Source organism: Rhizobium binae (assembly GCF_017357225.1).
Lineage (GTDB): Bacteria > Pseudomonadota > Alphaproteobacteria > Rhizobiales > Rhizobiaceae > Rhizobium > Rhizobium binae.
Window position 1 is genome coordinate 283,120 of record NZ_CP071605.1, and the last position, 57,021, is coordinate 340,140.

51 protein-coding genes and 2 pseudogenes (2 of these 53 cut by a window edge) are annotated in these 57,021 nt (G+C 61.4%); 19 read left to right on the forward strand and 34 right to left on the reverse strand.

Features of this window, described 5'->3' with window-relative positions:
- The 5 genes from J2J99_RS23330 to fhuF form a co-directional block, all read left to right on the forward strand.
- On the forward strand, positions 1–242 hold the 3' portion of the coding sequence (locus J2J99_RS23330; protein ID WP_168300373.1) for an ABC transporter ATP-binding protein. 742 nt of this gene lie to the left of the window's left edge; 242 of the gene's 984 nt are visible here — the last part of the coding sequence; the start codon falls outside the window, past its left edge; the stop codon is at positions 240–242.
- A 1-nt stretch (position 243) separates the two neighbouring features.
- A complete protein-coding gene (locus tag J2J99_RS23335) occupies positions 244–1,038 on the forward strand; it encodes an ABC transporter permease (RefSeq protein WP_168300374.1) in 795 nt (264 codons plus the stop codon).
- 2 nt (positions 1,039–1,040) lie between these two features.
- On the forward strand, positions 1,041–1,841 hold the full coding sequence (locus tag J2J99_RS23340) for an ABC transporter permease (RefSeq protein WP_168300375.1): 801 nt from the start codon (positions 1,041–1,043) through the stop codon (positions 1,839–1,841).
- Positions 1,842–2,012: 171 nt separating this feature from the next.
- Complete coding sequence (locus J2J99_RS23345) at positions 2,013–4,187, forward strand: TonB-dependent siderophore receptor (RefSeq protein ID WP_168300376.1); 2,175 nt, start codon at positions 2,013–2,015, stop codon at positions 4,185–4,187.
- A 4-nt stretch (positions 4,188–4,191) separates the two neighbouring features.
- Positions 4,192–4,977, forward strand: coding sequence for a siderophore-iron reductase FhuF (fhuF, locus tag J2J99_RS23350; RefSeq protein WP_168300377.1), 786 nt, complete (start codon positions 4,192–4,194; stop codon positions 4,975–4,977).
- 12 nt (positions 4,978–4,989) lie between these two features.
- Here the strand turns inward: fhuF and J2J99_RS23355 are convergent, their stop codons facing one another.
- Positions 4,990–5,907: an AraC family transcriptional regulator gene (locus J2J99_RS23355; RefSeq protein ID WP_168300378.1), complete on the reverse strand. Its 918-nt coding sequence runs from the start codon at positions 5,905–5,907 to the stop codon at positions 4,990–4,992.
- A 95-nt stretch (positions 5,908–6,002) separates the two neighbouring features.
- Between J2J99_RS23355 and J2J99_RS23360 the strand changes: the two genes are divergently transcribed.
- Positions 6,003–6,752, forward strand: a complete 750-nt coding sequence (locus J2J99_RS23360; RefSeq protein WP_168300379.1) for an SDR family oxidoreductase — start codon at positions 6,003–6,005, stop codon at positions 6,750–6,752.
- Between the two features lie 10 nt (positions 6,753–6,762).
- On the opposite strand, the gene fhuB is transcribed toward J2J99_RS23360, so the two are convergent.
- Genes fhuB through J2J99_RS23375 form a run of 3 tightly spaced genes read right to left on the reverse strand, consistent with a single transcriptional unit; the run spans position 6,763 to position 10,081 of the window.
- The gene (gene fhuB, locus J2J99_RS23365; RefSeq protein ID WP_168300380.1) at positions 6,763–8,727 is read right to left on the reverse strand and encodes a Fe(3+)-hydroxamate ABC transporter permease FhuB; all 1,965 of its coding nucleotides are present in this window, start codon (positions 8,725–8,727) and stop codon (positions 6,763–6,765) included.
- Positions 8,724–9,557, reverse strand: a complete 834-nt coding sequence (locus J2J99_RS23370; RefSeq protein WP_168300381.1) for an iron-siderophore ABC transporter substrate-binding protein — start codon at positions 9,555–9,557, stop codon at positions 8,724–8,726. Before J2J99_RS23370 ends, fhuB begins: the two co-directional genes overlap by 4 nt.
- Positions 9,558–9,589: 32 nt before the next feature.
- Complete coding sequence (locus J2J99_RS23375) at positions 9,590–10,081, reverse strand: GNAT family N-acetyltransferase (protein ID WP_168300382.1); 492 nt, start codon at positions 10,079–10,081, stop codon at positions 9,590–9,592.
- Between the two features lie 162 nt (positions 10,082–10,243).
- Here J2J99_RS23375 and J2J99_RS23380 point away from each other — a divergent pair, with 162 nt between their 5' ends.
- Positions 10,244–10,900 carry a sigma-70 family RNA polymerase sigma factor gene (locus J2J99_RS23380; RefSeq protein WP_168300383.1) on the forward strand — a complete coding sequence of 219 codons (657 nt, stop codon included), beginning with the start codon at positions 10,244–10,246 and terminating at the stop codon, positions 10,898–10,900.
- On the opposite strand, the gene J2J99_RS23385 is transcribed toward J2J99_RS23380, so the two are convergent.
- Genes J2J99_RS23385 through J2J99_RS23395 form a run of 3 tightly spaced genes read right to left on the reverse strand, consistent with a single transcriptional unit; the run spans position 10,791 to position 14,393 of the window.
- Complete coding sequence (locus J2J99_RS23385) at positions 10,791–11,978, reverse strand: PLP-dependent transferase (RefSeq protein ID WP_168300384.1); 1,188 nt, start codon at positions 11,976–11,978, stop codon at positions 10,791–10,793. The genes J2J99_RS23380 and J2J99_RS23385 overlap by 110 nt on opposite strands.
- A gap of 10 nt (positions 11,979–11,988) precedes the next feature.
- The gene (locus J2J99_RS23390) at positions 11,989–13,407 is read right to left on the reverse strand and encodes an MATE family efflux transporter (RefSeq protein ID WP_168300385.1); all 1,419 of its coding nucleotides are present in this window, start codon (positions 13,405–13,407) and stop codon (positions 11,989–11,991) included.
- Positions 13,404–14,393, reverse strand: a complete 990-nt coding sequence (locus J2J99_RS23395; protein ID WP_205919077.1) for a GNAT family N-acetyltransferase — start codon at positions 14,391–14,393, stop codon at positions 13,404–13,406. The genes J2J99_RS23390 and J2J99_RS23395 overlap by 4 nt, the downstream gene beginning before the upstream one ends.
- A gap of 194 nt (positions 14,394–14,587) precedes the next feature.
- On the opposite strand from J2J99_RS23395, the gene J2J99_RS23400 reads away from it, so the two are divergent.
- Genes J2J99_RS23400 through J2J99_RS23410 form a run of 3 tightly spaced genes read left to right on the forward strand, consistent with a single transcriptional unit; the run spans position 14,588 to position 20,172 of the window.
- Positions 14,588–14,806: an MbtH family protein gene (locus J2J99_RS23400; protein ID WP_168300387.1), complete on the forward strand. Its 219-nt coding sequence runs from the start codon at positions 14,588–14,590 to the stop codon at positions 14,804–14,806.
- A gap of 18 nt (positions 14,807–14,824) precedes the next feature.
- Entirely contained in the window at positions 14,825–18,817 is a 3,993-nt protein-coding gene (locus J2J99_RS23405) for a non-ribosomal peptide synthetase (protein ID WP_168300388.1), read from the forward strand.
- Positions 18,814–20,172, forward strand: a complete 1,359-nt coding sequence (locus J2J99_RS23410; RefSeq protein ID WP_168300389.1) for a lysine N(6)-hydroxylase/L-ornithine N(5)-oxygenase family protein — start codon at positions 18,814–18,816, stop codon at positions 20,170–20,172. The genes J2J99_RS23405 and J2J99_RS23410 overlap by 4 nt, the downstream gene beginning before the upstream one ends.
- Here the strand turns inward: J2J99_RS23410 and J2J99_RS23415 are convergent.
- From J2J99_RS23415 to J2J99_RS23430, 4 genes are read right to left on the reverse strand one after another with little or no spacing between them, the layout of a single operon-like run.
- Complete coding sequence (locus J2J99_RS23415; RefSeq protein ID WP_168300390.1) at positions 20,145–20,864, reverse strand: 4'-phosphopantetheinyl transferase family protein; 720 nt, start codon at positions 20,862–20,864, stop codon at positions 20,145–20,147. The genes J2J99_RS23410 and J2J99_RS23415 overlap by 28 nt on opposite strands.
- Before the next feature lie 46 nt (positions 20,865–20,910).
- A complete protein-coding gene (locus J2J99_RS23420) occupies positions 20,911–21,708 on the reverse strand; it encodes an ABC transporter ATP-binding protein (protein ID WP_168300391.1) in 798 nt (265 codons plus the stop codon).
- A gap of 11 nt (positions 21,709–21,719) precedes the next feature.
- Positions 21,720–22,613 (reverse strand): nitrate ABC transporter permease, encoded by an 894-nt coding sequence (ntrB, locus tag J2J99_RS23425; protein WP_168300392.1) that lies wholly within the window; start codon positions 22,611–22,613, stop codon positions 21,720–21,722.
- 58 nt (positions 22,614–22,671) lie between these two features.
- Positions 22,672–23,985: a CmpA/NrtA family ABC transporter substrate-binding protein gene (locus J2J99_RS23430; RefSeq protein ID WP_168300393.1), complete on the reverse strand. Its 1,314-nt coding sequence runs from the start codon at positions 23,983–23,985 to the stop codon at positions 22,672–22,674.
- Positions 23,986–24,676: 691 nt separating this feature from the next.
- Between J2J99_RS23430 and J2J99_RS23435 the strand changes: the two genes are divergently transcribed.
- The gene (locus J2J99_RS23435; protein ID WP_168300410.1) at positions 24,677–26,554 is read left to right on the forward strand and encodes a HAMP domain-containing methyl-accepting chemotaxis protein; all 1,878 of its coding nucleotides are present in this window, start codon (positions 24,677–24,679) and stop codon (positions 26,552–26,554) included.
- 244 nt (positions 26,555–26,798) lie between these two features.
- The gene (locus J2J99_RS23440) at positions 26,799–28,550 is read left to right on the forward strand and encodes a putative bifunctional diguanylate cyclase/phosphodiesterase (protein WP_343229139.1); all 1,752 of its coding nucleotides are present in this window, start codon (positions 26,799–26,801) and stop codon (positions 28,548–28,550) included.
- Here J2J99_RS23440 and J2J99_RS23445 read toward each other — a convergent pair.
- On the reverse strand, positions 28,537–29,016 hold the full coding sequence (locus J2J99_RS23445; protein ID WP_168300395.1) for an Lrp/AsnC family transcriptional regulator: 480 nt from the start codon (positions 29,014–29,016) through the stop codon (positions 28,537–28,539). The genes J2J99_RS23440 and J2J99_RS23445 overlap by 14 nt on opposite strands.
- A 125-nt stretch (positions 29,017–29,141) precedes the next feature.
- Between J2J99_RS23445 and alr the strand changes: the two genes are divergently transcribed.
- Both alr and J2J99_RS23455 read left to right on the forward strand, forming a co-directional pair.
- Complete coding sequence (gene alr / locus J2J99_RS23450) at positions 29,142–30,275, forward strand: alanine racemase (RefSeq protein WP_168300396.1); 1,134 nt, start codon at positions 29,142–29,144, stop codon at positions 30,273–30,275.
- A 30-nt stretch (positions 30,276–30,305) separates the two neighbouring features.
- Positions 30,306–31,574 carry a D-amino acid dehydrogenase gene (locus tag J2J99_RS23455; RefSeq protein WP_168300397.1) on the forward strand — a complete coding sequence of 423 codons (1,269 nt, stop codon included), beginning with the start codon at positions 30,306–30,308 and terminating at the stop codon, positions 31,572–31,574.
- A 217-nt stretch (positions 31,575–31,791) separates the two neighbouring features.
- Here the strand turns inward: J2J99_RS23455 and aptA are convergent, their stop codons facing one another.
- The gene (aptA, locus tag J2J99_RS23460) at positions 31,792–33,126 is read right to left on the reverse strand and encodes an omega-aminotransferase AptA (RefSeq protein WP_168300398.1); all 1,335 of its coding nucleotides are present in this window, start codon (positions 33,124–33,126) and stop codon (positions 31,792–31,794) included.
- 141 nt (positions 33,127–33,267) lie between these two features.
- On the opposite strand from aptA, the gene J2J99_RS23465 reads away from it, so the two are divergent.
- Positions 33,268–33,816, forward strand: coding sequence for a cupin domain-containing protein (locus tag J2J99_RS23465; RefSeq protein WP_168300399.1), 549 nt, complete (start codon positions 33,268–33,270; stop codon positions 33,814–33,816).
- A gap of 264 nt (positions 33,817–34,080) precedes the next feature.
- Here J2J99_RS23465 and J2J99_RS23475 read toward each other — a convergent pair whose 3' ends face one another.
- The 7 genes and pseudogenes from J2J99_RS23475 to J2J99_RS34135 form a co-directional block, all read right to left on the reverse strand.
- Entirely contained in the window at positions 34,081–34,866 is a 786-nt protein-coding gene (locus J2J99_RS23475) for a pyrroline-5-carboxylate reductase (RefSeq protein WP_168300400.1), read from the reverse strand.
- 2 nt (positions 34,867–34,868) lie between these two features.
- Positions 34,869–34,985 (reverse strand): annotated as a pseudogene (locus J2J99_RS34130) (GntR family transcriptional regulator); the annotation flags it as partial.
- The gene (locus J2J99_RS23480) at positions 34,975–35,331 is read right to left on the reverse strand and encodes a hypothetical protein (protein ID WP_168300401.1); all 357 of its coding nucleotides are present in this window, start codon (positions 35,329–35,331) and stop codon (positions 34,975–34,977) included. The pseudogene J2J99_RS34130 and the gene J2J99_RS23480, both read right to left, overlap by 11 nt.
- A 59-nt stretch (positions 35,332–35,390) precedes the next feature.
- Complete coding sequence (locus tag J2J99_RS23485; protein ID WP_168300402.1) at positions 35,391–35,975, reverse strand: TadE/TadG family type IV pilus assembly protein; 585 nt, start codon at positions 35,973–35,975, stop codon at positions 35,391–35,393.
- Between the two features lies 1 nt (position 35,976).
- Positions 35,977–36,507 carry a TadE/TadG family type IV pilus assembly protein gene (locus J2J99_RS23490; RefSeq protein WP_168300403.1) on the reverse strand — a complete coding sequence of 177 codons (531 nt, stop codon included), beginning with the start codon at positions 36,505–36,507 and terminating at the stop codon, positions 35,977–35,979.
- The gene (locus J2J99_RS23495) at positions 36,504–37,868 is read right to left on the reverse strand and encodes a TadE/TadG family type IV pilus assembly protein (protein WP_168300412.1); all 1,365 of its coding nucleotides are present in this window, start codon (positions 37,866–37,868) and stop codon (positions 36,504–36,506) included. Before J2J99_RS23495 ends, J2J99_RS23490 begins: the two co-directional genes overlap by 4 nt.
- A gap of 355 nt (positions 37,869–38,223) precedes the next feature.
- Positions 38,224–38,388 (reverse strand): annotated as a pseudogene (locus tag J2J99_RS34135) (IS3 family transposase); the annotation flags it as partial.
- Between the two features lie 96 nt (positions 38,389–38,484).
- Between J2J99_RS34135 and J2J99_RS23505 the strand changes: the two are divergent.
- Entirely contained in the window at positions 38,485–41,013 is a 2,529-nt protein-coding gene (locus tag J2J99_RS23505) for a methyl-accepting chemotaxis protein (protein ID WP_168300404.1), read from the forward strand.
- Between the two features lie 366 nt (positions 41,014–41,379).
- Here J2J99_RS23505 and J2J99_RS23510 read toward each other — a convergent pair whose 3' ends face one another.
- The 3 genes from J2J99_RS23510 to J2J99_RS23520 all read right to left on the reverse strand — a co-directional run bounded on the left by J2J99_RS23510 (position 41,380) and on the right by J2J99_RS23520 (position 43,000).
- The gene (locus J2J99_RS23510) at positions 41,380–41,910 is read right to left on the reverse strand and encodes a universal stress protein (protein ID WP_168300405.1); all 531 of its coding nucleotides are present in this window, start codon (positions 41,908–41,910) and stop codon (positions 41,380–41,382) included.
- Positions 41,911–42,047: 137 nt separating this feature from the next.
- Positions 42,048–42,611 (reverse strand): L,D-transpeptidase, encoded by a 564-nt coding sequence (locus tag J2J99_RS23515; RefSeq protein ID WP_246638519.1) that lies wholly within the window; start codon positions 42,609–42,611, stop codon positions 42,048–42,050.
- A gap of 248 nt (positions 42,612–42,859) precedes the next feature.
- On the reverse strand, positions 42,860–43,000 hold the full coding sequence (locus J2J99_RS23520) for a hypothetical protein (RefSeq protein ID WP_168300406.1): 141 nt from the start codon (positions 42,998–43,000) through the stop codon (positions 42,860–42,862).
- Between the two features lie 463 nt (positions 43,001–43,463).
- Here J2J99_RS23520 and J2J99_RS23525 point away from each other — a divergent pair, with 463 nt between their 5' ends.
- Together J2J99_RS23525 and J2J99_RS23530 are read left to right on the forward strand one after the other, a co-directional pair.
- Positions 43,464–44,297, forward strand: coding sequence for a universal stress protein (locus J2J99_RS23525; protein WP_168302479.1), 834 nt, complete (start codon positions 43,464–43,466; stop codon positions 44,295–44,297).
- Between the two features lie 166 nt (positions 44,298–44,463).
- Positions 44,464–45,300 carry a universal stress protein gene (locus J2J99_RS23530; protein ID WP_168301937.1) on the forward strand — a complete coding sequence of 279 codons (837 nt, stop codon included), beginning with the start codon at positions 44,464–44,466 and terminating at the stop codon, positions 45,298–45,300.
- A gap of 200 nt (positions 45,301–45,500) precedes the next feature.
- Here the strand turns inward: J2J99_RS23530 and J2J99_RS23535 are convergent, their stop codons facing one another.
- From J2J99_RS23535 to J2J99_RS23580, 10 genes are all read right to left on the reverse strand, one after another.
- Positions 45,501–45,797, reverse strand: a complete 297-nt coding sequence (locus J2J99_RS23535) for a hypothetical protein (protein ID WP_168301936.1) — start codon at positions 45,795–45,797, stop codon at positions 45,501–45,503.
- Between the two features lie 493 nt (positions 45,798–46,290).
- Entirely contained in the window at positions 46,291–46,536 is a 246-nt protein-coding gene (locus J2J99_RS23540) for an erythromycin esterase family protein (RefSeq protein ID WP_425526065.1), read from the reverse strand.
- Between the two features lie 307 nt (positions 46,537–46,843).
- Entirely contained in the window at positions 46,844–48,289 is a 1,446-nt protein-coding gene (locus tag J2J99_RS23545) for an aldehyde dehydrogenase (protein WP_168301935.1), read from the reverse strand.
- A gap of 24 nt (positions 48,290–48,313) precedes the next feature.
- On the reverse strand, positions 48,314–49,099 hold the full coding sequence (locus J2J99_RS23550; protein WP_168301934.1) for a coniferyl-alcohol dehydrogenase: 786 nt from the start codon (positions 49,097–49,099) through the stop codon (positions 48,314–48,316).
- Between the two features lie 36 nt (positions 49,100–49,135).
- Entirely contained in the window at positions 49,136–50,170 is a 1,035-nt protein-coding gene (locus tag J2J99_RS23555; protein ID WP_168301933.1) for a branched-chain amino acid ABC transporter permease, read from the reverse strand.
- Positions 50,167–51,081 carry a branched-chain amino acid ABC transporter permease gene (locus tag J2J99_RS23560; protein WP_168301932.1) on the reverse strand — a complete coding sequence of 305 codons (915 nt, stop codon included), beginning with the start codon at positions 51,079–51,081 and terminating at the stop codon, positions 50,167–50,169. The genes J2J99_RS23555 and J2J99_RS23560 overlap by 4 nt, the downstream gene beginning before the upstream one ends.
- The gene (locus tag J2J99_RS23565) at positions 51,078–51,806 is read right to left on the reverse strand and encodes an ABC transporter ATP-binding protein (RefSeq protein WP_168301931.1); all 729 of its coding nucleotides are present in this window, start codon (positions 51,804–51,806) and stop codon (positions 51,078–51,080) included. The genes J2J99_RS23560 and J2J99_RS23565 overlap by 4 nt, the downstream gene beginning before the upstream one ends.
- A complete protein-coding gene (locus J2J99_RS23570) occupies positions 51,803–52,555 on the reverse strand; it encodes an ABC transporter ATP-binding protein (protein WP_168301930.1) in 753 nt (250 codons plus the stop codon). The genes J2J99_RS23565 and J2J99_RS23570 overlap by 4 nt, the downstream gene beginning before the upstream one ends.
- 6 nt (positions 52,556–52,561) lie before the next feature.
- Entirely contained in the window at positions 52,562–53,866 is a 1,305-nt protein-coding gene (locus tag J2J99_RS23575) for an ABC transporter substrate-binding protein (RefSeq protein WP_168301929.1), read from the reverse strand.
- Between the two features lie 66 nt (positions 53,867–53,932).
- Positions 53,933–55,366, reverse strand: coding sequence for an aldehyde dehydrogenase (locus J2J99_RS23580; protein ID WP_205919246.1), 1,434 nt, complete (start codon positions 55,364–55,366; stop codon positions 53,933–53,935).
- Between the two features lie 264 nt (positions 55,367–55,630).
- On the opposite strand from J2J99_RS23580, the gene J2J99_RS23585 reads away from it, so the two are divergent.
- On the forward strand, positions 55,631–56,530 hold the full coding sequence (locus tag J2J99_RS23585; protein WP_168301927.1) for a helix-turn-helix transcriptional regulator: 900 nt from the start codon (positions 55,631–55,633) through the stop codon (positions 56,528–56,530).
- A gap of 142 nt (positions 56,531–56,672) precedes the next feature.
- Here the strand turns inward: J2J99_RS23585 and J2J99_RS23590 are convergent, their stop codons facing one another.
- A protein-coding gene (locus J2J99_RS23590; RefSeq protein WP_168301926.1) for a MarR family winged helix-turn-helix transcriptional regulator crosses the window boundary here: on the reverse strand, positions 56,673–57,021 show its 3' portion. It continues 137 nt past the right edge of the window; the window shows 349 of its 486 coding nt (coding positions 138–486); its start codon lies beyond the right edge, outside the window; its stop codon occupies positions 56,673–56,675.

The window sequence follows — 57,021 nt, forward strand, 5'->3', positions numbered from 1 at the left end:
CTTTCGGCGCGAGACGACGGTTGACGCTGGAGTTTGACGGCGAACCCGGCGCAGTCTCATTGGCAGGAGCCGAGCTGCTCGGCGGAGAGGGGGCGGTGCGCGAGTTTCTGTTGGCAGATGATGGTCGCTCCCTGATCGATCTGATGGGCGCGCTGACGGCCAGGGCCGCGCTTCGCGACGTTCGGCTGCACGAGCCCGGCATCGAGGAAGTGATCCGCACGCACTATCAGGCGAGGGGGTGAGATGCGGAGCTTTGTCGCTTTTGCGGTGGCCGCGGTCCGCCAGCAGACCGGCTATCGTGCCGAAATCCTCTCGATGATCCTGGGCGCCATCATCGAAGTCTTCGCCCGTATTTCGATATGGAAGGCCGTCTATAGCGACCAACATGCCGTGGCCGGCATCACGCTGCCGCAGATGATTGCCTATTCCATCATCGGGGCTACGTTGCTGTCGAACTGGGATGCTGCACTGGTCGTGCGGGAAATCGGCGCGGCGATCCGCACCGGCCAGATCGGCAACACGCTCATTCGGCCGGCAAGCTTTCCGCTGATGCTGTTTGCCGAAAATCTCGGGCCGCGGCTCTTCAACTTCGCCGTCGTCTGCACGCCGGTGATCATCCTATTCTCGCTTCTATATGGGCTTTTGCCGCCGGCGAGCTTCGCGCATGGCTTTCTTTTCATCGGCTATGTGGCCGTCTCCACGACGCTGCTTCTGTTGATCGCGATCCTGTTCGGTCTTCTGTCCTTCTGGGTCTTCGACGCGCATTCGCTGGAATGGTTCATGCGCGGATTCGGGGCGCTCCTGTCCGGCGGGCTCGTGCCGCTATGGTTCTTTCCGCCGGTGCTCGCCGAAACCGCCCACGTGCTGCCCTTCGCCTGGATCACCTATTATCCGATGGCCGTCTATCTCGGTCAGCTCGATCTCGTCTCGTCGCTCACATATCTGGTCATCGGGCTTTGCTGGGTCGGCGGCCTCGTCGGTCTGATCGCGGTGCTGTGGTCCCGCGCCTGCCGCCGGATTGTGGTGCAGGGAGGCTGATCATGCAGGAAACGCTGGCGCTCGCCTGGTATCTGATGCGGCTGCGTATGCGGACCCGGCTGCAATATCGGGTGGCACTCGCCCTTGCCTGGGTCTCGCAGGGTTTCGGTTACGCCGGCGCCTTCGCCTCGCTTTGGATCATCCTCACGCGATTTGGCGGCATGGGCGGGTGGCAGTGGCAAGACATGGCGCTGCTGCTGGGCTTTCACACGCTGGGTTATGCGCTCGGGGCGTGCTTCACCTTCGTGCAGCTGCGCCGAATGGACGAAATCGTCAGGGATGGCGAGTTCGATACGCTGCTGACCAGGCCGATGAATATATGGGCCTTTCTGTCGTTCTCCGGTTTCAACATCGAGTATGGCAGCCATGTCATCCTGGGTGTGGGCCTGATGGCTTGGGCTTTGCCCAAGGTGACGATCGACTGGGGCATGCTGACCATATTACAGCTGGCGGCCAGCCTTTTCAGTGCGGCGCTTCTGACCGGCTCGGTCATCACCTTGATCGGCGCGACCGCCCTGGTGCTGCGGCGCGCGCGTTATCTTTTCGGCATATATTTCGACTTTTGGGAACTCTCCCGCTATCCCATAACGATCTTTGCCGCACCGCTTCAATTTCTGCTGCTTTCCGGCTTGCCGTTTGCCTACATGGCCTATGTGCCGGTCGCCGCGTTGATCGGAAAGCCGGTTCCTTATCTCGGTCATGCCGCAGCCCCTGTGGCCGTCGCCGTCGGACCCGTTGCCGCCTTTATAGCCGCCTCCTTCTGGCGCTTCGGGATCCGGCGTTACCAGGGCGTCGGCGGCTGATAGGCCGCAGGGAAATGCGCTCTCAGATCTTGATGTTGCGTGCAACCTGGTCGGGAATGCCGGGAACCCGCAAATTATCGATTTAAAGATGAGAAAAATAATCATCTTATGTTGACAAGGCCCATTTCGCTACATAGGTTCCGCCCGCATCCGTGACGCAGGGACAGTGCAATGCCGCATGTTTTTTTGAATGTTTCTAAGGATCTACCAAAAATCTATAGAGATAGCCTCGCCGCGACGACAGCGATCCTGGTGATCAGTATTTCAGCATCGTCCGCTTTCGCTCAGAGCGCCACCACTGGCGACAGCGCCACGACGCTGGAACCGATCATCATTCAAGGTGCATCCTCTGATAGCAAGGCCGACCGAACGTCGGTGGCCGCCAAGAACAGCGCCGGCGCGACCAAGATCAGCACCCCGCTTGTCGAGACGCCGCGTTCGATCTCGGTCACCACCCAGAAAGAAATCGAGCAGCGCGGCGCGCAGACGGTCATCGAGGCGGTGCGCTATACGGCCGGCGTGACGACAGGCCCGAACGGTTTCGATCCGCGTTTCGACCAGATCTACATTCGCGGCTTCAACATCACGACGGTCGGCGACTTTCGCGACAGCTTGCGTCAGCCCTATATCAACTACGGCATGTTCCGCACCGATCCCTATCAGCTGCAGCGTGTCGAGGTGATCAAGGGACCGGTTTCCGTTCTCTACGGTGCGGGATCGCCGGGCGGTCTCGTCAACAAGATATCGAAGCTTCCGACCGAGGAGCCGATCCGGGAAGTCGGCATCACCTACGGCACCGAGGATCGATTGCAGGGGATGTTCGACTTCGGCGGGCCGATCAGCGAAGACAACGACGATTTCCTGTATCGCATCGTCGGCCTCGCCCGCCGCGGCGACACCAATTTCGATATTGCAGACGACCGCTACTTCCTGGCGCCGTCCTTCACCTGGAAACCGGACGAGGGCACGACCTTTACGGTTTACGGCCTGGCTCAGGCTGACGAAACCGACTCCAACGTCGGCGCGATTACGACCCTGGACGGTACGGTTCACGAACTCAGGGCGAGTGATCCCGACTACGACCACCAGAAGGTCAAGCAGCAGCAGATCGGCTATCAATTCGAGCATGAATTCGACAATGGCCTGACCTTCCGGCAGAACCTGCGTTATTCGCATCTCGATCTCAGGGCTCGCTACCTCGGCGTTACCGGTTGGACAGGGACCGTTGCACATCGTGGCACCAATGCGATCCGGGACGAGATGAACGTTTTCCAGCTCGACAACCAGCTCGAGGCGAAGTTTGATACCGGCCCGCTTGCTCACACGATGCTGTTCGGGCTGGACTATACCAATCTCAAATCGAGCTTTGGCTATGGCGCAGGAGCAGCCGATCCGGCATTCGACTTCGATATCGCCAACCCGACCTATGGAGTCTCGGGCGATACGCCTGACTATAGTATCTTGGCCTCCAAGGCCGACATGCGGCAGGTCGGCATTTATGCCCTTGACCAGATCGAGGCTGGAAACTGGCGCTTCAATCTCGGCGGCCGGCAAACATGGGTGAACCAAACGCGCGATGCGACACTGCCTTCGATCAGCTCGGAGGAAGTCGACAAGAACGCTTTCTCCTGGCAAGCCGGTGCACTCTATCTCTTCGACAACGGCATTGCTCCCTTCGTCTCCTATGCCACCTCATTCGATCCGGTGACCAACCGGTCGACCTCAGGCAAGATCCTGGCGCCGACAGAGGGTGAACAGTACGAGCTCGGTGTGAAGTACCAGCCGCCCGGCTCGGACATCCTCTTGTCGGCCGTTGCGTATCACATCGTCGAAAAGAACAAGCCGGTGCTGGTCGATCCGCTGACCTTTGCCTATGATTCGCTCGGTGAAGTGACCGGAAAGGGTATCGAACTTGAGGCCCGCGCGGCGGTAGCCGATGGCTGGGATCTTATCGCGGCCTACACTTACAATCATTCAGAAGTGACGGGAGGCGGTGAAAACGAGGGCAATACGCCTGCCCTAACCCCCTCGCATGTAGCAAGCCTCTGGGCCAACTATACGTTCCAAGAAACCAATCCCCTCCATGGTCTGTCAGTTGGCGCCGGTGTCCGCTATGTCAGCGAAAATTGGACGGATACGGCCAATACGTCGAAGAATCCTTCGAGCTTCTACATCGACGCCTCCGCCGCTTATGATTTCGGGGCGGTCGACAAGAAATACGAAGGCCTGACGGCGGCCTTTGCCATCCGCAACATTGCCGATGAACGCGACACCGTTTGCAATGAGGGCTTCTGCTATCTCGGCCAGGGCCGCAACATGACCGGCACCCTGAAGTATCGGTGGTAGCACCATGGCGGCAGAGATGAACGGGGCGGCCTCACACCCTTCGATCGCCGATCGCCCTGTCGCCCACCAGGCCATCGACCTCGACGGCCTGGTGGGCGATGGCCCATTCGCCTATTGCCGCGGCAAGCTGCTCGCTTCTCCGCCGCCGGCTGGTTTGGTGGTTTCCTGCAGGGATCTTGGCGACCCCGACGTCCTTAACGGGATCATCGCCCGCTATGCCGAAAAATTTCCGGGCAGCGACCGGCGTGCGATCGTCTCCATGTGGACGCTCTATTATTTCAGCATGCTGACGATCGCTCCGAGCGTCCATATGTTCGTCAACCGCGTCGCGCTGCCGCTGGAGATGGACCGGCTGTCGCTGGTCTGCAATAGTGAGACAGGCGAGCCGGAAGCCTTCGTGATGTCCGATCGGCCTGAGCTTGCCACCGATCCGGCTGCCGAGCTTCACCGGCTGATGCTTGGCCATGCCGAACCGGTTATTGCGGCGATCGCTGCCAATGCCGGCGTCGCGCCGAAGCTGCTCTGGAACAATGCCGCGGCCTATCTCTGCTGGATATTGAAAGAGATCGCTCACCGTCACGAGCCCAGCCTCGTCGAAGGCGGTCTGGCGCTGCTGAATGATGCCGAGTGGCCGGGGGGCGGGCGCAATCCGATGTTCGGCATGATCCGCATGGCGCGCCAGCAATGCGGGCTGGAGTTCGCCCGCCGCAAGGTCTGCTGCCTGCGCTACAATCTGCCGGGCGTCGGCGGCTGCGGCGAAGCCTGCCCGCTGCCGGACGGGCGGCATTGAGGCCGCTTCCGTTTAGGCGGCGGCGTTTGATATGGACTTTGCCTGCTCGGCATATCGTGACGGCGGCAATCCGACAAAGCGCGTGAATGCCGTGCTGAACGCGCTTGCGGAGCCATAGCCGACGCGCTCGGCGATCTCCTGAATTCCGATATCTTCCTGCCTCAGCAGATTTTTGGCGAGCGCCATGCGCCACCATATCAAATATTCCATTGGCGCCGGCCCCACAGTGCGGCGGAAGCGATTGAAGAACGCCGACCGCGAAAGCGCCGCCTCGCCGGCTAGCTGCTCCACCGTCCATTCCCTGGCTGGATTTTCGTGCAGCCGACGGATGGCCGGAGCGAGACGTGTATCGCTCAGGCCCCGCAGGATGCCGAGCGGCGCCTTCTCCCCGACATTCGAGCGCAGCGCCTCGACAAGCAAGACTTCCAACAGCCGCGCCAGGATCATGTTCTTTCCCGGCCGCTCGGCGCGGGCTTCGTCGGTGACGAGCTGAACGATCGCCGACAGTCTGCTATCGCCGCGGATATGGATGATCCGCGGCAGCAGGGAAACCAGCAAGGCCGCATCAGGCGAGCCGAAGGCGAAATGGCCGACCAGCAATCGTGCGTTCGGCGCCCCTTCGGGATCGCCATGACGGGTTTCTTCAGGAAGCATGGTGACGGTGAGGGGATCGATGCCGGACGATAATCCGTCGTCGAGGCTCGACATTGTGAAGGCATGGGCCGCCGGGATCAGGATGAAGTCGCCTTCGTGCAGCGTGATCTGCTCGTCCTCCGCGCTCAGCCGCGAGGAACCCTCCAGGACGACGCAGTAGAAGGGCTGGCCCGTCTCCTGGCGCTCAACGCGCCACGTCCCTGCGCCGCTGACGAGCTTTGAATGGCGCGCCGCTGGCTGCAGCAGCGTGACCATTTCAGCCAAAGGGTCGCTCATCGATACTCCTGATAATGAAACGAGGACGATGCATGATAGTCAGTACTGCGATCGCCGTCTACGTCTGTTGCTGTCAGCATGAATAGGAGACAGACATGAAGACCGTTCTTGTTACAGGATGCTCGTCGGGATTCGGGCTAGAAATTGCCAGGTTCTTTCTCGCGCAGGGCTGGAAGGTGATCGCCACCATGCGAACACCTCGCCAAGACCTTCTGCCGCCTTCGGACCAACTCAAGATCATTGCGCTCGATGTCACGAGCCCTGAAAGCATCCGCGGTGCGGTTGACGCGGCAGGTCCTGTGGATGTGCTGGTAAACAATGCCGGCATCGGTTGGCTCAACGCGGTTGAGGGAACGTCGATGGAGACCGCCCGCGAAATCTTCGAGACGAACACGCTCGGAACGATCGCAATGACGCAGGCGGTTCTGCCGCAGATGCGGGAGCGGCAGGAAGGCGTTATCATCAACGTTACGTCGAGAGTGACGCTCAAGCCGCTTCCGCTCCTCTCGGTCTATACGGCCAGCAAAGCCGCGGTGAACGCCTTTACCGAATCTGTCGCGCTTGAGCTCGAGCCGTTCAATGTGCGTGTGAGGATCGTGCTTCCGGGGCGCGCGCCGGAGACGCGGTTCGGCGATACGGCGCGCGCACGGATTCAACAACAGGGCGGCTTCCCAGAAGCCTATTCGTCGGTCGTCGCAGAGGTGTTCGCGTCGTGGGAGCAGCAACCGGAGACCGCCCTGACACAGCCGGTCGACGTCGTCGAGGCGGTATGGCGCGCTGCGACCGATCCTTCCTCTCCATTGCGCATCCCTGCAGGGGCCGACGCCGAAGCATTGGCGGGATGAAGACAGCTTCTCAAGGCCGCCGGCGCAGAACGAAAAGCAGCATCGGCGCTCCGACAAGGGCCGAGATCAAGCCGGCCGGCACCTGATAGGGGAAGGCGATCATGCGGCCGGCCCAGTCGGCAATGACGAGTAAGGTCGCGCCGACGAGGGCGGCGGCGAGCAGTTGGATGGAGGGGCGGCGAAGGCCAAGCCCATGGGCAAGGTGAGGCGCCATCAGCCCGACGAAGCTCAAAGGGCCGACGACAAGCGTCGCTGCTGCTGTCATGATCGCCGAGAGCCCGAACAGGACCCCTCGCGCCGGTGCGATCCTGAGGCCGAGTTCGCTCGCCGTCTCCGAGCCGAGCTGCAGCAGGGCAAGCCAGCGACCGGCGAGAAAGGCTGCGACGAGACAGGCAAGCGCAATCAGCATGGCGCTTGCCGCAACGCTGTTGTCGACGAAATAGGTCGAGCCCGACATCCAGCGGATCAGCGCCAGGCCGCGCGGATCGCCGCTTGCCGCCAGCACGCCGATCCCGGCATCGAGGATCGCGCCAACGGCGATGCCGGCGAGCAGCACACGGTTCGGGCCGAAGTCCGATCGGGCGCTCAGGAGGAAGATCAGCAGCAGCACGCCAAGCGCGCCGCCACCGGCAAAGGCAAGCTGGACGGTCAGGCCCGGTGCGGCGAAGGCGAACATGGCGGCTGCGACACCGAGCGTTGCACCGGCCGAAACGCCGAGCACCTCGGGACTTGCCATTTCGTTTCCGGTCAAACGCTGCAGGATCAGCCCGGTCACGCCGAGCACGGTTCCGGCGCCGAAGGCGGCGGCGACGCGCGGCAGGCGAAGGGGAAGGATCTCATCCCATACGGCGGCCGGCAGCCAGGTCCAGATCCCGTCGGGCGCGCGGCCGAAGAAGATCGCGGCCATCGCCAATGCTGCGACCGCGACAAGCAGCAGGCCAAGGGACGATGTTCGGCTATCGGTCGCATCCATTGCCGGGGCCATGCCGGACAGCGCGCGAGTGGCGTTGCCGAGGCGTGGCAGAAGCGCAATCAGGATCGGTCCGCCGAGCAATGCGGTCACCGCTCCGGTCGGCACGAAATCGCCGGGAGCAAGGAGTTTGATCGCCTCATCCGTCAGAAGGAGAAGGCCGGCACCGGCAATGGGCGACCAGATCAATTGGCTGACGACGCGCCGTGCGCCGGCCAGTCGTACGATCTGCGGCGCGACCAGCCCGATGAAGCCGATGACGCCGACGGCGCTGGTGACGAGGGCGCTGAGCGCAATCGCGATCGCCAGGATGAAACCGCGCGACCAGTTGATCCGCAGACCGAGGCTCGTCGCGCCGGCATCGCCGAGCTGGCTCAGCGCCAGCGGCCTCGCTGCGAGAAAGGCAAGGCCGGCGAGCAGGGCGACCTTGGGCAGCAGCGATACGGGAATCGCCCAGCTTTGCTGTGAAAGCGATCCGGCGCCCCAGATGAAGATCCCGGAGAGATATTGATCGTTCAACAGAACGAGAATGGCCGCCGCCGCCCCGCACCATAGGCCGATTATCATGCCCGCCAGGATAAGGGAAAAGGGCGAAAATCCGTGCCGGGCACTGATCGAGAAGATGACGACGACGGCAGCAGCACTTCCGGCAAGAGCGACCGCGTCGCGGCCCCCTCCCGTCAGCGATGGAAAGGCGAGCATGACAGACACCAGCGCCAGATTGGCGCCGGCCGAGACGCCGAGCGTCGTCGGCGAAGCCAGCGGATTGCGCAGCACCTGCTGCAGGATCGTGCCCGACAGCGCGAGGGCCGCGCCGGCGATCAGGGCCGTCGCCATGCGCGGAAGCGTCGAATAGAGAAGGAGAAGGTGCTGCGCGTCGTATCCTTCGGCCTCCTCCAGATGCGGCAGCGCCGGGAGCAGGTCGAGCAAAGCCAGGGCCAGACCCGAAAACAGCAGCAGAGTCGCGAGTGCGGGCGCGCCGAAGCCGGAAATTTGCACTTTCATCGGGCGGCAGTCTCCAGAACATCGACCATCAAAGTCGAAAAGCGCAGCGCTTCCTGGACCATTCCAAACATCAGCACGCCTGGAACGACCGAGATCCGCTGCCGCCGGACGAAGGGAAGGCTGGTCCAGAGCGGGCTGTCGGAAAGCCGGGTTAGGACATCGGGCGGAAACAGCGGCGATACTACGACGAGGTGGGTTTCCTCATTGAGTTCAGCCAGCTGTTCCAGGCCGATTGTTTGAAATCCCCAGTAGCTGGCCTCGCCCTTCCAGGCATTCTCGAGGCCGATGCGTCTCATCGCGCCGCCGTAAAGCCCGGGGCCGCCATAGATGCGCGCATGCCTCTGGTCCATGAAGTTGATGACGGCGATGGGAGGCGCGGACAGGCTCGTCACCCGCTCTCGTAGCCGGCGGAACGTGGCATCGGCGCGGGACAGAAATGCGTTGGCTTGCCTCTGTCGCCCGATCATCGCCCCGAGACGCAGCGTTTCGGCGTAAGAGCGGTCAAGCGCCTCGCCGTTCTCGGCATAGACGGTGAAGATCTCCACAGGCGCGATCCGGGCCAGTTTTTCCTCCAGCGCCGCAAGGAAGGGCGTGCTGAGGATCAGCGACGGCCGAATGCTGGTCAGGACTTCAAGATTGATCTCGGACGTGGTGCCGATATCCACGACTCCTGGTGGCATGGCCGGCTCGACAACCCATTCCGACCAGTTCCGCAGTGAGGCGATCGCACGCGGCACGCCGCCGAGCGCCAGCATCGTCGATGCCAATCCATAATCGAGCGAAACGATGCCGCCTTCGCCAGCGCGCGCGATAGCGGGTGCAGCCGCCATTGCCAGCGTGCTTAAAAAAAAGTCCCGTCGTCTCAAAGTGCGGTCTCGCTCGGCCGTTGCCCGACGAGCGGCTTGACCATGAACAGGCACGGATGATCCTCATGCCAGAGCCTGGGAAAGACCTCCGCCCGGACGAAGCCGGTCCGGTCATAAAAGCGCCGCGTCGCCTCGAATTGCGGCTCGTCACGGCCGCGCGGCGCGAGCGTCTTGACCGTCAGCAGCCGGGCGCCGGAATCATGGGCGAAACGTTCGGCCGCGTCGACGAGATGGCGCCCGGCACCGCGACCGTGATATTCGGGCCGGGTCGCGATCAGCGCAATCTCGACGGCATCAGGCAGGTGCGGTCTCAGGGCGATCAAGGCGGTGACGACATCCGCTTCGACATAGCCGAACACCGGCAGATCTTCGACCGCCTCGGCGCTCGCCTCGATGACTTCGGGTTCCGAAAACCAGTCGGGCAGGGCCCCCATGATCGATCGGCAGAGCTCCGCCTTGCCAGTCAGGATCTCGATTGTTCTTCCCATCAGTTCTCGCTTTCAGCCCTTCGATTTAAACTTGACTCTTGTTATCATCTTAAAATAGACACTGCAATCACATCGTGCACTCCCGCTTGAAAAAGGAGCGCCAATGCCGAACCGACCAGTAAGACAGAGCCTGATTTTCCATTTGTAAAAGGGTGCAGGACAATGCGAGCATCGCATCGTGATGTGAACGGCAATGCGGTTGTCGACGCAATGATCGAAAACAAGGACAAGCTCCTGAAAACGATCGAAAGCGTCATTAAATCAAAGTCATACTCCGAAGATATATTTCAAGACGGAGTCATCAAGGCTTACGGGGTCAATGTCGACGGCATTCGTTGCCCGATCGGCTACGCATTTCGGATGGTTTATAATCTCGCGCTGGATGAGAGCCGCCGGCGGCGCCACCAGTCGAACAACCATAGGTCGATGGACCAGATTCAGGAGATCACCGCTCCAATTCCCACGGTGCTCGATCAGCTGGTCGCAGCCGAGACCCTGCGCGACGTGCTTGCCGCGCTCGAGGCGCTGCCGAAGCGAACCAATGACGCCTTCATTCGCCACCGGCTGAACGGCGTGCCGCAGAAGGATATCGCGGCCGAGTTCGGTGTCTCCAGGACGCTCGTCAATTTCATGATCAAGGCGGCGGAGCAGCATTGCCATCTGGCGGTCACCGAGCCCGTCCACCCCGATCACGAGCGCCCACGGGACGTTACCGCTTCGCGGCGTGTAGCGCCTGCTGCAAGTCGTTCCACAGCAATCCCGGTTCTTCCAGTCCAACAGCGAAACGGATCGTCTGCTCGCTCACGCCGAACCGGATGAAGGTGGTTATCCGGTCGGGGATCTGCAGCGCGACCTTGGCTGGAACCACCAGCGTCTCCGGCCCTCCCCAGCTGACGCCGAGACGGATCTCGCGAAGCGCGTTGACGAAGCGCGCGACATCGATGTCAGGCGTCAGATCGAAAGCGAAGAGCCCGGCATAACCCGACAGCGTCGCCCGCCCGGGGTGATCCTGAAATGCCGGGTGGCGGACGCGGGCGATGGCGGCATGCTGCTTCAGCCGATCGGCGAGCAGAAGCCCGCTGCGCTCGTGCTCCTTGAGACGGACGCGCAGCGTGCGCATGCCGCGCAGCAGCAGCCAGGCCTCGAAGGGCGATAGCTTGGCGCCAACATAGGGGTAGGAGGTCGAGTTGATCCGGGCGATCGCCTCGTTCGAGCCGACGACGACGCCGGCGACCGTATCGCTATGGCCGCCGAGATATTTCGAGGCGGCGTGAATGACGATATCGACGCCATGCTGGATCGGCTTCTGGAAGAGCGGCGTCGCCCAGGAATTGTCGATGACTGTGGTAACGCCGGCCTCCTTCGCCATGGCCGACAGGGCTACGATGTCCTGAAGCTCGAAGACGAAGGAGGAGGGATTTTCGAGATAGAGCAGCCTGGCGCCCGGTAGTGCCTTGCGCACCTCGTCATGATCGGAGGGATCGACGAAATCCACGGTGACGCCGAGCCGGCCGAGCAGCTTCACCAGCAGGCGGTAGACGTCATTATAGAGGTGTCGGACGGCAACGACCCGGTCACCCGCTTCCACCAGGCTGAGAATAGTCGCGGTAATGGCGGCCGTTCCGCTGGAGAAGGCGCGTCCGTCTTCGGCGCCCTCGAGGCGGGCGACCAGAAGCTCGAATTCGCGGACGGTCGGATTGTCGCCGCGCGAATAGATGAAGTTGCGCGTCCGGCCGGCAAAGACATCCTCCATCGCCTCGTAGCTGTCATAGGTGAAGAGCGAGGTCTGGAAGATCGGTGGCGACACGGCGTTGAAGGCGGCCGGATCGACGGGCGTGAACAGATCGCCGGCGGCCGCATGGCCGCCAAGGTCGCTGGGGCTGAACGACTGGTTCATGATAATCCTCTCATGGACAAAAGCTGGGATAGCGACGGAGACTGGTTAGATCGCCGGCCGAACGCTGCCGGAGCGCGCTGAGTGATCTCGTCAGACAGACGCATGACAGCAGGCCGGTCAGTGCCGAGGCCAGGAACATGGCTGCGAGCAGGCCCGAAAAACCGAAGAAGGGCGGCAGGAGCGCAAGCAGCGGAAAGAGAAGATATCCGTTCTGCGCCAGGCCGATGATGACAGCGGCTTTCGGCCTCCGCTGCGCCTGGAACAGGATCAGCACCGTTTGCCTGACGCCGAACAGCAGGAAGGGAAGATGGGTTGCGACAACCGCCTGGCCGGCGATCGAAACCACCGAAGCTTCGTCGGTGAAGAACGAGGCAAGGCGCTCGGAAAAGACGATCGCTGCCAGCCCGTAGACGCCGCCGACCGCGCTCGTGACCACGGAAAGCATGCGGGCTGCCGCCAGCACCCGCGATATATCTCCGCGCCCCCAGGCAAAGCTCAGGATGGACTGGGCCCCGAGCGAAATGCCGATGACCGGGAGTGCGCCGACCGCAAGCAGCCGCAAGGCGATCCCGACGCCGGCGATGCCGTGTTCACCGTGATAGGTGCCGGCGATCGACAGCATCGCGGCAATCGCGCCCGCCGTTGCGAGGCTCGTCAGCGTCGTCGGCGAGCCCACGGCAAGGACCGGCCTGAGATGTCTGATGTCGGCGACCCGCCAGCCGAGCGTCAGCCGGATCGTCCCAAGCCGCCTTGCGTGATAGGCGCCGTAGATTGAGAGCGCCACGAGCTGAGACAGGATGGTTGCCATCGCCACGCCCTGCAGGCCGAGACCGAAGCCGAAGATCATGATCGGGTCGAGGATGATGTTCAACGCAAAGCAGGCGACCAGCGTCCACATGCTGAAGCGGGCATTGCCCTCGGCAATCGCCAGGAAATCGAGAATGATCTGCGCCATCGTCAACGGGATCGAGACCGCGATGATGAGGAGATAATGCTGCGCAAGCGGTTGGATGGCCGGTGTCGCGCCGAACAGCAGGAAAGATGGAAAGGCAACGATGGCGGCTGCACTTGCCGCGCCGAAGGCGACGCCGGCGGCAAGGCTGATCGAGGCAAGGGAGCCGGCTCTCGATCGATTGCCGGCGCCGAGCGCCCGCCCGACCTCGGTGGCCACACCAACGCCGATGCCTTCGCCGAAGGCGGCGACCAGCATGAGGATGGGCAGCACGATCATGATCGCGGCTATCTGGTCTTCGCCGATCATGCCGACGAAGACCATGTTGATCGTGTGATGCGCGGCGTTGATCGACAGGCCGAACATGGCGGGCAGGCCGAGCCTTAGCAGCAGCCGGAAAAGCTGCGGGCTGGCAAGATCATCCGGTGCAAGCCGCTGTTTCCGCAGGCTGCCGCTCATTTCGCTCATGTCGTTCATGATGCAGGCACCCAGAGATGATCGCCGAAGAAGCGCTCGCGGGTCAGCATCACCAGAAGCGCCCGCTTGTGCGGAAAATCGAAATGCTTGACCTTGGCGAAGCCCGAGCGGTCGAGATTGCGGATCTGCTGCTCGTGGCTGGCGCGCGGCTCGCCGACGATGCGTTGCGTGCGGGGGTCGTCGAGGAAAATGAAATGCATCAGCGAAGGAAGCCAGGCGCTGATCCATTTCTTGCCGCGGTAATCGGGCTCGCCGATCGCGACATGCCAGCCGCGATCGTAATCGTCGGCGTCGTAGAAGGGGCCGAGCCGGTTCTCCTTGGCCCAATAGACTTCGAAATAGCCGAAGGGGATGTCCGCGAAACTGCCGATCAGCGGCAGCACATGCGGATCGGCGATCCTCTCTTCCAGGATCTCCCGGTGCTTGTCGATCGAGCCCGCATCCTCCCAGATCGTGTGGACCTGCTCGTCGTTCATCCAGCGATGGAATGCCGCTAGATCGGTCTCGGGATCGGCCACCCTGAAGCTGATGTCGCGCTCCAGCCACGGGATGAAGCGCTGGTAGACCGTGCCCTTCGGCTTTGCCGGCCGGCGCGGATGATAGCGGCCCGCGGTCATCTGCTGCACCGGCGGCAGGGGATAGGAAAGCTGCGGCAGCCACAGCGAGGGCCATTGCCAGAGGATCGCGGAATCGAGCCGTCCATCGGTGCCTGAAATGTGTCGGGGAAGGCTAGCCTGATGGCCTTCGAAGACGACCGATTTTATCGAGCGGTCTTGCGCCGTCACCGCTTCGGCGGCGGCCATGAGAAGCTCCGCCGATTGCACGGGATTTCCCTCGTAGAAGGTGAGCGAACCGATGCCGGCTTCGACTTCGAGGGCGACTTCGTGGTTCCCGTGCACCGTGTTGAGATGGACGATATTGGGGGCAAGCCTGACATAGCTGCGCGCCTGCAGAGCCCGCCTTTGCTTGGCGGCGTCGAAATCCATGATGTTCTCCTTGATCGGCAGGGCTTTTGATGCTGCGAGCATGAAGCCTGCTCCTGCGGCGATTTGGTAGAATGACGATCCATCCGTTGGCGGATTTAGGGGTAAACGAAGAAAAAAATTCTCCGCAATTTTCTAAACTCCAGCAGGCGGGATCCGTCATTTGCGCATGACGTCAATCTCTGCAGGAGCTTCCAATGGACAATCTTGAACCCCGCGACGATTTCTGGATCGTCGTCATCGACGCCGAGCATCACTACTCGGTCTGGCCGCAAGACAAGCGCATTCCGGTGAGCTGGCGGGCTGCGGGTTTTGCCGGTTCGCGCCAGGAGTGCCTCGCCCATATCCGTGAAATCTGGACCGATCCTCGCCCGCTCTCCCTGCGCTCGGCCATGTCTGCCGATGCGCGTCTCTGAAACCGTCTGGATGGCAAGATGAACAAGCAGATCACCAATTTCGCCGATGCCCGCCCGACCGACGCTGTGGATGCCGTCTTCGAGAGTTTTCCGCTGACGATCGCGCAGAAGCGCATCTGGTCGCTAGAGCAGATCGGAAACTACACGGTCTTCCCCGATCAGGTCATCGGGCTGCGCTTGGGCGCCACGACCGGCGTCGAGACGATCGCCGGCGCCTGCCACGCGCTCCTGGCTGAGAACCCGTCGCTTTCCACTCGTTTCCGCCGGCTGGCGGGCGGCCGCATCGAGCAATATCGCGGCGCGTCGAACGCGGTGCCGATGGAGATCCTCGGCAAGGAAGGAGCCGCTCTTTCCGAGGCTGAAGCCTTGGCAGCGCGGAAAGCCTTTCGCGACAGGCGCTTTGATCTCCTGGAAGGGCCGGGGGCGCGCATCCACATCATCCTGCTGCCCGACGGGCAGTCGCTGCTGACGATCGTGCTGCATCCGATCATCTGCGACGACCGCGAAAAATCCCTTCTTGCCGCTTCGCTGGCGCGCATTCTCGATGGCGAACCGGCCGGCGACGTGCAGCCGGCGGAAATATCGGCGGGAATTCGGGAGAAAGAATGGCTGGAGACGGATGCAGCGCGGGAGGCGCTGGCCTATTGGCGCGACACGATCGGTCTCGACTATGCCGCCTCGACTTTTGCCACCCGCTTCAACAGCGGCGGGCTGGCAGGCGTGGCGCGCGCCGAGCATCGGTTTGCGATCGAGCCGGAGCTCTGGAACAAGCTCGAACGGCATGCGGACGAAAAGGGATTTCAAGTCGACCGTGTGCTTCACGCCGCCTTCTGCGCGCTGCTGGCGCGCTACAGCGGCAACTATGCTTTGCTGACCGGTCTGCTGGTCGCGCGGCCCCGCACGGAACATTTCGCCAGCCGCGGTCGCGCCGAACAGGTGCTTCCGCTCGTCCTGCCACTCGCCTCCCGACATTCCCTCGACGACGTCGTCGCCGTGATCTCGTCGGTAACGGAGGAGGGGCTTCGCCGGCTCGTGCCGCTGGAGCGCATCACCCAGGAACTGGTCGTCGACGAGGCGGCCGCACAGGAAGCCGTGGTCAGGGCGCTGTTCGAATTCCGCGAGCCCTATCCGGTCGCGAGAGATGCGACGAACCTGGAACCACCAGGTGCGCGCGCCGACAGCGAGCTTTCCCTGGTGATCGAGGCGCGTTCGGACGGCAGCGCATCCGGGCTGATCGACTATGCTCAGGATCTCTATGACGGCTCTCTGATCGCCCGTGTCGCAAGGCATTTCGGCCTGGTGCTAGAGCAGATCGTCGCGCAGCCGGGCCTCAGGATCAAGGATATCGAACTCGTCGGCGGCGACGAACTCGACTGGTTGTCGGCGCCTTACGAGGACGACGTTATCAACGACGACCGGCCGGTCCACGAACTGATATCCGCCCATTCGCGCCGGACGCCTGAGAAGACGGCGATCGTCTATGGCGACGAAGAGTGGAGCCATGGCTGGCTGGAGGCGAGCACCAACCGCCTCGGGCATCGGCTGCGGCAGCTCGGTGTTCGCGCCGAAGTGACGGTTGCTAACTTCATCAAGCGTTCGCCGGAAGCGATCGTCGGCATCCTCGCCACGCTGAAGGCGGGCGGTGCCTATATCCCCGTCGAGCCGGATCATCCGCCGGTGCGCAACCATCACATCCTGCGCGACGGCGGGGTGAAGATCGTCCTCACCCACAGCTGGCTGCGCCACCGCCTGCCGGTGGGGCTCGATGCCACCATCCTCGAACTCGACAAGATCGATCTCGACGGCGAGCCGGAAACGCCGCTCTATGTGCCCATCCACAAGGATCAGCTCGCCTATGTCATGTACACCTCGGGTTCGACGGGATTGCCGAAAGGTGTGGCCGTCGAGCACGGCCCACTGACGCATCACCTGCAGAATACCTCGCGCGTCTACGGCATGAGCTCGGAATCCCGCGAGCTGCCCTTCCTGCCCTTCAGCTCGGACGGGGGCCATGAGCGCTGGATGAACCCGCTGATGGAAGGCGGCAGCATCATTCTTCCCGACCAGCCGCTCTGGACTCCGGAGGAGACGCTGACGGCGATGCGCAAGCATGGCGCCAACAATGCCAGCATCCCGACTACCTATCTGCAGCAGCTGGCGGAATGGGCTGACATTGCCGACGGCGCCCCGCCGATGCGGCTCTATTCCTTTGGCGGCGAGGGGCTGGCGCAATCGACCTTCGACCTCTTGTCGCGGGCGCTGAAATCGGAGTGGCTGATCAACGGCTATGGTCCTACAGAAACGATCATGACGCCGATGGTCTGGAAGGTGAGGGCCGGAACGAAGTTCCAGGGCGTCTATGCGCCGCTCGGCCGCGCCGTCGGCCTCAGACGCGTCTATGTGCTCGACCCCGACCTCAACCTGTGCCCGATCGGCGTGACCGGCGAGCTCTATATCGGCGGCGAGGGCATCGCCCGAGGCTATCTCGGCAAGCCGGATACGACGGCCGACCGCTTCATTCCCGACCCCTTCTCCAAGGAAGGCGGCCGGCTCTATCGCTCCGGCGACCTGACGCGCTGGCGCGAGGACGGAACCGTCGAATTCGTCGGCCGCGTCGATCATCAGGTGAAGCTGCGCGGTTATCGCATCGAACTCGGCGAGATCGAAGCCGCACTCCTCCAGCAGCCCGGCGTCGGCGAAGCCCTGGTCGTGCTGCGCGATGACGATGCCGGCGGCGAAAAGATGCTGGTCGCTTATGTCGTGCCGAAGAAAGACGAGAGACTTGACGTCGAGACAGTCCGTTCCGGCCTCGAGCGCAGCCTGCCATCCTATATGGTGCCGGCCGCCGTCATCGAGCTCGAGAAGATGCCGACCAATCCGAACAGCAAGCTCGATCGCTTCGCGCTGCCGGCGCCCCAGCCGGTCAAACGCGCCATCATCGAGCCGGCGAGTGCGCTCGAAGAAGAAGTGCTGGATGTCTGGCGCCAGGTTCTCAAGCTGGATGCGATCAGCGTCGAGGATAACTTCTTTGCCATCGGCGGCAATTCGCTGGGCGCGATCCGCATCCTTTCGCTGCTGCGGCAGCGCCGGCCGAAGGTGCCGTTGACCGTAGCCGATATCTTCAACAACCCGACCATTCGCGCCTTCGCCGGCGTGATGGAGCAGGGCGAGGAGCGCGATCTTTCCGAGGTGATCGTGCTGCGCGCCTCCGGCGCCAAGCCGCGGCTCTACTGCTTCCCGGGGCTTCTGGTCAGCACCCGCGAATATGTGAAGCTCGTCGATTATCTCGGCGCCGACCAGCCGGCGACCGGCTTTATTTGCCATTCGCTATCGGAAAAGAAGGAAGTCGGCGCGCCGATCGAAAAGATCATCGAGCGTTATGTCGATGACATCAGGACGCAAAGTAGAGGCGCGTCCTGCTATTTCCTCGGCTGGTCCTGGGGCGGGCTTCTGGCCTACGAGGCTGCCCGCACCCTCGGCAATGAGGTCGATGTCAGGATGCTGGCGATGGTCGATGTGTGCGATGTCGGCTCGGAATTCGCGATCGGAGCCAAGCCGCGCTTCCGTCCCGGCGAGCGCGACGCACTTCATCGCGACGTGCAGGCATGGCTGCAGAAAACGGCGATGCGCTCCGAGTGGGATCGGCTGCTTTCAACGATGGACGCGGATACTTACGAGCAGTTCCTGCGCTTCGTCGGCAACGAGAAGGATCCGCTTCCCACAGACGGGCCCGATATCAGCAGCCGCGAGCATACGTTCTGGGTGCTGATCGACAACGCCCTGATCTTTCGCAAGCATCGGCTCGTTCCCCATGACGTGCCGATCTATCCCTGGGCGGCCGACGACAGCCTCAACCGTGGCCTGAACCTGATCGATTGGCGCTGCCTGTCGCCGCGGGCGCGTGCGGCCGAAATCATCACCGGCACCAACCATCTCCATATGATCGGCTCGCCCGCCTTTCATTCAAGGCTTGCCCTGCGTCTCAAGGAAACAGAGAAGGATAACGCATGACCGTCGCTTTTTCCCGTAGGGATGCTCTGAATGAGCCGCTCGATCTTGCCGGCATCGGCATCGGTCCTTCCAATCTGAGCCTTGCCTGCCTGCTGGAATCGGTGCCCGAAGTGCGCAGCCGTTTCTTCGAGCGGCGAGCTTCGTTCGACTGGCATCCCGGCATGATGATGCCCGGCGTCGAGCTGCAGTCGTCCTTCCTGAAGGACCTCGTCACCCCGGTCCTGCCGACGAGCCCCTGGTCCTTCATCTCCTATCTCGTCGCCCATAAGCGGCTCTACGCCTTCCTGAACGCCAATTACGAAGCCGTCCCCCGGCAGGAATTCGCGCGCTATCTCGCCTGGGTCGCCAATGGCGTCGACGGCTTGCGTTACGGAACGGACATTCGCGATGTCGAACACCGCGACGACCGCTTCGTCCTGCGCTTCGACAAGGGCCAAGAGGAAGCACGCAACCTGGTAATCGGCACCGGGTCTTCGCCCTTCGTGCCCGACTGGGCTAAACCCTTCCTCGGTGCGGATTGCTTCCACAACAGCGAGGCCAAAGCGCGCCTCGGCGATCTCAACGCCGCCCGCGTCGTCGTGGTCGGCGGCGGTCAGAGCGGCGGCGAAGTCGTCGAGGCGCTGCTTGGAAATCCCAGTTCGATGACGGAACTGATTTGGATCAGCCGACGCCACAATTTCGAGCCGATCAACGACACGCCGTTTTCGAACCAGGTCTTCTCGCCGGAATATGTGCAAGCCTATCTGAAGCTCAGCGGCGAGCAGAAGCAGGCGGCGCTGAAGAACTCGATCCTGACCAGCGACGGCCTGTCGATTTCGACGATCCACTCGATTTACCGCCGCCTTTACGCGCTGCGTTACCTCGATCAGAGCACGCTCAATGCGTCCCTGTCGCCGAACCGCGACGTGATCCAGATGGAGCGGAACGGCAAAGCCTATCGGCTGATCGTCCGGAATCATTTCGACGGCGGGATAGAGGTGCTGCACGCCGATGCGGTGGTGCTTGCGACCGGCTACAGGTTCCGTCTGCCGGATCCGCTCGGATCACTCAGCGAAAGGATCAGCCTCGACAGAAGCGGCTATCCGACCCTGAACGACGACTACACGATGCAGTGGACAGGTCCGAGGACCAACCGGCTGTTCGCGCAGAATGCCGGTCGATATTCGCACGGCATCGCCGACTCGCAGCTCAGCCTCGTGGCGTGGCGCAGTGCCAAGATCGTCAACACGCTTCTCGGCCGGCAGTATTTCGATGCCGAACCCGCCAATGCGCAGCTGGTCTGGGCGACGGAGGCCACTTCCGCCATGCCGCATCAGCTCCGGGCCGGCTATTCGGACGGCATGCTGTCGTCCTGAAACGTGAGGACACGAATGTCGGGCTCGCCGGATTGTGAGCGGACGGCCAGCGCGACGATGTGCTGGGTGCCGCTCTCGATCAGGCGGTGACGCCATTGCCGGTCTGGTTCTCGACTCTGAAGCAGGACGGGGATGCCGTCCTGCCAGGAAAAGGCGACGCTGCGGGGGTCCTGGCGCAGGCCCACCCCGAGCGCCTTGAGATGGCTCTCCTTGAGCGTCCAAAGGGCGACGGCCGCACGCGGCCGTTCGCCCGCGGGCAGTTGATCGAGCCAATGCCGTTCGTCCAGACTGCAATAATTCTTCAACGCCGCCGCTTCGATTTCGGCGTCGGCGCGTTCGCAGTCGATCCCGACGCGCTCGCATTCTGACGTGACGGCGACGGCCACCATCCCGTCGGCATTGGAAAGGCTGAACTGCAGCCCGTCGCGACCCTCAACCCTCAGCTTGCCGTGGGCATCCGCCTGCAACAGGACCTTGTCAGGCTGCGTTTCGGTATGCGCGCTCAGCACCTGCCGCAGCAGATAGCGGCCGGCGATGAACGAGGTCCGGTCGCGTTCGAACCGATAGGTCGCGGCGCGCTCCCGCTCATTCGATGAAAGCGACCCCATCCAGCGCTTCTCGTCGCTCTCGTTCTGAGGATATTTCCAGAGCACGACATCGATGGCGGGCGGTTGATTACCTGATCGCTGCATGAGGCCAGTATGCGCAACGCGGCCCGATTGGCAATCGCCGCCGGATCTATTCCGCGGCTTCGATGAAGCGGTGGCGTTCGTAGAGGAACTTCAGCACGGCCTCGCGGCATTTGAGATATGTCCTGTTGGAGGCGAGCTCGATGCGGTTGCGGGGGCGGGGCATGGCGACATCGAGCACTTCGCCGATGCGGGCTGCCGGACCATTGGTCATCATCACAATGCGGTCGGAGAGCAGCACGGCTTCATCGACATCATGGGTGATCATCACCATCGTGTTGCCAAGCCGGGCATGGATTTCCATCACCGCGTCCTGAAGATGAGCGCGTGTCAGCGCATCGAGAGCACCGAAAGGTTCATCGAGGAGCAGGATCTTCGGCTCCATGGCAAGCGCGCGGGCAATGCCGACGCGCTGCTTCATGCCTCCCGATATTTCCGCGGGCCGCTTGTCTTTGGCATGCGCCATCTGCACGAGGTCGAGGTTGACCATCACCCAGTCGTGCCGTTCGGCCTTGGTCTTTGTTCGGCTGAAGACCTTGGAGACGGCGAGATTGACGTTCTCATAGACCGTCAGCCAGGGCAGGAGCGAATGGTTCTGAAACACGACGGCGCGTTCCGGACCCGGTTCGTTGACTTCGCGATTTTCCAGGAGCACGGCACCTGAGGAAACCGGGGTCAGGCCCGCGATGAGATTGAGCAGAGTGGACTTGCCGCAGCCGGAATGGCCGATGATCGAGACGAATTCGCCCTCGGATATCATCAGGTTGATGTCCTTAAGGACTTCGGCGCGCACGCCGCCGCGATCGAAATGCTTGTCGATATGATCGAGCTTGAGATAGGCGTTCATCAGGATGGTCCTCAGTTGGCCATGGCGCCGCGGGTGACGAGTTTGCCGAGCGCGGCCACCAGCTTGTCGAGAACGAAACCGACGATGCCGATATAGGCGAGCGCGACGATGATGTCTGGAAGGCGCGAGGAGTTCCACGCGTCCCAGATGAAGAAGCCGATGCCGACGCCGCCTGTCAGCATTTCGGCGGCGACGATGGCGAGCCAGGAGAGGCCGACGCCGATCCTGAGGCCGGTGAAGATGTAAGGAGCTGCCGACGGCAGCATGATCTTCCAGAAGAACTCGAGCTGGTTGAGCCGCAGCACTTCGGCGACGTTGCGGTAATCCTGTGGAATGTTGCGTACACCCACTGCGGTATTGATGATGACAGGCCAGATCGAGGTGATGAAGATGACGAAGATCGCCGACGGATTGGAATCCTGGAAGGCGGCGAGCGACAGCGGCAGCCATGCGAGTGGCGGGACGGTGCGCAGTACCTGGAAGATCGGATCGAGGCCGCGCATCGCCCAGACCGATTGGCCGATGATCGCCCCGATGACGACGCCGGTGACTGCGGCAAGCCCGAAGCCATAGGCGACGCGCTGCAGCGATACCAGCACCCGCCAGCCGAGCCCGATATCCTGGGAACCGTGGTTGAAGAACGGATAGGCGATGAGATCATAGCTATCTAGCCAGACCTGATGCGGCGAAGGAAGAGAGGCATCCGCCGATGAACAGAGCGCCTGCCATAGGAGGAGGACGAGTGCCAGCACGACGACCGGCGGAACGATATTCTGAAGTGCGGTCAGCGCCGCACGACGAAAATCGAACCGCGATCCTTGCTTGCCGGAGAATGACAGAACCTTCGCCGCCGGCTTGGCGGGGGCGGGAATCGAGGGATTTTCTTTATTTGCCAGGGCGGACATCGAGGCGCTCCTCACTGGAATGGAAGGCCGGCGCGCCGCTCGCGCGCCGGGAGCGGGATCAGGAGACGGCCTTGATGGAAAGGCTGTCGAGATAGGCGGACGGATTTTCAGGATCGAAGACCTTGCCGTCGAAGAAGGTTTCCTTGCCGCGCGACGAGGAGGCGGGAATGTCGGCTGCGGCGACGCCCAGATCCTTGGCGGCTTCCCGCCAGATGTCCTCACGGTTCACCTGATTGATCAGCGCCTTGATGTCGGTTGTTCCAGGTAGATATCCCCAGCGAACATTTTCCGTAATGAACCACGCGTCGTGGCTCTTGAAGGGGTAGGCGGCGCCGTCCTTCCAGAACTTCATGTAGAGGTCGGTCGCCTTGACCTCGCGGCCATTGCCATAGTTGATGTCGCCCTTGAGGCGGCCGAGCACATCCTTGGTCGGTACGTTGAACCATTGGCGCTTGCCGAGGATCTCCGCCATTTCCGCCTTATTATCCATGCTGTCGCACCACTGCTGCGCCTCCATGACGGCCATCAGCAGAGCCTTGGCGGCGTTCGGATTTTTTTCGATCCAGTCGGCGCGCAGCCCGAGCGCCTTTTCGGGGTGCCCCTTCCAGAGCTCGCCTGTGGTCGCGGCGGTGAAGCCGATGCCCTGGTTGACGAGCTGCTCGTTCCAAGGCTCGCCCACACAGAAGACGTCCATATTGCCGACCTTCATGTTGGCGACCATCTGCGGCGGCGGCACGACGATGGTGGAAACGTCCTTGTTCGGATCGATGCCGCCGGCGGCAAGCCAGTAACGGATCCAGAGGTCATGAGTGCCGCCGGGGAAGGTCATGGCGGCCTTGATTTCCTTGCCCTCCGCCTTCTTCTTCTCGAAGGCGGCCTTCAGCTTGGAGGCATCCACCTGCACGCCGGTTTCGGCATATTCCTTGGCGGCGGAAATGCCCTGGCTGTCGAGATTGAGCCTTGCGAGGATCGCCATCGGTACCGGCTTTTTGTTCTGCGTCACCTTGCCTGTCTGCATGAGGTAGGGGAGCGGCGAAAGGATATGCGCGCCATCGATGCCGTTGGCAGCGCCGCCGAGCACCAGATTGTCTCTCGTCGCGCCCCAGGAGGCCTGCTTGGCGACGTCTGTTTCCGGAAGGCCGTGCTTGTCGAAAAGGCCTTTTTCCTTCGCGATGATCAACGGCGCCGCGTCCGTCAGAGCAATAAAGCCGAGCTTGGCGCCCTTGACTTCAGGACCCGACCCGGCTGCAAAGGCGCCGGAGGGAAAGGCGGTCTTGACGGCCCCGATCAGGGCGGCAGCCGCAGTCGTCTTGAGCATGCTGCGACGGGTGATGCCGCCTGTCGAAATCTCAGTCGTCGAAATCTTTTTCATCTGCAGGTTCCCCTCTGCTTGCTGAATTCGGACGCAAAAAAACGCCGCCGGCACTTGCGTTCGGGACGGGATATCCCGGAAAGCAAAGACCTTGCGACGTCGGTGTCGAAGTCGGCGCCTATGAGACGCCTCTCTGCCTCGGTCGCCATTGACCGGGCAGTTTGCACCTTGCAACCAGCGTGCCAATTCTAAAGGGGGCGAGTAACTGCTGGAAGCAAAACAAGAAAATTGAAAATTTCAACGATGATTATTTATTGTGCGCACACAGAACGTGACCATGATTTGTGCGATTGCGAGTGCAGTGCGCACCGGCGGAGCGCCATATTTGTGCAGTGCACATCATGGCGGACACGAATTCGCGCCTTCGACACCATGGAAGCTGCACGCATCCGCCCGAGGCGTCAAAACGGGAAAGTTGCATCCCAACGCCCTCGCTCTGACGAATCGCGATGCAGTCGAGGCTGAAGGCTTGTCGGACCGAACTCCGCGTCCGGAAAAGTCGCAATTCTCTATATTTTCCAGTAACTTTGAGTGGAGTTCGCCTCCGATTGATCGCGGAAGTAATTAAGTCAATCAGAGATTTCGAAAACCGAACGACCCTCCTTATTTAGTTAACACTAAATTATCGAATCCAATGGGAAATTTCGCTTTAAACGGCTGCGACCGTCGCAAGTTCTTTGAGGAGGCACGCATGAAACGCCCGAGTATCAAGCAAGCGCTCATTCTAAAACTGTCCATCATCAGCATGTTCGTCGTTGGTCTGTCCTACGTCTCGCTGGACACCATTTCTTCGCTTCGCGCAAATGCTGAACAGGTCGGTACCTTCTGGGTGCATCGGCTGGTGACGGCACGTGAAATCAAAGCCAACTTTCTTGATCTGAAGCTAGCTCACGCCCGGTATTTGCTCGAAGACTCCGCCGAGAACGACAAGATCGAAAAGTCGGCTATGGCTGCTGCCGCTGCCGAGCTCGAGACGGTTATTGGCGAATACGAGAAGGGCGTGCGCACCGAGCGCGGGCGCCAGCTGATCAATCAGATAAAGCCCGAACTCGACCAATATCGTGCGTTGGCGGAGCAAATGATCACACTCGAAGATGGCGGTAAGACAGCGGAGGCCGTCCGGCTTTTCAAGGAGAAGATGGAACCGCAGGCCGAACTGGTGAACAATAAGGTAGCGGATCTGGTGGCATTCATTCTCAGCCAGACCGAAGGCTTCGTGGCGGCAAGTGATGCTTCAGCGAAGTCCGCTTTCATCCTGACCGCTGCGATCGCCTCGCTGGCCCTGCTCGTGGCCATCGCGGGTATCGTCTTTGCAATTTCCGGCATTGCCAATCCGATCCGCAATACGGCGTCTGCCATGAAGCGGTTGTCGTCCGGCGATCTCGACAGCGATATTCCCTATGCCGGCCGCGCCGACGAAATTGGGGAAATGGCCGGCGCTGTCGAAGTGTTTCGCCAGAATGCTCTCAGTGTTGTCAGGCTCGAGAAGGAAGCCGCCGAATCCCGCAGTCAGAACGAGGTGGCGCGCGCCGCAGCCCAGCAACGCGCTGAACGCGAAGCCGAGCAGTTGCGCTTCGCGACCACGAGCTTGGGCGGAGGTCTTCGACGCCTTGCCGCTGGCGATATCTCCTTCCAGCTCACGGAGCAATTTGCCGCTGAATACGAAGCATTACGCAATGATTTCAATGCTTCGTTGCGGCAATTGGGCGCGACGATCGGTGCCGTGCTCCAGACGGTACACAGCATAGACAATGGCACTGGTGAGATAGCATCCGGTGCCCAGGACCTGTCGAAGCGTACGGAACAACAGGCCGCTTCGCTCGAGGAGACCGCAGCCGCGTTGGACGAGATCACCTCGAATGTCGCGATGGCGACGAAGCGCACCGAGGAGGCGCGCAATATCTCTGTCGAAGCCAATGTCAGCGCCCAGCGCTCCGGAACTATCGTGTCAGAGGCGGAGCAGGCCATGCGCCGCATTGAGGAAAGTTCGCAGCAGATTTCCAACATCATCGGCGTGATCGACGAAATTGCTTTCCAGACGAACCTGCTGGCGCTCAACGCCGGCGTCGAGGCGGCACGCGCCGGTGAGGCAGGAAAAGGTTTCGCGGTCGTCGCACAGGAAGTCCGTGAACTCGCGCAGCGCGCCGCGCAGGCAGCCAAGGAAATCAAGGGCCTCATTCAGAAGTCAACGACCGAAGTCGAACACGGGGTCAAACTTGTCCTCGAAACGGGGACGTCACTGAAATCAATCGGCGAGCGCGTTGCGCAGATCAACCGAGCCATGGATGCGATCGCCACCTCGGCGCGCGAGCAGGCGACGGGGCTTTCCGAGATCAACACGGCCATCAATCACATGGACCAGGCAACCCAGCAGAATGCGGCGATGGTCGAGCAGTCCACGGCCGCCGCCTCTTCACTAGCCTCCGAAGCAAGCCGCCTGCGCGAGCTGGTCAATCAGTTCCAACTGGACGCTGACAGAGGCCCGGTGAATGCCCAGGATAATACGCGCTCCTTGGAAAGCAGCATGCGGTCGCAGGTGGTCGCGCTGCGGCCCGCGATGCAGAGGTAGATTGCGGCCTCGTCAATCTCGCCAGCCTGCGGCGAAAGATATCCGCTGACCAACTGCGGCGGGCAAAGAGGTTCGGAACGACGTTCTTTGCCCGCAAGCTGCCCGGCTCCGACGTCAGAGGGCACGGGCATTTCGGCCGATGTGCGATCTGCGACGGTCGGATTGCCGCCGGCGGGTTGCTCCCGATTAGCACTCTTTAAAATATTCAATGCGACATTCGGGCGAACGAAATAGCGAGATCGCCTTGGGCAACAAACGATCCAGAACAAATGTCGAGCTTGAGGACCTGCTTCGCCAGCTTGGATTGGCCCTTGAAGCATCCGGGATCGGGATATGGCAGCACAACATCGCGAAAAACCAGACGCGATGGGATGAACAGCTCAAATTGATCTATGGCGTTCCGAAAGCGCCGCTCGATGTTATCTGGCTCGACAGTGTCCACCCCGACGACCTGGTGGCGACAAACGAAATATTCCTGCGCGCGATCGAAACCAAATCGGATTATGCATCCGAGTTTCGCATCATTCGACCGGATGGAGCGACCCGCTATCTGCGTTCGCGTGCTCGCTATTTCGTCGATGCCGCCGGCGACCCATGTTTTGTGGGCGCCGAATGGGACGTCACCGACGACGTGCTTCTCAACAAGGAGCTGGAGAGGAGCCGGGCGGAGGCTCGGTTCGCGGCCGATCACGATCACCTCACCAGCCTGTTGAACCGGCGCAGCTTCGATTTCGCCCTGTCGGAACTTGCAAGGCAGGAGAGCATCAAGGTTGCGCTTCTTCACATAGACGTCGACCATTTCAAGGAGATCAACGACCGCTTCGGGCACGCGGTCGGCGACCTCGTTCTCTGTCACGTCAGCAAAATTCTGCTGGAGGCCATTTCCGCTGGTGACGTCGCGGCACGGCTCGGCGGCGACGAGTTCGCTGTCGTCATCACCGAGGACGAATGTGACAAGACGATTGCGGTGCTCGATCATATTCAGAGACGTCTGGAAAGCCCGCTTTCTGTCGGCGATCAGACGCTTATCGTGCAGTGCTCAATTGGCGTTGCGAGCGCCATGAGCGCCGATTTCGCCAGATTGCTCTCCCAATCGGATCTGGCGCTGTACCATGCGAAACGCAATGGCCGGAATCGGGCCGAGATTTTTTCCGACGAAATGGCTTCGACGCTGGCGAACGAAAGGCAGCTCGCCCAGGATCTGCGGGTCGGGCTGGCGCTCGGCCAGATCCGCCCATTCTACCAGGTGCAGGTCGATGCCAGATCTTTCCGGGTGAAGGGCGTCGAAGCTCTGGCGCGGTGGCATCATCCCACTCGAGGAATTCTCGCCCCGACGCATTTCCTGTCGATCGCCTCGTCGAATGGACTGGTCGCAGAGCTTGACGATGTCGTTCTGAAGGCTGTCCTGTCGGACATGAACTCATCTGATCTGCTCGAAGGTATCCGCGTGTCCGTCAATCTGTCCGCCGATCGTCTCGACGATCCAGAGCTGACGGCGAAGCTGGACGGCTATGACATACCGCCCGGCCGATTGAGCTTCGAGCTGATCGAGACGATTTTTCTCGATAGTCTCAGTGACCAGGTGCGACAGAACATCCAGGCGATCAAGTCTTTTGGTATCGACATCGAAATCGACGATCTCGGGTCCGGGCATGCTTCCTTGCTGGGCTTGCTCGAGCTGCGGCCGGATCGTGTCAAGATCGATCGCCAGCTTGTGACGCCGATCCTGCAATCGGTGCCCAGCCGCCGGCTGGTCGGCTCATTGGTCGACATAGCGCGGGCGCTGGATATGGAAGTGATCGCCGAAGGCGTGGAAACGCTCGAGCATGCCAATGTGCTTGCCGCTCTCGGCGTCCACACCCTCCAGGGTTATGCGTTCGGACGACCGCAGTCGTTTGCCGACCTCTCGGCGCGTCTGGAGCAGGAGATATTGGATTCCCAACGGCCGACTTTGATGGGGTCGGTCGGCAGCGCCGAAACAATCAAGCGGCGGTAATCGAGCGTCTGCCCCTGCTACGTGTCGCCAGAACGTTGCGGATCGAAAAGCTGGAATGGATCCTGAGGACGCCGGGCAAGGTCGAAAGAATTTCCTTGTGGATCCGTTCGAACTCGCCCGCACTGGCTACCTCGACGCGCAGCAGGTAGTCGGAGCCGCCCGTCATCAAAAAACATTCGCGGATCTCCGGATGCCGGCGGACCGCCGCCTCGAAGCGGTCGAGATGCTCCTCCGTCTGCCGTTCGAGCGTAATGTTGATGATCACCGCAATCATTTCATCCGCATTGCCGGTGTCCACCAGAGCCGTATAGCCGCGGATGATGCCTGTCTTTTCCATGATCTTGATGCGTCTGAGGCAGGCCGAGGGCGAAAGGCCGATTTCGGCCGCGAGTTTGGCGTTGCTCATGCGCGCGTCAAGGCGCAACAGTCTGAGAATATTGCGGTCGACCGTGTCGAGAGCAGGCATGAAAGCTTCCTTCACATATTCGTGGATTATGCGAATAATATCTAAAATATGCAATAAGCGACGGCGAAATCGTCGGCAATTTCGCTCATTCTTTCATAAGCTCCTGTCATTCAGATGGGGTGGACATGGATATCGATATTTTGGTTTCCCGCGCACGCACCGTTACGATCACGCAGGGAGCCACCGGTTACCTGACGATCGATCTTGCCGCACTCGGCCGCAATTATTTGAAGCTTGCGTCGATGCTGGCGCCGGTGCGCGCGGGAGCCGTGGTCAAGGCCGACGCTTATGGCCTCGGCGCCGAACGGGTCGCGCAGACACTCTATGATCAGGGCTGCAGGCATTTCTTCGTCGCCCAATTCGTCGAGGCCGTGAGGCTGCGGCCGGCCCTTGCCGAGGGTGCCCAGATATTCGTGCTGAACGGCTTGCAGCCCGGCAACGAGGTCGCCTGCGCCGAAAGCGCTATCATTCCGGTTCTCAATTCGCTCACGCAGTGGCGGCAATGGTCGGCGACCGCGCGCCTGCTGAAGCGCAGCCTGCCGGCCGTTCTGCAGTTTGACACCGGCATGTCGCGGCTCGGCTTTCCCGCGGAGGAGCGAGCCGAATTGGCGGCAGCCATTCGCGACGGGGCCAATGTCGAGATCCTGTTCATCATGAGCCACCTGGCATGCGCCGACGAGCCGGAGAGCGGCCAGAACGGGGCACAGCTTGCCGAAATGGCGTGTATTGCCGAAGAATTTCCGGGCTTCGACATCTCCTTCGCCAATTCCGGTGGCGTCTTTCTCGGCAATGCCTATCATGGCGTGCTCGCCCGCCCGGGCATTGCCCTTTACGGCGGCGCACCGAATGCCGGCGCCAAGAACCCGATGGAACCGGTCGTAAGGCTGGATGTCGCCGTCGTGCAGACGCGCACCGTGCCATCAGGCGCCAGGATCGGTTATGGCGGCGCGCATGTCACGCGCAGCGAAACCCGTCTTGCCACCATTGCCGCCGGCTATGCCGACGGCCTGCCTCGCAGCCTCAGCGACCGCGGTGCCGTTTATCACAGGGGCATTCGTCTGCCGATCGTGGGGCGCGTGTCGATGGACAGCGTGACCGTCGATATCACGGCTTTGCCCGAAGGAGCGCTGAGCCTCGGGAGCCTTGTCGAAGTGTTTGGCCCCAACCAGACGCTTGAAGACGTGGCTGGCGATGCCGGAACGATATCTTACGAAATCCTAACCGGTCTGGGCGATCGTTACGACAGGCAATATTGCTGAGAGCCGGCCCGCATTGTTCTTGAGGAAATCATGAAAATCATCGTTCTGGGGGCCGGCATCGTCGGCGTCACATCCGCCTATCAGCTGGCCAAATCAGGTCACGAGGTAATCGTCGTCGACCGGCAATCGGGGCCGGCGCTGGAGACGAGCTTTGCCAATGCCGGCGAGGTCTCCTTCGGTTACTGCTCGCCCTGGGCAGCCCCCGGCATTCCTGCCAAAGCCATGAAATGGCTGTTCATGAAGCATGCGCCGCTCATCCTGCGGCCGAAATTCGACATGGCCATGCTCGCCTGGATGACGAGGATGCTCTCGAACTGCACCTCGGAGCGTTATGCGATCAATAAGAGCCGCATGCTGCGCCTTGCTGATTACAGCCGCATCGCGCTCGCCGAGCTTCGCGCCGAAACCGGCATTGCCTATGACGAACGCATGCAGGGAACCCTGCAGCTGTTCCGCACGGAGCAGCAGCTCGATGCCTCGGCGAAAGATGTCAAGGCGCTGGCGGCCGACGGCATTCCCTATGAGGTGCTGGACCGGGACGGCTGCATCCGCGTCGAACCGGCGCTGAGGCACGTGCGCGACAAGATCGTCGGCGGCCTTCTGACGCCGAAGGACGAAACGGGCGACTGCTTCAAATTCACCAATGCGCTGGCCGCCAAAGCCGAAGCTCTCGGCGTCCGCTTTGCCTACGGCACGACGATCAAGGCGCTGGACGTCGAAGCCGGCCGCGTGCGCGGGGTCGTCACCGATCGCGATCCCGATCGCGAGCGCGAACGGATGAGCGCGGACGCGGTGGTGGTTGCGCTCGGCAGCTATTCGCCGCTGCTGCTCAAGCCGTTCGGTATCGGCCTGCCGGTCTACCCGGTCAAGGGCTATTCGCTCACCATCCCGATCACCGACGCTTCCCGTGCGCCGGAATCGACCGTCATGGACGAAACCTACAAGATCGCCATCACCCGGCTCGGCGACCGCATCCGCGTCGGCGGCATGGCCGAAATCTCAGGCTATACCAACGATCTCGGCCTCGCCCGCCGCAGCACGCTGGAACATTCGGTCACCGATCTCTTCCCCGGCGGCGATGTGTCCAAGGCGTCCTTCTGGTCGGGCCTGCGCCCGATGACACCGGATGGCACGCCGGTCATCGGCCCGACGAAGATCGTCGGCCTCTTCCTCAATACCGGTCACGGCACCCTTGGTTGGACCATGAGCACAGGTTCGGCAAGGCTCGTCAGCGACCTCGTCAGCGCCCGTACGCCTGAGATCGACGCGCGGGATCTTGCGGTCAGTCGCTACGCGTGAAATCTAGCTCCACGCACGTGAAATGGGCCATCGAATTCATGCGTACCCAACGTTTTGCGCCGAATACAAGAAGCGCTTCGGTGAGTTGCCGTCGCGACGCTGAAGGGTTGATCGAGTTAAGGCGCCCATGACCAGCCGCGTGTCCCGCGGCGGTTGCATCGCTCCGGCGCAGGCCGGAGCTTTGCTGTCGGTCGTAAGGTCTCGAACAGTGCGCAGTTTAAGCCGCGCGGTTCAGGGCGTCCCCCAGCGTCGAGACGAGCGTGTCGATCTGATCCTTCTCGATGATCAGTGGTGGAGACAGGGCAATGATGTCGCCGGTCACGCGGATCAGCAGTCCTTTGTTGAAGCAGTCGACGAAGACGTCGTAGGCCCGTGTTCCGGGAGCCCCATCACGCGGCGCCAATTCGATTGCGCCGACCAGTCCGAGGTTGCGGATGTCGATGACGTGCGCGCGGCCCTTCAATGAGTGGAGGGCCTCTTGCCAATAGTCGGCCAGCGCGGCTGCGCGGGTCAGCAGGCCTTCTTCCTCATAGATTTCGAGGGTTGCGAGCCCGGCGGCGCAGGCGACCGGGTGGCCGGAATAGGTATAGCCGTGGAAGAGTTCGATCACATTTTCCGGGCCGACCATCAGCCCGTCATAGACCTTGCGGCTGGCAAAGACCGCGCCCATGGGAACGGCGCCGTTGGTGAGGCCCTTCGCCGTGGTGACGAGATCGGGCACGACGCCGAAATAGTCGACCGCGAAAGGTGTGCCAAGACGACCGAAGCCGGTAATCACCTCATCGAAGATCAGCAGGATGCCGTACTTGTCGGCGGTGGCGCGCAGCTTCTCCAGATAACCCTCCGGCGGCAGGACAACACCGGCCGACCCCGACATCGGCTCGACGATGACGGCTGCGATGGTTTCGGCGCCGTGCAGCTGCACCAGGCGCTCGAGATCATCCGCCAGTTCGACGCCATGCGCGGGAAGCCCCTTCGAAAAGGCGTTGCGCCCGACGTCCAGCGTATGGCGCATGTGATCGGCCGGGATCTGCGGGAAGACCCGCCGATTGTTGACGAGGCCACCGACGGAAATGCCGCCGAAGCCGACGCCGTGATAACCTTTTTCGCGGCCGATGATCCGGGTGCGCGTGCCCTGGCCGATTGCGCGCTGGTAGGCGATGGCGATCTTCAGAGCTGTATCGACCGATTCCGAGCCCGAGCCAGTGAAGAAGACCCTGTCGAGCTTGGCGGCGACCCCGCCCGGCGCGTTGGCGGCGAGTTTGGCGGCGAAGTCGAAGGCGATCGGATGCCCCATCTGGAAGGTCGGCGCATAGTCGAGCGTGGCAAGCTGCCGCTCGACCGCCTGGGCGATCTTCCTGCGGCCGTGGCCGGCGTTGCAGCACCAGAGCCCGGCCGTGCCGTCCAGCACCCGGTTGCCGTCGACGTCGGTGTAATACATTCCTTCCGCAGCAGCCAGCAGGCGCGGCGCGGCCTTGAACTGCCGGTTGGCGGTGAACGGCATCCAGAAATTTTCGAGTACGGGCGCGTTCGTCTTGCTGAACTGGTCCATCCTGGCCTCCTTTGAATCGCCTGGAGAATGGCAGTTTCTCTCCTTCAAACAAGCCCTTTTCTTTGCCGACGTAAGTTATTGAAATTGAACGCCGACGAAGATAGATTTTAGGATATTCTGGACAATGCAAACGGATCCATCATGTCAGTCGACATCGGCAGCCGCCTTCGCCACCTGCGTATCGCCCACAAGCTTTCTCAGCGTGAGCTCGCCAAACGGACCGGTGTGCCGAACTCGACGATCTCGCTGATCGAATCGAACGCCTCCAATCCTTCGGTCGGTGCTCTGAAGAGAATCCTTGATGGCATTCCGATTGGGCTGGCGGAATTCTTCGCCTTCGAACCGGCGCGTCCGAAGAAGGCCTTCTACGCCGCCGAGGAGTTGGTAGAGATCGGCAAGGGCGCCATTTCCTACAAGCAGGTCGGCGAAACTCTGTTCGGTCGCAGCCTGCAGATGCTGAGGGAATGCTACCAGCCGGGTGCCGACACCGGAAAAATTCCGCTTGTTCACGAAGGCGAGGAGGGGGGGATCGTGCTGTCGGGAAGGCTCGAGGTCACGGTCGACGACGAGCGGCGTATCCTTGGGCCGGGGGACGCTTATTATTTCGAAAGCCGGCGCCCGCATCGGTTCCGCTGTGTCGGGCCGGTGCCCTGCGAGGTTATCAGCGCCTGCACGCCGCCGACCTTTTAGTGCGATTCAGAAAAACTGCGCACTGGTTGCGGAAAGATGATCCCGGAGGCGGACCGATAAACGATCCGCCTCCGAGCGGCTCCTGTCAACGCCTCGGCCGTGATCACGACATGGGTGGCTAGCCGTTCGAATTGCCACGGCGGCGGGTCGCGAATCTTGGACGGTGGCCCAACGAACGGTCCGTGGTGAGACGGAGAGAATGATGGCCGAAATGGTCGGTCGCTCCACCGGTTCGGCGCGCGGCCCAAATCGTCTGGCCCGCGTTCAGCTGCTGCGGCCCTCGATTCGGGCGAGCACGCCGTCGAGCGCTGCGGTCAACGCGGCAAGGCCGCCCTTCTTGTCGACGTCGGAAAGAACCTGCTCGTTCAATCCGCCCTTGGTGGCGAATTCGCGGCTCAGCGCGCTGAACGGCTCGGTGCCTGGGCTATTGGCCTTCTGCGCCAGACTTGCGAAAAGTGGAGCGATGTAAGCATTTGCTTTCGGCCTTTCGAGACCGCTTTTTTCCAGCCAGCCGGCTAAGGTTTCCATTATACCGAAATAGGTCGACATCATGGAGCTCGCCGCTGCGAGAAGGTCGTATTCCCTTTTCGACTGGCACTCGACGGCAGTTCCGAGCGTATCGAACAGCGCCGCGACGGCGGCATCGGGCGGGAGGATGGCGGTGACGCCTTGCCGCTGTGCAACAAAGGGCAGGGGGATGGCCTGGACGAGATGCACGTCGGCACCGATCCAATCGAGAAGTGCCTGACGCTCCGTCGCTGCAACGAGGCTGACGACCAGTTGGCCCTTCCGGAACGAGAGCGCCCGCACGACCTCCTCAGCGATCTGCGGCCGGATCGCCAGGAACACCATGTCGCTGCGATCGACGACAGTCTGGTTGTCACCGGCAATCCTGACAGCGGCGAACTCCTCTGCCAATGTCGCGGAAATGTGCGCGCTCCGCGGCGAAACGTGGATCTCGGAAGCGTAAGCCGGTGTGGCCAGAAGTCCGCGAACCATCGCTTCGGTGATCGCGCCGGTGCCGACGAAACCAATGCTGTTGATCATCACTGTTACTCCGCAGCCCGCAGCGGTCCCAGCGCGACATCCGTCGTGTTGTTCTCGCGCATGAAGTTGATGAAATTATCCTGGAACTGGCGCGTATGGGCGCGGGCGAGCTCATCGGCCAGATGCGGATCTCATTGGGCCAGAAAAACAGCGTGTCAGCAATGTAATTTTTCCGCTTGATGTTGTCGACACGCAGCCGACAAGAAAACGACAGAAACGGCTAGCGCCGACGAGTGGAACCGCGCGCTTCGCGCACAACAAAAGAGGAATGGCTGATGCTTTCTTCGAGAACGTCCGCCCTGCGGGCGGTGCCCGCGCTCGCCCTGATGGTCTTTCCGCAACCGCCGCCCGCTGCGCCGATCGGTGCGACAGAAAAAATCGCTGCACGCCGCCGAAAATGTTTTGCGCCGTCATCTCATACCCATTCACAACCAGTTGCGATGCCCTTGGATCAATACGCAACATCATTGTCGCTCCGGCGGCACCGGTTTGATTGCTATAGCTTGTCGTCCACGACAGGCAGCAGCCTATTTGTAACCGATCGTGTCGCTCACGCGCGGGCGATTGAAGAAATGATGGTCGAAGCTGTAGCCGTTCTGCCCGGTGAAATTTGAGAAAAACGCCGAGACCGGTGTCGTCAATGTGTATTGCACCCGGGTCAGCACGACCTGGACGCCGGCATCCTTGATTTGCGGGGGGATGTCTATTGCGCTCGCCGTACCAGAATTCAGCGCCGAGGTATTGAACGCCGCGGACCAGTTGACGGTGGCGTTGCCGCTTTTGCTGATATCTTTCACCGCGACGGTGATCGTAAGCCCGCTCGTGTCATAGGGCTGCAGAATGAAGCTGGCACCGGAAAGAAGCTTGGTAACGTCGGAACTTGTCCAGGAACTCTGCTGTCCGATCAGATCGCCCGTCGTGGAGGCGATTTCGTCGATCTTGCGGCTGACCGTCAGCGCATGGCCGAGATCGACGGTGCCGAACAGCAGCATCACCAGGATCGGCAGGACCAGCGCAAATTCGACGCCGGAAGCAGCCAGCCGGTCGCGCGCAAGATCAAGCAGGCGGTATCGGGCGAAGAGGAGCAGGGAAAGGCTTCGCTTTTTGATCATGTCAGAAGGGCTCGTTGCGGAACAAAGCGGACGAACCAAGAAGATAGCGACCGTCGGAAAGCTGGGCGCTCGACAAGGTGAGGAAGTTGACGACGGTGTCCCAAGGCAGGAATGTCTGGACCAGAATATAATCGCCGCCCTTGCCGACATCGAAGGTCTCGGTGACGGCAAGATTTCCGCTATTGTCGATCGGGTCGGTGCTGGTAGCCGATGACAGGTCGGAAAGCACATTCACCTTGACCACGAGATCGGTGGAGCAGTTGAACGACAAAAGCATGTCGTCGCAAATTTTCGCCTTGAACCCGGCGAGTGTGATCTTCGACGACGCAACTTCGCCCGTGCGGATCATCCGGGAGATTTTGTGAACCGAAGCGTCCAGCGCAGAGTTGACGAAGAACATCAACGACACTTCGATGATGCCGAACAACATGATGAAGAGCGGCAGGGCGAGGATCGCGAATTCGATCGCAGCAACCCCTTGACGATCGCCGAGCAGACGGCGAAGCGGCGCAAGCTTTTCTTCGGCCTTCATTGGGTCAGCCGGACGGAAGAGAGATATTGGGTGAAGAGCGCCGACAGGCCCGCCGTGATTTCGGTCGACGAGGTGGCCGATATGAACAGACTTTTCGACGATGCGCAGTCGGCGAGCGCGTAGGGGATATAGTCCCGTCTGGTGATGCTGGTCGACACGCCGCTATCCATAGTGCCGCCCCAGGTGTTCTTCCAATTGGCGCTCGCCATGGTCGAGCCAACGGTGGCGTTGTAACCCCAGTCTGATGTAAGCGGCAAATATTCGGTGTAAAGCACAGCCATCGTGTCAGATTGGTTCTTCAGATACCCGCACCAGTCCGGGTTAAGAGGCGCAACCTTGTTCCAATACGAACCGGATGTCGCTTGCCCATTCTTCCATACCACCCCGTTGGTCACCCATTCGCGCTGCGACTGAACTCCGTCGGTCAACAACAGAACCAGCTTGAGCGGCGAAGCGGACGAGGTTCCGTCCCCGCCGGGCCCGACTTTCTGCTTCAGCGTCGCGAGCGAAACGTCGAAGTAAGTGGCTGCTTTGGAGGTTGCGCTGGTCAGGCCGTAACTCGGGTTTGAAAGGCGCGTCCGTGCCGTATCCGTGCTCAATGTCGGAGCAAGAACTTCCGCCAGAGTATCTCCGAGGCTGTAGAGTCCAACCTTGATCCGTTCGTGGTTGCTGTCGGACTCGTCGATCATGTCGAGCACTTCACGGACCGCGTCGCCGGCGACATCGGCGCGCAGCTTAATGTTCTTTGCCGTGCTGTATTCGTAGTTGTTTGCATATTTCGTCTTGCCGACCGTATGAGCATCGCCGGTATGGCAGGCGAATTGGCAGCCGATGCCGGAATACATCGTCGACTGGCCCGCCGTCGTTGCTGCCAGGAGCATCGACGGCGAGGTGTCTATGACGATATAGACGCTGAGGTAGGAGGTGGCTGGACCCTTGACGGCGCTCGCGACGCTGACGTTCACAGTGTCGATATTGGCGATCTTCATGAAGGTGGTGGGAACGGTGCCGCTCGCCGTCGCCGTAATGTTGTGGTTGGTCGTATCGATCTCGATCTCGCCAAGCGCGTAGCTGTTTTCGACCTGTGCATGGAACCAATCGGAAACCTTTTGTTTCAGCGCCTCGGTATCTTCAGTGTTATTGATCTGTTTGACCGCGGCGATCACGGCTGTATCGAGGTCGCTCTGCATCCTCTGCCGGACATTGTAGCTGCGGATGTAGTCGAAGCTCGCGCCGACTGCGACGAGCATCGGCACCAGGCTGAGGGCAACGATGATCGCGACATTGCCGGTTTTGTCCCTGCCGAGACCGCGAAGGGCTCCCAAGAGCCGACCGAAGGAATATGAAAGCCGAGAAATCAAAAGCCACCATCGCGCAATACATGAAAAATAGCAAAAGCAAGATGTTTCAGGGAAACTTAAGCCATTGTTAAATCTTGCTGGTTTCGACTGGAAACGAGCCGACGGCGCGCCGTTTGCTGCGCATATCGTACAAGTTTGCGAATTATGGATATCTGCTGGACGAGATTTAACCGCATTTGACGGCGCATCGACTTTTCGCGCCCGCCTTGATTGCTGCATCCGAAGATCGTGCAACCGTTTCTGGGCGTCCCGGGCGGAAGTGTTCCCGTCATTGGAAAAAATCACCAACCACGCCGATCCAGCCTTCCGACATCCGGCTCGACATCGCCTGGGACTGAGCGCTGGCCTCGCCCCTCTGGTGCCGACGCTCGATCTTGCCCTGTGTCTGCGGATGGCCGCGAGCGCCATGAACCTGTTCGACGGCATATCTCTCCAGCTATTCGCGGAGATCGGAGGCGGCGTAACGCGGTCCATTGTCGGACAGCAGGCGTGGCCGGTGTTTGACCTTGACGCTGTCGCACCTTTCGCGAGGCGGCGTCCGGAGAGACAGCGTACTCGCTTCACCGGTCCTTAAGAAAAGGATGGCAGCTTTACTTCAAATTTGGGGGGTACATCCATGATACGTGGTTTGATGTCGCGGGCTCGCATACAGACGAAGGTGCTCGCGCTTTTGGCACCATTTGTCATTAGCCTATGCGCAGTAGGGTTGACGGGATACTACGCGTCGAGACTTCTCGAAGGGCGGATGGAGATCTCTAACCATGTTTTGCAGTCTCTGAACGGGTTCAAACATGTTTCTTCAAGCATGACCGGCTTTCTGATGAAGCCGTCGCTTGAAGCTCGTGACACCGCGCTTGCGGACGCCCGAGAGCAATTGGCAAACCTGAACGAGACGATCAAGACTCTAAGGCCGACGACCGATGTGGAGCTTCTCGAACGGGCGCTCGATCAGTCGCAAATCATCCCGCAAAAGATCGAAGCGATCTGGCAAATCGAAACGGGACAGCAGAAAATTCTCAGTGATGTGGACGCTGCTTCCGCGGCACTTCTTGACCTGCAAGGGGAGGTTGGCAAACGCTCGTTTATGCTGATGGCCAGTGCGAAAAAGATGGAAAATGCCAACAAGAGCGGCCTGAGCAATTCCCTCTCCATCATCGCGGCCGCCAGTGTTGCGACAAAATTTCGCAATGATTATACGAACGCTACAACGCCGCCTGACAAGCTTAGCCTTCTAGCCAAATTTTCACCCGATTTGCAGAAGGCAAGGGAGCAGCTTTCGCCTGCGATAGGGACCGACAGACAAGCCCTCGCCACGCAGTATGCCGCTGCGGTAGATGCCGTCGCCAACGCTTCGAAGGCGTCGCCGGACACTTTGGATATCCCGACAATGGATACCGCCGTTGCCAATCTTGTTGCAACTGGCGACAGTCTCAAGACGATTGGCGACGACCTGATGCGGACCTCCGTACTCGCACTTGCCGCGTCTGATAAGGATATCTCTCAGGCCACGAATGTCGGCAACGAACTGCGTGCTATCGTTAACAGCAATAACGAGATCCGCGTCGGCTTCGCCGAACTCGCCGGCAAACCAGACGACACGCGCGTGAAAAAAGTCCAGCAATCGATCTACATGTATCAGACCGAGCTTGGCCGTCTCGCCGGCGTGGTGACTGACGATCCGGTTTTTGCCGAAATTCCGAAGAAGGCTCAACCCGTCCTCGATTTACTTGCGGCGAACGCGGCAGCTCTCTCTGAAGGTGCGGCGCGCAAGCTTGCCGAGTTCGACAGCGCCGCGGGGCAGATCGACAACACCTGGAACCTGCTTGCGCAATTCGCCGAGACCCAGAAGCAAAATGCTGGGCAGGATCGTCAACAGGCCAACAGGATATCCGGCGGCGCGATTGTCGTCGGCATCCTGATTGCTATGGCCGCAGGTTCGGCGCTAGTCTTCACCCTGAAGGGACCTATCACCCAGATTACCGCAGCGATGCGCAAGATTGCAGAGGGAAGGCTCGACACTACAATCACCGGTGAGACACGAGCCGACGAAATCGGGGAAATGGCCCGTGCGCTTTCCGTCTTCAAACAAAATGCGCTGTCGAAAGTCGAGATGGAACAACAGTCCGAGATCGCGCGTCGTGCGGCGGAATCTGAGCGCGCCCGCAACGAACTCGAACGACGTAGCGCCAAGGTTCAGGTTGACGCCGCAATCGAGGCGCTTGCAGAAGGGCTCACGCGGCTGTCGCGCGGGGAGTTGAATTTTGCGATCGATACGCCCTTTGCCGCCGAACTCGACCGGATCCGCACCGATTTCAACATGTCGGTGGCGGGTCTCAGGGAGACGCTCTGCGATATCCGCGAGACGTCTTCCCTCATCAGCGACAATGGCCGACAGATGGCGGAAGCCGTTGATGACCTGGCCAGTCGAACGGAGAAGCAGGCGGTTGCAGTGGAAGAAACCGCAGCGGCAGTTCAGGAGATTTCTTCCGCCGTCAACACCTCTTCAGAACGGGCAGCAGCAGCGCTTGCGCTTGTCCAACGCGCTAAGCAGGGCGCCGACGCCTCGGCTTCAGTAGTCCAAAACTTGGTTTCGGCGATGGGACGGATTGAGGACGCGTCGGGCAAGATCGCTCAGATTGTCAGCGCCATCGATTCCATCGCTTTCCAGACCAATCTCTTGGCCCTGAATGCGGGAGTCGAAGCGGCGAGAGCGGGTGAGGCTGGCAAGGGGTTTGCTGTCGTGGCGCAGGAAGTGCGGGAACTGGCGCAGCGATCGGCTCGCGCAGCCAAGGAGATCGGCGAACTCATCAACAATTCCGTCCGAGAGGTTGCGTCGGGGTCCGAGTTCGTCGGCCGCACTGGCGATGCGCTGATGGAGATTTCTAGCGAGATCGTCCACATCGTCGGCCATATTGAACTGATCGCCTCGTCAAGCCGCGACCAAGCGACGACGCTCCAGTCGATCAACGCGTCCGTCAACGATATTGATCGTATGACGCAGCAAAATGCCGCGATGGTGGAAGAGACGAATGCCGCCACCCGGCAGCTATCGTCAGAGGCGCTCGCACTTACCGACATGATCGCACGCTTTCGGCTTGAAGGCCGCGAGAGCCGGGCTTCAACACGCTACGAGGCTGCGGCGTGACGCCAGCGTGCCTCGGAGTCCGTTAACTTGCTTTGAGATATGAGCGTTTGCGTGCGTGGTCATCACGGGTGAGGTCAGGTCGGAGCGTGAGGCTGGCACATCTGGATCCCTATTCATCCTTCTAAAACCAGATCCGAGGTGAAGATCCGCCTGCCTGTCTCGCCAGATTTCTCGTATACGCTTCATGCGCGTTCAAGCTGGACTGACGTCCACGAGGAAGGGCGAGGACGTCGGCTCAGCCAAGCAAATAGGCTCGGGAATCCATCGCCGTTCGACAATCACGACGGCTTGGAGCCCTTACACGGTCCGCGTCGACGCAAATAATCTGGAGCACCATTGTGGATCTTGCGATGCCGCCGCTTCGCATCATCGAACCGTGATGCAGGTTACCGGGCACATGTGTGCAATCTTGTTGGAGACACTGCCGAAGAGCAACGCTGCAAAGCTAGAAAGCCCCCTCGCTCCGCAGATCACGAGGTCCGGCTCTTCGTCGGCGATTGCCTTCAGGATCTGTTCGGCGGGATTGCCCTCCAGCACCAGGCTTTGGATATCATTCACGCCTTTCGTCTTCAGCGTCCGTACTGCCTGCTGGACTATTTGATCACCCAGAATCTGGAAGATTCGGTACGAGGCCGCCTTATGTTTGGCGATATCGAAACCTTGCGGCTCGATCGCGAGAATGTCGTTCCGCGCATCGTCGGTAGGTTTCGGCATAGGCTTCGAAACCGGATATTCGACGTCGATCAGTCGCTGGACATCTGCATCCACTTCGCCGGTCAACAGAACATGAACCAAGACGACTTCTGCTCCATCCTTCGCAGCCAAAGCACTCCCTAGCTCAATTGCCTTTTTCGAATGATCCGAGCCATCAGTTGCAATGAGAATCTTCTTGAACATTGCATTCTCCTTTCACTTTGCCATTGCATGCTGAATGAGGATGATCGGAGATTTGCCGAGCCTGCCTTTGAGCCTGATCAAAGTCAGGCGCTAAGAAGAAAAAATTTTCCCGAATCTCGCTCTTGCCAACGCGGAAGTCAGTTGCGGACGAGAATGACGGTGTTGGCGACACCCCTTGATTGCACGAGTTTGAAGAGCAGTCTGGCGTTGGCGACGCTCAATCTTATGCAGCCGTGCGACACGGGTCGACCGAGTTTTCGTGATTCCACCGTGCCATGTATCGCGTAGCCGCCGTGGAAGAATATCGAGTATGGCATTGGCGACCGGTCATAGCGTGTCGAGTACCAGACCCGCTCCAGGCGGAGCGGCCTGAATTTGCCCGTCGGTGTTCTGTAGCCGCGACGCGCGGTGGACACTGGCCCCAGATAGGCATGCGTTCCCGATTGCAGAAGCCACATTTGCTGCCTGGAAATGTGGACAATAATCTGCAGTTCTGAGGAGGTGGCTTCAGCGCATGGGGCATGAAAGAGAATGGCGATGGCCAATGCCGCGAGGATGCGCTGCATGATCGCGAAAATGGCGCAGGAGCGCGAGGATAAGCCAGGCTGGGGGCGCTGCAGCACTTGGGTCCCTCCGACTGCTGTGACCGAGCTTTGATCGCATCGACGTGGGGCTGCCGCAGTCAGATCCGGATCCTGCATGGCTTCTCTCCTTCAGCGAAATCGAAACGACCGCTGTCACGTCATTCATTGATCAATCAGCGCTGGGTAAGAATTCGGCTTCATAATTAGAGCGCTGGACGTGGCGAGTGGCCTTGCCGCATTGGCGGCGGAGACACCATTGGCTTTGTTGCCGTAGCTCCTTTTGTTGATGCCGCAAAAGCTCACAGGCAAAACGGCAAAGCACGGGCAATCTTCGCAGGTTACCCATGCTTGCCCGGTCCCCGACATCACTGGGTGGTCTGCTGTGTCGTCGTCGGCTGCGTCGGCGTGGCTGGAGCGGGAGCGCTTCGACCCCAATACAGATATCCGCCAACCGCCAAAACGACCACCAATGCACCGGCAATCATGATCTGAGCATTTGTACTCATATTCCCGTCTCCTGTTTACTCGGTTAGGATGATTTATTCTGCCCCAGTGCTAGAAACTTGCTTTGCTCGAAATCAATCGATGTTGACAAGAACACACCGATGGTCCGCGAAGGATGGTTTCAACGTGGCTTTATTTGGCACAGCCACAGTGTGGCTTCGGTGAAATATTCAGATCTGAGAGCCTGATCGAAAAGGAGCGTACGGAAACGTCTTATAATTGAGCTCTCCCCGTCTTGGCGCCTCGGACATGCCGCAATTAATCAGCACACGGCCCACCGCAGCCCACCGCCGAGCATGACAAGACAGCAGGATCCGGTGATCGAACTCGCAGCTTCGCGTGAAATTCTGTCGGGAATGTCCGTGGCCACTCCCGTGCGTCAGCACGATCGATTTGACGAAGGTCAAGGAATGCACCGGCCGGAAGGCTAATGTCCTGATCTTGAAACCGGAGAGGTATCCCGACATGACAATCAGGACGGTATTAAGCATCCTCAGCGTCAATCAGTGTGAGGAGGATCTCAAAAGCGCGATCGACTTCTGTGGGGCGCAGGGCGCACATCTGAACGCGCTGGTGATCGCATTGAGGGCGGTGCCGATCATGGCGGATTATAACACCATTTCTTCCGTCTGGCTCGACGAGCGCCAACGCGAAATCGACGCGCTTTCCGAGAAGGCCGATGAAATCAAGGAAATCCTGGGGCGCAGCGGACTTTCCTACGAGGTGCAGGACGTTTATTCAGAGTTCGCTTATGCGGACGCGGATATCGCCGAAAGGGCGCTTTACGCCGACATCGTCCTGATCGGGCGAGAAGCCGCCCGAGACGAAGAGCTCCGCAAGCGCATCATCGGTGGCGCTCTGTTCCAAACGCCGACGCCGATCCTCATCAACCGGGGAAGGCGGGCAATGAATTCATCTCCCGGTTCGATACTTCTGGCGTGGGATTCAAGTGACGAAGCCTCCCGTGCCGCTCGCCAGTCGCTCGATCTGCTCAAGCAAGCCGACACCGTCTATGTGACCATGGTGGATCCCGTCGCAAGGATGGGCGCGAATGGCGAGGAGCCGGGAGCCGACATTGCCGCCTATCTCGCCCGTCACGGCGTCAAAGTCCAGGTAGACCGAATTGCCAGCGGCGGACGGCCGGCAGATGAGATCTTGCGACAGCATGCCATAGACGTATCCGCCGACCTCATGGTCATGGGAGCCTATAATCATCCGCGTTGGCAGCAAACGATCTTTGGCGGTGTGACGCGCAACATGCTCGAAGAAAGCAAAATGCCGATATTCATGGCCCATTGAAGTCGGCCGTTTGTTTCGAAATGTCGACCTTCTTCCCGGGGTTGCTCGAGCCCTTGTTTCAAGCATGCGGGTCATGGAGCAGAACGCGGCCGGCTTTGACCAGCGTCAAGGCGAAGGGATTGCGTTGCCTCATAGTGATCGTAATGGATCTCCATGGAGGGCTCGGATGGTCTACAAGACAATTCTCGCGATCATCGGCGCGGCCACGCCTGATCAATTTCTCAAACAAGCTGCCGAATTGTGCCATTTGAGCGAAGCGCATTTGTCGGTGCTCGTCGTGGTCATGGCCGCGCCCCCGCCAATTGGGGACTATGCAGCCACGATCTCCGATGCCTGGCTCGAAGAACAGACGGAAGACAGGCGTAAACTCGAAGCAAAGATCACCTCGTCACGGGACGTTTTATCCGGCCTTGCGAGCGGCGCCGAAGTCGAAGGCCTATATTGTGAGGCGGTTTGGGCGCATTCCAGAATTGCCAGACGCGCCATCTATGCGGATTTGGTGCTCATCGGTGACGCCGACATCATCGGGCGCGAGCTCAGGCGGCAGGCAATCGATAGCGTGTTGTTTGACGCACGGCGGCCGGTGCTTCTCGTTCCCAAAGCCGCGCCAGTAACCCTGATGCCAAGAAAGATTGTCCTCGCCTGGGACTCCAGTCCCGACGCGGCCGCCGCGGCAAGAGAGGCGCTGGACCTGATGCGGGGTACGGATTTGATCGATATTGTAATGATCGAGCCGGACGCTGATGGTGTCAGGCAGGGCGAAGACCCCGGCACGGACATCGCAGCCTATTTGGCCCACCATGGCGTCAAGGGCATGGTCGATAGAATCGTGGCTGACGGACGGACGATCGCCGAAGCATTGCAAGACCGTGCCGCCGAGCTTTCTGCTGATCTGATCGTCATGGGCGCCTATGGCCACTCGCGGCTACGGGAGCGGATATTCGGTGGCGTCACACAAGCGATGATCGAAGCGGCAACGATCCCTGTTCTGCTGGTGCGCTGACCTCCTGATCGAGAGAATAACTCTTGCTCAATACGATGGCGGTGCGACGATATCATCGACGCTTGAAAGGCTCGCTTCGCAATCCCTGGAAAGCGTTGCCGCGACCCGTCGCGAAGACCTGGAGCGATTGGAGGCTCAGCGGACGGGGTCGCGGCGGACGTCGCCTCGGATTTGAATCTCAAGAGTAAGATCCTTTGACGTTAGATGATGGCGGCACCATTCGGGCCGACGTACTCGGTCTTGAAACCGTCTCTTCGCGCTTCGCGAAGGAAAGCATTGGCTCCCGATAGATTCATGCGTTTTCCATCGTCGCAAAGCTCGATATGGTTGGCGCGCAGCCAATATGATCCTCTGACGCTTATAACAAGTACTTGCCAGTCGCCGTCGTCGCTCTTTTGCAGACGGAAATCGGGAACTCTGCCATCAGCGATGCCGGACTTATCTCCATACCGGCTGACCGGGGCCCGCGGATTGGCTTCTGGATTAGAATGTTGCATTGGTTGCTCCTCGGTTTTCTTACTATGACCTCGTAAATCTCTCTTTCTTGATGGGCCCAGGCCGGAAATATGACAGGCGGGCCGCCAAAGGAATACTGGCCCATATCCAGACAGTCGTTGAGCTGGATCAAGTCCGGAGATGTGCCTGCAATAATCCTCGAGCAAGCTCGGGCCTGCGATGCCATCGGAATTAACACCTGCGTCAAGAGAGGTTCGAACGATGATTTGCGGAATTGCCTCATCAACATGCATCTTCGCAGCAACATCGCCGTTGGAGTGGCATATCGCGGCGGGAACCTGGCGCCCTCACCCCGGAAAGGGGGCGACCGGAAAGGCACACGAACCCATCTTCTTTGGAATCTGGGTTGAAGAGATCTCAGGCCGGCAAGGTTTCGAGTCAACTTGAGACGAAGGAGAACTGGAGCGCGGTGTGTGAGGTTGACGCTTCACGATGGGCGGGCGCCCGACGCCCCTGCTATTGCGAACGCGTGGCCTACAGGCCGAAGGAACAAGTCTCGTCCTCTCCGGTGGCAACCTGAGTTGCCAACGGAGTCACTGCGGATGTCCTGTCGAACCATGCGAACGCATCGTACTGGTCGGGCAGCGAAGCGTGGCTGTAGTGACTCCAGCGCTCCGTCTCGGGCCGGTAGATAACGCCGATGTAGCGTTCAAGCCGCGGCTCCGCGATGACGCGGCGGAGATCGTCGTGTTGATTGGCGCGGGTGAGGCCCTGCCAAATCGGGCCGTCCCCCGCGCGAGACTACCGCAGCCACACGACCATTTTAGACTGCATCCCTGGGATCGGCATTCTTTCGATACTGCCATTCGACCTTGCCGGTCAGCGTACCCAGCCCTTCTGGGCCTTCATCTGGACGCGCCCTTTGGAATGGAAACCTTCCAGTCGAGCATATTTGCGGCGCGGCGGGCAATGTTCCCGGCGCTGAAAACCGCGAGCATCTATGCAAGTCATCGGAGCGTGGACGGCCGGCGCCATAGCCGCAATCGCGGTCATGGCGTGCCCCGCCGTCGCAGGCGACACCGTCCGGTCAGAAAGGATAATGCTGGGCGGAATCCTCGACCGTGATCCAGCGCAGGTCTGTGAATTCGGCGATCGCCGCCTTGCCGCCGAAGCGGCCGTAGCCGCTGCCCTTGACGCCGCCGAAGGGCATTTGCGCCTCATCATGCACCGTCGGACCATTGATGTGGCAGATGCCGGATTCGATCCGCGCCGCGACTGCCATGGCCCGCTGGACGTCGCGGCTGAAGACTGCGGATGACAGGCCGTATTCGGTGTCGTTGGCAATACGGATCGCTTCCTCTTCGCCGGAGACGCGAATGATCGGCTTGACCGGACCGAAGGATTCTTCCGCATAAACGCGCATGCCAGGCGTGACGTAATCGAGCAGTGTGGCCTCGACCACAGTGCCCGAGCGTTTGCCGCCGGCCACGAGTTTTGCGCCCTTGGCCGTCGCATCGGCGATCAGTTCTTCCATTTTTTTGGCGGCGTCGAGGCTGATCAGCGAGCCGAGCACGACGTGGCCGCGCGGGTCGCCGGCCGGCAGCTGGCTGGCGCGGGCGGCGAGTTTGGCGACGAACTGATCGGCGATCGTCTCGTCGACGATGATCCGCTCGGTCGACATACAGATCTGTCCCTGATGCATGAAGGCGCCGAAGATGGCGGCGTTCACGGCGCCGTCGATATCGGCATCGTCGAGGATCACAAGCGGCGCCTTGCCGCCGAGTTCGAGAAGGGCGGGCTTGAGATATTTGCCGCAGGTCTCTGCAATGATCCTGCCGACCTTGGTCGAGCCGGTGAAGTTCACCCGCCTGACGGCGGGATGGGCGATCAGCGCCGTGACGATTTCAGGCGCATCCTCCGGCGCGTTGGTGATGACGTTGATCACGCCGGCTGGCAGGCCTGCTTCCGTCAATACGGTGGCGATCAGCCGGTGCGTGCCCGGGCATTGTTCCGAAGCCTTGAGGATGACGGAATTGCCGCAGGCGATCGGCATGGCGATGGCCCGGGTTGCGAGGATGACGGGCGCATTCCACGGAGCGATGGCAAGGCACACGCCCGCGGCCTGACGGACGCCCATGGCGAGTGCGCCGGGCTTGTCAGAGGGAATGATCTCGCCTGATATCTGCGTCGTCATAGCGCCGGCCTCGCGCAGAATATTGGCGGCCAGCATGACGTTGAAGCCGGCCCAGGGCGCTGTCGCGCCTGTCTCTTCGATCATCAGTTGTGTAAATTCGCCCACCTTGGCATCCATGATATCGGCCGCCTTCATCAGGATCGCGCGGCGTTGGCCGGGGCCGGTTTTCGACCAGGTGGCGAAGGCGGCAGAGGCGGCGTCGACGGCGGCGGCGACATCCTCCGGGCTTGCGGCGGCCGCGCGGCTCGCGAGCTTTTCGGTGAAGGGATCGAGGCGATCATAGGTGCGGCCGCCGGCGGCTGCGCGGTCCGTGCCGTTGATGAGAAGGGAAATATTCATGGCGAGGTCTCCTCAGGGAAAGAACTAGAAGCCGAGCACTTCGGCATTGATGGATGCTTCGAGGCCGCCGTCGGCGGCAAGATTGGCGCCATTGATCCAGCGTGCGCCATCCGAGCAGAGAAAGAGGACGGCGGGCGCGATATCGGCGGCGGTGCCGGCGCGGCCGACGCGGGTGATGTCGCTGTCGACCCTCGCATCGCCAAGCACGGCGCGGAACTGTTTGAGGATCGGCGTTTCCACCGGCCCCGGGCTCACCGCATTGACGCGGATGCCACGGTCCTTGAACAGGGGCTGATGGGCCGCGCGCATGGTCCAAAGCAGCAGCAGTTCCTTGGAAAGCGGATAGCCTTCCTCGTCCCTGATGCCGTGTTCGGCGGCGACCGCCGCGACATCGGGAAAGCCTTCAATGCCGGTCAGGATCTTTGCCCGCGCGAGATTGGCGCGCCAGCCATAGCCGGCAATCGAGGCGACGTTGATGATGGCGCCGCCCTCGCGCAGGCGCGGTGCCACAGCTTCCGACAGGGCGCGAAGGCCGTAGAAATTGACGGCGAGCGTCGAGACGATGCCGGTGCTGCCGGAAAGGCCGGCGACATTGGCGAGCGCGTCGAGACGCGGCGGAAGCTGCGCGATGATCTCGGCGACGCCCGATGGCGTGGACAGATCGCCCCTGACGAAGGCGGAACTTCCATTTGCGGGTTCGCGCACGTCGACGCCGATCACCTCGGCGCCCATCTGGCCGGCCAGTTCCGCCGTGCGTGCGCCGATGCCGGACGCTACACCTGTTACCAGGATCGTTTTACCAAAAAGCATGCATGTCACCTTTCGCAGGAGAAACCGGAGGCAGGCTCATTCTTCCCATTTGATCTTGTTCGGACCGGGAAGTTTCAGCCGGTAGCCGACGGGCAGAAGCTGGAAATCGAAGCGGCGTTCGATTTCGCCCCAGAGCCCGCGTGGGAGGTAGAGGGAGAAGATCAGGGCGGTGGCGCCCAGGCCGATCAGATACCAGACGCCGGTACCGCCGAAGAAGGTCTCGATGACGAAGAACAGGATGGCGCCGAGGATCGCGCCTTCAAACTTGCCGATGCCGCCGACGAGCACCATGAAGATCATGTAGGCGGTCCACTGGACACTGAAATAGGTCTTTGGCTGGAAGGTCGTGGCGGCCGCGAGCCACAGGCCGCCGGCGACGGCGATGCCGAAGGCGGCAAGCACGAAGAGCAGCCGCTTGGTTGCCGTGACCCGCACGCCGACCGAGCTTGCCGCCTCCTCATTGTCGCGGATTGCCTGCATGGCGGCGCCTGCACGGCTCCTCATCAGCATGAAGAGCGCGCCGAGCAGGGCCGCCATGGAGGCGAGCGCAAGCCAATAGATCGCCGCCCGCCGCATGCCGCTGTCATAGAGGTTGAGCGAGATCAGTGAGGTCCCCGTCTCGCCCTGGATAAGCCGGTCGAGATTGACGAGCAGGTGGGCGAGTTCGGCCACGACCCACATGCCGATCGCGAATTCGCCGCCCTTCAGCCGCAGCATGAACAGCGAAAGCGGGATCGACAGCGCGCCGGTCACCACGGCGGCGGCAAAGACCGAGAAGAAGGGATCGAGGCCGGCATCGGCGAGGCGAATGGTGAAATAGGCGCCGAGGCCGAAAAACACCTGCTGGCCGACCGAGACGAGGCCGCCGAAACCGGCGAGCGCATTCCACATGGCGGCGAGGATCACATAGATGAATAGTGCCGTCATCCGGTCGATCGCACCGGCGCCGAGGATGGCGGGGGCAAGCGCCAGCAAGGCAAGCACTGCGGCCATCGAGCCGAGCGCCACCCGCGACGATTTCGTCCAGCGTTCTATCGACATGCCGTCGGAGGCGAAGGAATGGGAGGTCATGTCGGGCTCCGGAGACGCGCGCGAGGTTTGAGATATGCGCCGAGTTTATCGAGGAGGGGCATGCCCGACCGGGACAGCCTGATGAAAAGCACGAGCAGGAACACGGCATGGCCGCCAATCAGGAAGCCTTGCGGATGCAGCTGCGCGCCGAGCGATTGGGCAAGCCCGAGAACGATGCCGCCGGCAAGCGTGCCCCAGAGCGAACCGGCTCCGCCGATCACGGCCGTCTCGAAGGCGAAGAGCAGCTGCGGCCCGCCGGCATAGGGGCTGAAGGTCGCCCGCATTCCGAGAAAGGCGCCGGCGATTCCGATCGTGACCATGGTGATTGCGGTGGCGACGGCATTGACGCGGAGTGCATCGATACCGACGAGCCCTGCCGTATCGGGATCTTCGGCGGTGGCGCGGATGGCGCGGCCGAGCGCAAAGTGGCTGAGGAAGAACTGCAGCGCGCCAAGCAGGAGGATCGCCGTCACCATCATCATCACGGCGAGCTTGCCGACGAAGATGTGACCCGGCAGCTGCCACGACGCGTAGGAGAGATTGCCGATGAAGGGCGCGAGCGACCGTGTGTCGGCGCCGAACTGCTCGAACAGCAGGTTGTCGATGACGATCGACAGGCCGAAGGTCGTCAGGATCGGCAAGAGCGTGCCGCCGCGGGCGCTGCGTTCGAGGATGAAGCGCTGGAGCAGCCAGCCGAGGACGGCAATGACCGGCAGCACGATCAGCAGGCCAGCGAAGGGCGGAATGCCGGCTTTGGCGGCAAGCAGCCACAGCCCGTAGGCGGCGGCGATCGCCAGGCTGCCATGCGCGAGATTGATGATCCGCATGACTGAAAACATGAAGGACAGTCCGCAGGCGATGACGGCGTAATAGCCGCCGAGCAGGATGCCCTGTATCAGGGAATTGATCATGATGCGCTCCTCTCGCCGGCCGCCCGGTGCAATCCGAAATACGCCTGGGTGACGTGCTCGCGGGTGACGGCCGCCGCCGGCCTGTCGAGCACGATGCGTCCTTCCAGCATGCAGAGGATGCGGCTTGCGACGCTCATGGCGCGGGCGAGATCCTGCTCGACGAGCACGATTGTCGTCCCCGATGTGAGCAGGGCTTGCAACTGGGCATAGACGCGGTCGACGACGAGCGGCGAAAGCCCGAGTGAGACTTCGTCCAGCAGCAGGATATCGGGGTTGCTCATCAGCGCACGACCGATGGCGGTCGCCTGCTGCTCCCCGCCCGAGAGGTGGCCCGTCTTGGCACGGCGGCGGGGCTTCAGGTTCGGAAAGGCGTCGAGGACGCGATCGACGCTCCACTCGCCCTTCCTCCCGCAGCTCTTTCCGAGAAGCAGGTTCTCCTCGACGGTCATCTGTGAAAATAGGCGCCGGCCTTCCGGCACCAGGGCGATGCCCCTGGCGATCCGCTTGTGGGAGGGGACGGCGGCGAGGTCCTCGCCGTCGAGAAGGATCTCGCCGGAGGCGGGAAGGTGAGCGCCGGCGATCGATCGAAGCAGCGTCGTCTTGCCCGCGCCGTTGGCGCCGACCAGCGCCAGCACCTCGCCCTTGGCGATATCGAAGCTGACGCCGCGCACCGCCTGCAAAAGGCCATGGCGGACGTCGAGGTTGCGGATGGAGAGAAGGCTCATGCCGGCGTTCCTCCAAGATAGGCCTTGACGACTTCGGCGTTGCTCATGACCACTTTCGGCTCACCATCGGCGATGATCCGGCCGGCATCCATGCAGATCAGCCGTTGCGCCACCTGCAGCAGGATATGGACGATATGCTCGATCCAGACGATGCCGATACCGCGGCGGCGCAATTCGAGAATGGTTTCCACGAGCTCACTCGCTTCGCCGTCGGTGAGCCCGCCGCCGATCTCGTCGAGCAGCAGCAGCCGCGGCTGCGTGGCAAGCGCGCGGGCAAGCTCCAGACGTTTGCGATCGAGCAGGCCGAGGGTGTCGGCCGGGCGGTTGGCCACGCCGAGCATGCCGCAGAGCGAAAGCGAATCCACCACCCGCTCATAGGCTTCGTCGCGGCTTGCTGCCTTGCCATGGGAGGCGGCGACGAAGACGTTTTCGAACGTCGTCATGCCGCTGAAGGGCTTCGGGATCTGATGGGTCCGCACCAGCCCCGAATGGCAGCGCTCCGCCGCAGTCCGGCTGGTGACGTCGGCGCCATCGAAGGTGATCGTGCCCGCGCTCGGCGGGAAGGCGCCGGCGAGCACGGAGAGCAGCGTCGTCTTGCCGGCGCCGTTCGGCCCGACGATGCCGACTGCATCACCATCGCCCATGGAAAAATCGAGATCTTCCAGCACCACGAGCGCGCCGAACCGCTTGTGGATTCCCCTGGCCGAGAGAAAGGCTCCTCCCGGCCGATTTTGAGCTTCCTGGTGCACCGTGCGTTATCCGTTGTAAGCGATGAGCTTGGCGCCGACCGGGACGTTGGGGTCGGTGGCGTTTTCGGTGACGACGTAGTCGAGCGCGAATTTCGAACCCGGCGCCGCCTTTACCCATTGCGTGCCGATGATCGGTCCGGGCGAGACATTGGCGACCGGACCGCTGGTGAAGTCGACCTTGCCGGCGATCGTCGTGGTCTTCAGCGTGGCGATCGCCTTGGCGACGGCCTCCTTGCTCTTGGCGTCGCTGCTTGCCTTCAGCGCGTCGAAGCCGGCGTCGAGAAGCGCGAGGCTGGCGCCGAGCTGCTGGGTCCACTGCTTGCCGCTTGCCGCTTCATAGCCGTCGGCAAGCCCGGTTCCCGAGACGCCGGTCAGTGTGGATTTGTAGGGGAAGGCCTTGTGCCAATAGGCGGCGCTGGCGATGTTCATGCCGAGATCGCCGAGCGCCTCGATATCGGAAGGGAAGAGGCCGGTTTTCGCGACCTGGCAGATCTTGATCTGCTGGGTGAGGCCCTGCTGGGCGGCCTGACGCCAGAAGGCGGCGAAGTCGGGCGGGATGGGGAAGGAGTTGAAGATCTCGACACCTTCCTGCCGGAAGAGGGCGATCTGCGCCGAGAAATCGGTGGTGCCGGTTTCATAAGCGCCTGGATCGACGATGGTGAAGCCCGCCTTGGCAAGTGCGGGGGCCAGATGGGCGCGGATCGCATTGCCGTCGGCATCGTTGGGATACATGACCCCGACCTTCTTGTTGGTCTCGATCAGGCTCCACTGCGAAACATAGGCCTTGTGGAATTCTTCGACGCCGAAGCCGAAATGATAGGTCCATTTGAAGGGCGAGGGCGCGCCCGGCTTGGCGCCGCGGCCGAAATACCAGGCCTCCCACGGCATGACGGTCGAAAGGCAAGGCACGCCGGCCGCCTCGCAGGCGTCGGCCACCGGATTGATTGTTTCGGGCGTCGAGACGGCGAGCATCAGGTCGATCGCCTGGTTGTTGATCAGCTCCTTCGCCAGCTGGCCGGCGCGCGAGGGATCGGATTGGGTGTCCTGGTCGAGGATTTCCACCTTCCAGGTCTTGCCGCCGGCCTGCAGGCCGTTCGCCAGCGCCTTGCGTGCGAGATCGAGCACATATCCGTCCGTTTCGCCGAAGCCGCCGAGCGGGCCGGTGCGCGGGCTGATGAAGCCGACCTTCAGCGTGTCGCCGCTCTCGGCGAAAGCCGTGCGCCCGGAAAGCGCGAGCGCCGCGCTGCCTGCTGCGGCCGATGCGATGAAAGAGCGGCGTGTGAGAGACGCCGTGTTGAATGTCCTGCTCATGAAATTGTTCCTCCCTCTTGGTGCGGGCCTCCCGCCCGTTTCCTGTTCATTCCCGCCGCTCTGCCGTCAGATCGGATATTGTCGTTTTCCCGATGCGATGGTGACCCACCGGAGCTCGGAAAATTCATCGATCGCGGCCTTGCCGCCGAAGCGGCCGTAGCCGCTCGATTTGACGCCGCCGAACGGCATTTGGGGCTCGTCGGACACGGTCGCCTCGTTGATGTGGCAGATGCCGGATTCGAGCCGCATGGCGACTGCGAGCGCGGCATTGACGTCGCCACCGAAGACTGCTGCGGAGAGCCCGTATTCATTGTCGTTGGCGACGGTCACGGCCTCATCGATGCTGCCGACGCGGATGATCGCCGCGACCGGCCCGAAGCTCTCCTCGCGATAGATGCGCATGGCGGGCGTCACGTGATCGATGACGGTCGCATCCATCAGCGTGCCATGCGCCTCGCCGCCGCAGACGAGGACCGCGCCTTTTTGCACGGCGTCGTCGATCAGCGAGCGCACGCGGCGCACGGCCTCTGCATTGATCAGTGTGCCGAGCGGCGTGTTGCCGTCCTTGGGATTGCCGGCGACGAGCGTTGAGGCCTTTGTCCTGAATTTGCCGACGAAGCCGTTAGCGATTTCGTCCATCAGAATGATCCGCTCGGTCGACATGCAGATCTGGCCCTGGTTCATGAAGGCGCCGAAGGCGGCGGCGCTGACCGCCTCGTCGATATCGGCGTCGGCGAGAACGATAAACGGCGCCTTGCCGCCGAGTTCGAGCAGGCAGCGCTTAAGATGCCGTGCCGACGCTTCGGCGATGATCCTGCCGACACGCGTGGAACCGGTGAAGTTGATGCGGCGGACGGCCGGATGGGCGATCAGTGCATCGACGACGGCGGCGGCGTCACTTGGCGCATTGGAGACAACATTGACGACGCCGCGCGGAAAGCCGGCGTCGCGCAGGACGTCGCCGATCAGCCCGTGGGTCTTCGGGCAGAGCTCGGAGGCCTTGAGGACGACCGTGTTGCCGCAGGCAAGCGGCATGGCGACGGCGCGGGTGCCGAGGATGATCGGCGCATTCCAGGGAGCGATACCGACGCAGACGCCGGCCGGCTGGCGCACCGCCATGGCCATGCTGCCCGGAATGCCTGACGGAATAAGCTCACCTGCGATTTGCGTCGTCATCGCCGCCGCCTCGCGAAAAATATCCGAGCCGAGGCCGCAATTGATCGCCGCCCATTGTGTGGTGGCGCCGGTCTCGCTGGTCATGGCTTCGATGAGTTCGGGGGCGCGGGCTTCGAGAATATCGGCGGCGGCGTTGAGCAGCCTTCGCCGTTCGCCTGGTCCGGTCTGCGACCAGTCCGGGAAGGCGGCTGCGGCGGCGTTGGCCGCCCTTGCCATATCGGCGGGGGAGCCTGCCGAGGCGATCGTCGCGACATCGCCCGACAGCGGGTCGATGCGTTCGAAGCTCGCTCCGTCGGCCGCATCCACCGCCTCGTTGTTGATCATCAGCTTCGCCGAGAACACAGTTTTCCCCGTCCATTCCCAGCTGGCGCGGCCAGCAGGCTCTTAGTTTTTGCCGCGGGGGAAGACGAGCGGAGGCCGCGGCCAAAACGCCGCCCGACCGTCCTGCATCTGTTGAAGTGCCTCCTCCCAAAGGCTGATGACAATGAGGTTACGCCGATCGTTTCAGGATGGAATGCGATTTACTGGGTTAATATTGTAATTATCCGGCGATTGGCCCAATGTTTGCCGGGAGCAGGAGGAGATGCGGTGGCGATGGACGGGGGGATTCACCACTATGCGAGAGGCGAGTGGCATGGGCCGTCGCTCTCGCACCGGCGCATTCGTTTTCAAAAGGGGCTCTATGCCGACTTCCATCATTTCCTCCTGCTCGGCGAGGGGAGGGGAGAGCTTCATTTCGACAATGGGGAAGACCGGCCGCTGCACGGGCCGCTGATTGCCTTCCTGCCGCCGCAGGCCCGTTGCGATCTGTCGATCGCTGCGGGAACCGCGGCCCATCTGGTCGGGGTGTCGCCGCAGATCATGGTCGATGCGATCGGAGACAAGGTGGAATCCTATTCGCTGCGCATCTTCACCGAGCAGCGCAAGGTCGTCGAATCGGCGGATCCCCTGCTGGTGGCGGAGATCGCTCCGTTGGTTACGGGCTTCGTGCGGGAGCTCGGCGATCCCGCCCGCGCCTCCTGGATGGTCGCATCCTCCTATATCAGGCTGACGCTGATGGCGCTCTGGCGCGGCTGCGACGGCGAGAGAAGCGAGCAGCGCGGGCAGGGCGAAACCGGATCGATCCTGCAGCGATATCGCCAGCTCGTCGAGGCCGGTTTCCGCAGGCACCGGCCGATCAGCGAATATGCCGCCGAACTCGGCGTCACGGCCGACAGGCTTCATTCCATCTGTCAGAGGACGCTTGGCCGCTCGCCGATCCAGCTTTTGCACGAGCGCGTGGTGCAGGAGGCGAAGCTCAGGTTGGAGCGCTCGGCCCGCAACATCCAGGAAATCTCCGACAGTCTCGGCTTTCGCGATCCGACCTATTTCAGCCATTTCTTCAAGCGCAAGACCGGCCTTTCGCCTGCCGGCTATCGCCAGATCGCCCGCGCTTCCGCCGGCTCGGAAAACAGCATGCTATCGTCGGGCTACGCCGACTGGCCCTAGAACAGGATTCAGATTTTAGGCGGCCTAAAATCTGAATCCTGTTCTAAATGAGAGAGTTAGACATGATGTCGTCCGAAAACCGCTCACAGGTTTCGGCATCATACTCTGGAGCCTGGCTAGGCAGGCTCCGGGAGAGAGCCGATCAGTTCCCCCTGTAAATCCGCTTCAGCGCGGCAAGCAGCCCGTCCATTTCCTCGCGTGAAAACAGGGTGATGAAACGCTGTTCGTGCCGGTCGATCCGCTCGCGCGCCTGCACGAGCATCGCGTGACCGGCCGGCGTCAGATGCAGTTCCTGACGGCGGCGGTCTGCCGCGGAAGGGCGGCGTTCGATGAAGTCGCGGCCGGCCAGGCGGTTGACTAGAGCCATCATGGTGGCGCGGTCGGTGCCGAGCGTATTGGCGAGGTCGATCTGCGATGCGCCCGGATTGCCGGCCAGCAGTTCCATCACAGCAAGCTGCTTCTGCGTCAGCCCCAGCTCCTCCATGGTTGCT

Excerpts from the sequence above, each read along its gene's own strand:
- J2J99_RS23335 (WP_168300374.1), top strand. The coding sequence starts at position 244 with ATGCGGAGCTTTGTCGCTTTTGCGGTGGCCGCGGTCCGCCAGCAGACC.
- J2J99_RS23340 (WP_168300375.1), top strand. The coding sequence starts at position 1,041 with ATGCAGGAAACGCTGGCGCTCGCCTGGTATCTGATGCGGCTGCGTATG.
- J2J99_RS23345 (WP_168300376.1), top strand. The coding sequence starts at position 2,013 with ATGCCGCATGTTTTTTTGAATGTTTCTAAGGATCTACCAAAAATCTAT.
- fhuF (WP_168300377.1), top strand. The coding sequence starts at position 4,192 with ATGGCGGCAGAGATGAACGGGGCGGCCTCACACCCTTCGATCGCCGAT.
- J2J99_RS23355 (WP_168300378.1), bottom strand. The coding sequence starts at position 5,907 with ATGAGCGACCCTTTGGCTGAAATGGTCACGCTGCTGCAGCCAGCGGCG.
- J2J99_RS23360 (WP_168300379.1), top strand. The coding sequence starts at position 6,003 with ATGAAGACCGTTCTTGTTACAGGATGCTCGTCGGGATTCGGGCTAGAA.
- fhuB (WP_168300380.1), bottom strand. The coding sequence starts at position 8,727 with ATGAAAGTGCAAATTTCCGGCTTCGGCGCGCCCGCACTCGCGACTCTG.
- J2J99_RS23370 (WP_168300381.1), bottom strand. The coding sequence starts at position 9,557 with ATGGCGGCTGCACCCGCTATCGCGCGCGCTGGCGAAGGCGGCATCGTT.
- J2J99_RS23375 (WP_168300382.1), bottom strand. The coding sequence starts at position 10,081 with ATGGGAAGAACAATCGAGATCCTGACTGGCAAGGCGGAGCTCTGCCGA.
- J2J99_RS23380 (WP_168300383.1), top strand. The coding sequence starts at position 10,244 with ATGCGAGCATCGCATCGTGATGTGAACGGCAATGCGGTTGTCGACGCA.
- J2J99_RS23385 (WP_168300384.1), bottom strand. The coding sequence starts at position 11,978 with ATGAACCAGTCGTTCAGCCCCAGCGACCTTGGCGGCCATGCGGCCGCC.
- J2J99_RS23390 (WP_168300385.1), bottom strand. The coding sequence starts at position 13,407 with ATGAACGACATGAGCGAAATGAGCGGCAGCCTGCGGAAACAGCGGCTT.
- J2J99_RS23395 (WP_205919077.1), bottom strand. The coding sequence starts at position 14,393 with ATGGATTTCGACGCCGCCAAGCAAAGGCGGGCTCTGCAGGCGCGCAGC.
- J2J99_RS23400 (WP_168300387.1), top strand. The coding sequence starts at position 14,588 with ATGGACAATCTTGAACCCCGCGACGATTTCTGGATCGTCGTCATCGAC.
- J2J99_RS23405 (WP_168300388.1), top strand. The coding sequence starts at position 14,825 with ATGAACAAGCAGATCACCAATTTCGCCGATGCCCGCCCGACCGACGCT.
- J2J99_RS23410 (WP_168300389.1), top strand. The coding sequence starts at position 18,814 with ATGACCGTCGCTTTTTCCCGTAGGGATGCTCTGAATGAGCCGCTCGAT.
- J2J99_RS23415 (WP_168300390.1), bottom strand. The coding sequence starts at position 20,864 with ATGCAGCGATCAGGTAATCAACCGCCCGCCATCGATGTCGTGCTCTGG.
- J2J99_RS23420 (WP_168300391.1), bottom strand. The coding sequence starts at position 21,708 with ATGAACGCCTATCTCAAGCTCGATCATATCGACAAGCATTTCGATCGC.
- ntrB (WP_168300392.1), bottom strand. The coding sequence starts at position 22,613 with ATGTCCGCCCTGGCAAATAAAGAAAATCCCTCGATTCCCGCCCCCGCC.
- J2J99_RS23430 (WP_168300393.1), bottom strand. The coding sequence starts at position 23,985 with ATGAAAAAGATTTCGACGACTGAGATTTCGACAGGCGGCATCACCCGT.
- J2J99_RS23435 (WP_168300410.1), top strand. The coding sequence starts at position 24,677 with ATGAAACGCCCGAGTATCAAGCAAGCGCTCATTCTAAAACTGTCCATC.
- J2J99_RS23445 (WP_168300395.1), bottom strand. The coding sequence starts at position 29,016 with ATGCCTGCTCTCGACACGGTCGACCGCAATATTCTCAGACTGTTGCGC.
- alr (WP_168300396.1), top strand. The coding sequence starts at position 29,142 with ATGGATATCGATATTTTGGTTTCCCGCGCACGCACCGTTACGATCACG.
- J2J99_RS23455 (WP_168300397.1), top strand. The coding sequence starts at position 30,306 with ATGAAAATCATCGTTCTGGGGGCCGGCATCGTCGGCGTCACATCCGCC.
- aptA (WP_168300398.1), bottom strand. The coding sequence starts at position 33,126 with ATGGACCAGTTCAGCAAGACGAACGCGCCCGTACTCGAAAATTTCTGG.
- J2J99_RS23465 (WP_168300399.1), top strand. The coding sequence starts at position 33,268 with ATGTCAGTCGACATCGGCAGCCGCCTTCGCCACCTGCGTATCGCCCAC.
- J2J99_RS23480 (WP_168300401.1), bottom strand. The coding sequence starts at position 35,331 with ATGATGTTGCGTATTGATCCAAGGGCATCGCAACTGGTTGTGAATGGG.
- J2J99_RS23485 (WP_168300402.1), bottom strand. The coding sequence starts at position 35,975 with ATGATCAAAAAGCGAAGCCTTTCCCTGCTCCTCTTCGCCCGATACCGC.
- J2J99_RS23490 (WP_168300403.1), bottom strand. The coding sequence starts at position 36,507 with ATGAAGGCCGAAGAAAAGCTTGCGCCGCTTCGCCGTCTGCTCGGCGAT.
- J2J99_RS23505 (WP_168300404.1), top strand. The coding sequence starts at position 38,485 with ATGATACGTGGTTTGATGTCGCGGGCTCGCATACAGACGAAGGTGCTC.
- J2J99_RS23510 (WP_168300405.1), bottom strand. The coding sequence starts at position 41,910 with ATGTTCAAGAAGATTCTCATTGCAACTGATGGCTCGGATCATTCGAAA.
- J2J99_RS23515 (WP_246638519.1), bottom strand. The coding sequence starts at position 42,611 with ATGCAGGATCCGGATCTGACTGCGGCAGCCCCACGTCGATGCGATCAA.
- J2J99_RS23520 (WP_168300406.1), bottom strand. The coding sequence starts at position 43,000 with ATGAGTACAAATGCTCAGATCATGATTGCCGGTGCATTGGTGGTCGTT.
- J2J99_RS23525 (WP_168302479.1), top strand. The coding sequence starts at position 43,464 with ATGACAATCAGGACGGTATTAAGCATCCTCAGCGTCAATCAGTGTGAG.
- J2J99_RS23530 (WP_168301937.1), top strand. The coding sequence starts at position 44,464 with ATGGTCTACAAGACAATTCTCGCGATCATCGGCGCGGCCACGCCTGAT.
- J2J99_RS23535 (WP_168301936.1), bottom strand. The coding sequence starts at position 45,797 with ATGCAACATTCTAATCCAGAAGCCAATCCGCGGGCCCCGGTCAGCCGG.
- J2J99_RS23545 (WP_168301935.1), bottom strand. The coding sequence starts at position 48,289 with ATGAATATTTCCCTTCTCATCAACGGCACGGACCGCGCAGCCGCCGGC.
- J2J99_RS23550 (WP_168301934.1), bottom strand. The coding sequence starts at position 49,099 with ATGCTTTTTGGTAAAACGATCCTGGTAACAGGTGTAGCGTCCGGCATC.
- J2J99_RS23555 (WP_168301933.1), bottom strand. The coding sequence starts at position 50,170 with ATGACCTCCCATTCCTTCGCCTCCGACGGCATGTCGATAGAACGCTGG.
- J2J99_RS23560 (WP_168301932.1), bottom strand. The coding sequence starts at position 51,081 with ATGATCAATTCCCTGATACAGGGCATCCTGCTCGGCGGCTATTACGCC.
- J2J99_RS23565 (WP_168301931.1), bottom strand. The coding sequence starts at position 51,806 with ATGAGCCTTCTCTCCATCCGCAACCTCGACGTCCGCCATGGCCTTTTG.
- J2J99_RS23575 (WP_168301929.1), bottom strand. The coding sequence starts at position 53,866 with ATGAGCAGGACATTCAACACGGCGTCTCTCACACGCCGCTCTTTCATC.
- J2J99_RS23580 (WP_205919246.1), bottom strand. The coding sequence starts at position 55,366 with ATGATCAACAACGAGGCGGTGGATGCGGCCGACGGAGCGAGCTTCGAA.